This window comes from Micromonospora wenchangensis, from assembly GCF_002210435.1.
Taxonomy (GTDB): Bacteria; Actinomycetota; Actinomycetes; order Mycobacteriales; family Micromonosporaceae; genus Micromonospora; species Micromonospora wenchangensis.
Window position 1 is genome coordinate 112156 of sequence record NZ_MZMV01000007.1, and the last position, 57671, is coordinate 169826.

At 74.1% G+C, this 57671-nt stretch carries 49 protein-coding genes, 1 tRNA gene and 2 pseudogenes (2 of these 52 only partly in view); 18 read left to right on the top strand and 34 right to left on the bottom strand.

What is annotated here, in order from left to right; translation table 11 throughout:
* The 4 genes from B5D80_RS06120 to prmC all read right to left on the bottom strand — a co-directional run.
* A protein-coding gene (locus tag B5D80_RS06120) for a transglycosylase domain-containing protein (RefSeq protein WP_088642789.1) crosses the window boundary here: on the bottom strand, positions 1-1650 show its 5' portion. The gene continues 468 nt to the left of window position 1, outside the view; the window shows 1650 of its 2118 coding nt (coding positions 1-1650); its start codon is at positions 1648-1650; the stop codon falls past the left edge of the window.
* Between the two features lie 166 nt (positions 1651-1816).
* Positions 1817-2428: an arsenate reductase/protein-tyrosine-phosphatase family protein gene (locus tag B5D80_RS06125; RefSeq protein WP_088642790.1), complete on the bottom strand. Its 612-nt coding sequence runs from the start codon at positions 2426-2428 to the stop codon at positions 1817-1819.
* Positions 2429-3076, bottom strand: a complete 648-nt coding sequence (locus tag B5D80_RS06130; RefSeq protein ID WP_088642791.1) for an L-threonylcarbamoyladenylate synthase — start codon at positions 3074-3076, stop codon at positions 2429-2431.
* Complete coding sequence (gene prmC, locus B5D80_RS06135) at positions 3076-4023, bottom strand: peptide chain release factor N(5)-glutamine methyltransferase (RefSeq protein WP_211291412.1); 948 nt, start codon at positions 4021-4023, stop codon at positions 3076-3078. The genes B5D80_RS06130 and prmC overlap by 1 nt, the downstream gene beginning before the upstream one ends.
* A gap of 75 nt (positions 4024-4098) precedes the next feature.
* Here prmC and B5D80_RS06140 point away from each other — a divergent pair, with 75 nt between their 5' ends.
* Positions 4099-5643 carry a GGDEF domain-containing protein gene (locus B5D80_RS06140; RefSeq protein WP_088642793.1) on the top strand — a complete coding sequence of 515 codons (1545 nt, stop codon included), beginning with the start codon at positions 4099-4101 and terminating at the stop codon, positions 5641-5643.
* Between the two features lie 105 nt (positions 5644-5748).
* Here B5D80_RS06140 and prfA read toward each other — a convergent pair whose 3' ends face one another.
* The 4 genes from prfA to thrB all read right to left on the bottom strand — a co-directional run bounded on the left by prfA (position 5749) and on the right by thrB (position 11023).
* Positions 5749-6837 (bottom strand): peptide chain release factor 1, encoded by a 1089-nt coding sequence (prfA, locus tag B5D80_RS06145; protein ID WP_088642794.1) that lies wholly within the window; start codon positions 6835-6837, stop codon positions 5749-5751.
* Positions 6838-6957: 120 nt separating this feature from the next.
* On the bottom strand, positions 6958-7182 hold the full coding sequence (gene rpmE / locus B5D80_RS06150) for a 50S ribosomal protein L31 (RefSeq protein ID WP_088642795.1): 225 nt from the start codon (positions 7180-7182) through the stop codon (positions 6958-6960).
* 502 nt (positions 7183-7684) lie between these two features.
* Positions 7685-9784, bottom strand: coding sequence for a transcription termination factor Rho (gene rho, locus B5D80_RS06155; RefSeq protein ID WP_088642796.1), 2100 nt, complete (start codon positions 9782-9784; stop codon positions 7685-7687).
* A gap of 294 nt (positions 9785-10078) precedes the next feature.
* Positions 10079-11023, bottom strand: coding sequence for a homoserine kinase (gene thrB / locus B5D80_RS06160; RefSeq protein ID WP_088642797.1), 945 nt, complete (start codon positions 11021-11023; stop codon positions 10079-10081).
* 107 nt (positions 11024-11130) lie between these two features.
* Here thrB and B5D80_RS06165 point away from each other — a divergent pair, with 107 nt between their 5' ends.
* The gene (locus tag B5D80_RS06165; RefSeq protein WP_144081597.1) at positions 11131-11649 is read left to right on the top strand and encodes a hypothetical protein; all 519 of its coding nucleotides are present in this window, start codon (positions 11131-11133) and stop codon (positions 11647-11649) included.
* Between the two features lie 84 nt (positions 11650-11733).
* On the opposite strand, the gene B5D80_RS06170 is transcribed toward B5D80_RS06165, so the two are convergent.
* From B5D80_RS06170 to argS, 7 genes are all read right to left on the bottom strand, one after another.
* The gene (locus B5D80_RS06170; RefSeq protein WP_088642799.1) at positions 11734-12978 is read right to left on the bottom strand and encodes an MFS transporter; all 1245 of its coding nucleotides are present in this window, start codon (positions 12976-12978) and stop codon (positions 11734-11736) included.
* Between the two features lie 11 nt (positions 12979-12989).
* On the bottom strand, positions 12990-13835 hold the full coding sequence (locus B5D80_RS06175) for a polysaccharide deacetylase family protein (RefSeq protein ID WP_088642800.1): 846 nt from the start codon (positions 13833-13835) through the stop codon (positions 12990-12992).
* Positions 13836-14034: 199 nt separating this feature from the next.
* Complete coding sequence (locus B5D80_RS06180; RefSeq protein WP_088642801.1) at positions 14035-17307, bottom strand: efflux RND transporter permease subunit; 3273 nt, start codon at positions 17305-17307, stop codon at positions 14035-14037.
* Between the two features lie 147 nt (positions 17308-17454).
* Positions 17455-18504 carry a threonine synthase gene (gene thrC / locus B5D80_RS06185; RefSeq protein ID WP_088642802.1) on the bottom strand — a complete coding sequence of 350 codons (1050 nt, stop codon included), beginning with the start codon at positions 18502-18504 and terminating at the stop codon, positions 17455-17457.
* Positions 18505-18618: 114 nt separating this feature from the next.
* Positions 18619-19932, bottom strand: a complete 1314-nt coding sequence (locus tag B5D80_RS06190; RefSeq protein ID WP_211291417.1) for a homoserine dehydrogenase — start codon at positions 19930-19932, stop codon at positions 18619-18621.
* A gap of 8 nt (positions 19933-19940) precedes the next feature.
* On the bottom strand, positions 19941-21326 hold the full coding sequence (gene lysA / locus B5D80_RS06195; protein WP_088642804.1) for a diaminopimelate decarboxylase: 1386 nt from the start codon (positions 21324-21326) through the stop codon (positions 19941-19943).
* Positions 21327-21331: 5 nt separating this feature from the next.
* Positions 21332-22996 (bottom strand): arginine--tRNA ligase, encoded by a 1665-nt coding sequence (argS, locus tag B5D80_RS06200; RefSeq protein ID WP_088642805.1) that lies wholly within the window; start codon positions 22994-22996, stop codon positions 21332-21334.
* 98 nt (positions 22997-23094) lie between these two features.
* Here argS and B5D80_RS06205 point away from each other — a divergent pair, with 98 nt between their 5' ends.
* From B5D80_RS06205 to B5D80_RS06220, 4 genes are all read left to right on the top strand, one after another.
* A complete protein-coding gene (locus B5D80_RS06205) occupies positions 23095-23913 on the top strand; it encodes a thioredoxin-like domain-containing protein (protein WP_088642806.1) in 819 nt (272 codons plus the stop codon).
* A 10-nt stretch (positions 23914-23923) separates the two neighbouring features.
* A complete protein-coding gene (locus B5D80_RS06210) occupies positions 23924-24589 on the top strand; it encodes a DUF305 domain-containing protein (RefSeq protein ID WP_088642807.1) in 666 nt (221 codons plus the stop codon).
* Positions 24590-24773: 184 nt separating this feature from the next.
* Positions 24774-25484: a winged helix-turn-helix domain-containing protein gene (locus B5D80_RS06215; protein ID WP_088642808.1), complete on the top strand. Its 711-nt coding sequence runs from the start codon at positions 24774-24776 to the stop codon at positions 25482-25484.
* A gap of 244 nt (positions 25485-25728) precedes the next feature.
* Positions 25729-25800: transfer RNA gene (locus B5D80_RS06220), tRNA-Arg, on the top strand.
* Positions 25801-26022: 222 nt separating this feature from the next.
* Here the strand turns inward: B5D80_RS06220 and ligD are convergent.
* A complete protein-coding gene (ligD, locus tag B5D80_RS06225) occupies positions 26023-26982 on the bottom strand; it encodes a non-homologous end-joining DNA ligase (protein WP_088642809.1) in 960 nt (319 codons plus the stop codon).
* 344 nt (positions 26983-27326) lie between these two features.
* Here ligD and B5D80_RS06230 point away from each other — a divergent pair, with 344 nt between their 5' ends.
* The 3 genes from B5D80_RS06230 (at position 27327) to B5D80_RS06240 (ending at position 30532) form a co-directional block, all read left to right on the top strand.
* Positions 27327-27659: a winged helix-turn-helix transcriptional regulator gene (locus B5D80_RS06230; protein WP_245854284.1), complete on the top strand. Its 333-nt coding sequence runs from the start codon at positions 27327-27329 to the stop codon at positions 27657-27659.
* A gap of 85 nt (positions 27660-27744) precedes the next feature.
* The gene (locus B5D80_RS06235; RefSeq protein WP_088642851.1) at positions 27745-28332 is read left to right on the top strand and encodes a TetR/AcrR family transcriptional regulator; all 588 of its coding nucleotides are present in this window, start codon (positions 27745-27747) and stop codon (positions 28330-28332) included.
* 13 nt (positions 28333-28345) lie between these two features.
* A complete protein-coding gene (locus B5D80_RS06240) occupies positions 28346-30532 on the top strand; it encodes an MMPL family transporter (protein WP_088642810.1) in 2187 nt (728 codons plus the stop codon).
* Between the two features lie 92 nt (positions 30533-30624).
* On the opposite strand, the gene B5D80_RS06245 is transcribed toward B5D80_RS06240, so the two are convergent.
* Positions 30625-31881, bottom strand: coding sequence for an erythromycin esterase family protein (locus B5D80_RS06245; protein WP_088642811.1), 1257 nt, complete (start codon positions 31879-31881; stop codon positions 30625-30627).
* A gap of 90 nt (positions 31882-31971) precedes the next feature.
* Between B5D80_RS06245 and B5D80_RS06250 the strand changes: the two genes are divergently transcribed.
* The gene (locus tag B5D80_RS06250; protein WP_088642812.1) at positions 31972-32163 is read left to right on the top strand and encodes a DUF2795 domain-containing protein; all 192 of its coding nucleotides are present in this window, start codon (positions 31972-31974) and stop codon (positions 32161-32163) included.
* Positions 32164-32171: 8 nt separating this feature from the next.
* On the opposite strand, the gene B5D80_RS06255 is transcribed toward B5D80_RS06250, so the two are convergent.
* From B5D80_RS06255 to B5D80_RS06280, 6 genes and pseudogenes are all read right to left on the bottom strand, one after another.
* Complete coding sequence (locus B5D80_RS06255; RefSeq protein ID WP_088642813.1) at positions 32172-33671, bottom strand: molybdopterin-dependent oxidoreductase; 1500 nt, start codon at positions 33669-33671, stop codon at positions 32172-32174.
* Between the two features lie 36 nt (positions 33672-33707).
* Entirely contained in the window at positions 33708-34346 is a 639-nt protein-coding gene (locus B5D80_RS06260) for a fasciclin domain-containing protein (RefSeq protein WP_088642814.1), read from the bottom strand.
* A gap of 94 nt (positions 34347-34440) precedes the next feature.
* Entirely contained in the window at positions 34441-35178 is a 738-nt protein-coding gene (locus tag B5D80_RS06265) for an anti-sigma factor (protein ID WP_088642815.1), read from the bottom strand.
* Entirely contained in the window at positions 35175-35816 is a 642-nt protein-coding gene (sigK, locus tag B5D80_RS06270; protein WP_088642816.1) for an ECF RNA polymerase sigma factor SigK, read from the bottom strand. The genes B5D80_RS06265 and sigK overlap by 4 nt, the downstream gene beginning before the upstream one ends.
* A 109-nt stretch (positions 35817-35925) precedes the next feature.
* Positions 35926-36717 (bottom strand): annotated as a pseudogene (gene erm / locus B5D80_RS06275) (ErmE/ErmH/ErmO/ErmR family 23S rRNA (adenine(2058)-N(6))-methyltransferase); the annotation flags it as partial.
* A gap of 542 nt (positions 36718-37259) precedes the next feature.
* Positions 37260-38165, bottom strand: coding sequence for a Gfo/Idh/MocA family protein (locus B5D80_RS06280; protein WP_088642818.1), 906 nt, complete (start codon positions 38163-38165; stop codon positions 37260-37262).
* A 205-nt stretch (positions 38166-38370) separates the two neighbouring features.
* On the opposite strand from B5D80_RS06280, the gene B5D80_RS06285 reads away from it, so the two are divergent.
* Together B5D80_RS06285 and B5D80_RS06290 are read left to right on the top strand one after the other, a co-directional pair.
* Positions 38371-38775 (top strand): hypothetical protein, encoded by a 405-nt coding sequence (locus B5D80_RS06285; RefSeq protein ID WP_088642819.1) that lies wholly within the window; start codon positions 38371-38373, stop codon positions 38773-38775.
* Positions 38768-39263, top strand: a pseudogene (locus tag B5D80_RS06290) (hypothetical protein). The gene B5D80_RS06285 and the pseudogene B5D80_RS06290 overlap by 8 nt, the downstream one beginning before the upstream one ends.
* Here B5D80_RS06290 and fabG read toward each other — a convergent pair.
* Together fabG and B5D80_RS06300 are read right to left on the bottom strand one after the other, a co-directional pair.
* A complete protein-coding gene (fabG, locus tag B5D80_RS06295) occupies positions 39236-39994 on the bottom strand; it encodes a 3-oxoacyl-ACP reductase FabG (protein ID WP_088642821.1) in 759 nt (252 codons plus the stop codon). The pseudogene B5D80_RS06290 and the gene fabG overlap by 28 nt on opposite strands.
* Positions 39995-40092: 98 nt before the next feature.
* Entirely contained in the window at positions 40093-41745 is a 1653-nt protein-coding gene (locus B5D80_RS06300) for an alpha-amylase family protein (RefSeq protein ID WP_088642822.1), read from the bottom strand.
* Positions 41746-41857: 112 nt separating this feature from the next.
* On the opposite strand from B5D80_RS06300, the gene B5D80_RS06305 reads away from it, so the two are divergent.
* Positions 41858-42472: a DUF1349 domain-containing protein gene (locus B5D80_RS06305; RefSeq protein ID WP_088642823.1), complete on the top strand. Its 615-nt coding sequence runs from the start codon at positions 41858-41860 to the stop codon at positions 42470-42472.
* A gap of 154 nt (positions 42473-42626) precedes the next feature.
* On the top strand, positions 42627-43298 hold the full coding sequence (locus B5D80_RS06310) for a DedA family protein (RefSeq protein ID WP_088642824.1): 672 nt from the start codon (positions 42627-42629) through the stop codon (positions 43296-43298).
* Positions 43299-43405: 107 nt separating this feature from the next.
* Here B5D80_RS06310 and B5D80_RS06315 read toward each other — a convergent pair whose 3' ends face one another.
* From B5D80_RS06315 to lysX, 7 genes are all read right to left on the bottom strand, one after another.
* Entirely contained in the window at positions 43406-44968 is a 1563-nt protein-coding gene (locus tag B5D80_RS06315; protein WP_088642825.1) for a cellulose binding domain-containing protein, read from the bottom strand.
* 225 nt (positions 44969-45193) lie between these two features.
* Complete coding sequence (locus B5D80_RS06320; protein ID WP_088642826.1) at positions 45194-46630, bottom strand: carbohydrate-binding protein; 1437 nt, start codon at positions 46628-46630, stop codon at positions 45194-45196.
* A 75-nt stretch (positions 46631-46705) separates the two neighbouring features.
* Complete coding sequence (locus B5D80_RS06325; protein WP_088642827.1) at positions 46706-47446, bottom strand: YidC/Oxa1 family membrane protein insertase; 741 nt, start codon at positions 47444-47446, stop codon at positions 46706-46708.
* 125 nt (positions 47447-47571) lie between these two features.
* Positions 47572-47883, bottom strand: a complete 312-nt coding sequence (locus B5D80_RS06330; RefSeq protein WP_245854276.1) for a DUF6412 domain-containing protein — start codon at positions 47881-47883, stop codon at positions 47572-47574.
* A gap of 10 nt (positions 47884-47893) precedes the next feature.
* The gene (locus B5D80_RS06335) at positions 47894-48724 is read right to left on the bottom strand and encodes an alpha/beta fold hydrolase (protein WP_088642828.1); all 831 of its coding nucleotides are present in this window, start codon (positions 48722-48724) and stop codon (positions 47894-47896) included.
* Positions 48721-49440, bottom strand: a complete 720-nt coding sequence (locus B5D80_RS06340; RefSeq protein WP_088642829.1) for a DUF998 domain-containing protein — start codon at positions 49438-49440, stop codon at positions 48721-48723. The genes B5D80_RS06335 and B5D80_RS06340 overlap by 4 nt, the downstream gene beginning before the upstream one ends.
* Positions 49437-52799, bottom strand: coding sequence for a bifunctional lysylphosphatidylglycerol synthetase/lysine--tRNA ligase LysX (lysX, locus tag B5D80_RS06345; protein WP_281253440.1), 3363 nt, complete (start codon positions 52797-52799; stop codon positions 49437-49439). Before lysX ends, B5D80_RS06340 begins: the two co-directional genes overlap by 4 nt.
* A 203-nt stretch (positions 52800-53002) precedes the next feature.
* Between lysX and B5D80_RS06350 the strand changes: the two genes are divergently transcribed.
* Positions 53003-54142, top strand: a complete 1140-nt coding sequence (locus B5D80_RS06350) for a carboxylate-amine ligase (RefSeq protein WP_211291414.1) — start codon at positions 53003-53005, stop codon at positions 54140-54142.
* 39 nt (positions 54143-54181) lie between these two features.
* Positions 54182-55552 (top strand): FAD-dependent oxidoreductase, encoded by a 1371-nt coding sequence (locus B5D80_RS06355; protein ID WP_088642832.1) that lies wholly within the window; start codon positions 54182-54184, stop codon positions 55550-55552.
* A 448-nt stretch (positions 55553-56000) separates the two neighbouring features.
* Here B5D80_RS06355 and B5D80_RS34185 read toward each other — a convergent pair whose 3' ends face one another.
* Positions 56001-56141: a hypothetical protein gene (locus B5D80_RS34185; RefSeq protein ID WP_245854277.1), complete on the bottom strand. Its 141-nt coding sequence runs from the start codon at positions 56139-56141 to the stop codon at positions 56001-56003.
* Between the two features lie 84 nt (positions 56142-56225).
* On the opposite strand from B5D80_RS34185, the gene B5D80_RS34190 reads away from it, so the two are divergent.
* Complete coding sequence (locus B5D80_RS34190; RefSeq protein ID WP_245854279.1) at positions 56226-56495, top strand: DUF559 domain-containing protein; 270 nt, start codon at positions 56226-56228, stop codon at positions 56493-56495.
* Between the two features lie 77 nt (positions 56496-56572).
* Positions 56573-57439: an aminoglycoside phosphotransferase family protein gene (locus tag B5D80_RS06365; RefSeq protein WP_088642833.1), complete on the top strand. Its 867-nt coding sequence runs from the start codon at positions 56573-56575 to the stop codon at positions 57437-57439.
* A gap of 15 nt (positions 57440-57454) precedes the next feature.
* Here B5D80_RS06365 and B5D80_RS06370 read toward each other — a convergent pair whose 3' ends face one another.
* On the bottom strand, positions 57455-57671 hold the end of the coding sequence (locus B5D80_RS06370) for an Fpg/Nei family DNA glycosylase (RefSeq protein ID WP_088642853.1). Its footprint extends 590 nt past the window's final position; only the last 217 of its 807 coding nucleotides appear in the window; the start codon falls outside the window, past its right edge — the gene reads right to left on this strand; the stop codon is at positions 57455-57457.

A 57671-nucleotide genomic window follows, 5' to 3' on the forward strand; every position in this document is an offset into this window, starting at 1 on the left:
GGTCCCCTCGGCGGCCACCGTCGCGTACGCGTTGGCCAGGTCGAGCGGGGTGGTGGAGGAGACGCCGAGGGTGAACGCCCCCCAGTCGCGCGCCCCGGACCGGGCCAGTTCGGCGTCGTCGGGGGCGCGGAACCGGATGCCCAGCCGCTCGGCCATCTCGACCACCCGCTCCGCGCCCACCTTCTCGGTGAGCCAGGCGAAGTAGGTGTTCACCGACCGGCCGAAGGCGGTCCACATGGTGCGGTAGCCGTCCATCCACTCGGGGGTGGCGTTCACCGGGCACCACCGGCCGCCGCAGCTCGACCGGGGGTCGTCGGTCGGGAACCGGGTCACGATCCGGCTCGGCGCGACGAAGGAGGTCTCCAGCGGCAGCCCGGACTCCAGGGCGGCCAGCAGGGTGAACAGCTTGAACGTCGAGCCCGCCTGGTAGCCCTCGATGCCGTTGCCACCGGCGACGAGCTGGTTGACCGTGTTCGGGTAGTTCCGCTGCCCGGCCGGATTGGGGGCGACGCTGTAGTGGCGGTTCACCGCCAGGGCCAGCACCCGCCCGGTGCCGGGCTGGACCACCGCCGCCGGTGCCGCCCGGGGGTCGTCCACGTCGTAGATGCCTGTCACCTGGCGTACGGCGGCCCGCTGCACCGCCGGGTCGAGCGAGGAGACGATCCGGAAGCCGCCCCGGCGCAGGGTGTCCTGCCGTTCGGCGGCGGTCGCGCCGAAGGCGGGCTGGTCGCTCCACCACTGGGTGAACCAGTCGCAGAAGAAGCCCCAGTCGTTGCGTTGCTCGGGCACGGCGGTGCAGTCGTTCGGCGTCCGGCTGGGCCGTAGATCGAGCGGTTCCTCGCGGGCCTGCGCCGCGTCGACCGGCCCCACCTGGGCCAGCGCCACCATCCGGTCCAGCACGTACGAGCGCCGGGTCAGCGCCGCGTCGGCGTCGCCGTTGATCGGGTCGTCGGTGTCGGGGGAACGGACCAGCCCGGCCAGCAGCGACGCCTGGGCCAGGGTCAGCCGGGCCGGGGTGGTGGAGAAGTAGCGCTTGGTGGCGGCGGCGATCCCGTACGCCCCGGCGCCGAAGTAGGCGATGTTCAGGTAGCGGGTGAGGATCTCGTCCTTGGTCAGCTCGCGCTCCAGCGCCAGGGCGTACCGCATCTCCTGGAGCTTGCGGGCGGTGCTGATCTCGGTGGCCTTCTTGCGCTGTTCCTTGGTCAGCCGGGGGTCGTTGCTGAGCACGTTGCGGACGTACTGCATGGTCAGCGTGGACGCGCCCTGCCGGGCCTGGCCGTCGCGCTGGTTGACGGTGAACGCCCGGACCACGCCCCGCAGGTCGACGCCCCGGTGCTGGTAGAACCGGGCGTCCTCGGCGGCCACGATGGCCTGGCGCATCACCGGGGCCACCTTGGCCAGCGGCACGTCCACCCGGTCCTCGGTGTAGAAGGACGTGACCAGGGTGACGCCGTCGGCGGCGTAGAGGGTGGACCGCTGGGCGGTGGGTGGGGTGCGCAGGGTGTTGGGCAGTTCGGCGTAGGACGAGGCGATGCCGCCGAAACCGAGGCCGAACACCAGGGCGAGCGGCAGGGCCGCCGCGGCCAGCACCAGGCCGGCGAGGACGCCGGCGAGCAGCACGGTGAACGCCTTGTGGAGGGCCCGGATCATCAGTACTCCCCGCAGGAGTCGTCAGGACCCGTTCAGCATGACCCGCAAAACCACCCGAACTCTCATCTTTCCCCGAAACCGGAGGAACTTCGCGGGACGGACACGGCGTGCGGGACGGGACACGCCGCGCCGGTCACCCGGACGGGCGTCCCTCAGCCGGCGACGGTCACGGCAGCAGGGCCGAGGTGAGCGGGTGCACCGTCTCCTCGATCTCGTCGGCCACCCGGCTGAAGCACTGGTCGCCCCGGCCCCACGGGTCGTCCAGGTCGTCGGAGTGCAACGCGCCCGCCCCCTGCCGGGCCGCGTCGACCGCCGCCACCAGGGCCACCCCCCGGGCGTACACGGCGTCCGGGGTGGCGGCGGCCGGCGGCAGGGCGGTGGTGTCAAGCGCGCCGAGCAGCCGGCCGAACTCGCCCAGCACGAACGTGCGCGACGCCGCGTCCGGGCGCAGCGCCACCACGTACTCCTGCTGGTCGGCGGTGGCGGTGAGGATCAGGTCGGCGGCGTCGATCAGGTCGGAACGCAGCTTGCGGGCGGCGAACCCCTCGACGTCACCACCGCGACCCAGCACCTGCCGGGCGGCCGGCGGGTTCATCTCCTCCCCCGCGTGCCACCCGCCGGTGCCGGCGCTGTGGCTGTGCAGCAGCGCGTCCGCCCCGGTGGGGTCGACGCCGAGCCGCTCCAGCCGCTCGCGGACGGCGAGCACCAGCAGCCGTTCGGCCATCGGGGACCGGCAGATGTTGCCCATGCAGACGTGCAGGACGGTGAACGGCGGCACTCAGGCTCCCCGCTCGTCGAGGATGTCCGGCGCGACGTCGCGGAGCTGGTCGAGGGTGATCGCGCCGGCCCGCAGCAGCCGGGGCGTCTCCCCGGTCAGGTCGACGATGGTGCTCGGCACCGGGTCGGGGCAGGCCCCGGCCTCCAGGTAGACCCGCACCGAGTAGCTGAGCTGGTCGCGGGCCTCCTCCGCGGTCAACGCCGGCGACTGGCCCACCTTGTTGGCCGAGGCCACCGCCATCGGGCCGGTCTCCCGCAGCACCTCCAGCGCCACCGGGTGCAGCGGCATCCGGACCGCCACCGTCCCGTCGGCGTCGCCGCCCAGGTCCCAGGCGAGGCTCGGCGAGTGCTCCACCACGATGGTCAACGCACCGGGCCAGAACGCCTCGACCAGGTCACGGGCCGCGCGGGGCAGCGAGAACACCAGGCCGTCGAGGGTGTGCCGGGAGCCGATCAGCACCGGCGGCGCAGCCTGGCTGCCGCCCCGGGCGTCGGAGAGGGCCTTGACCGCGTACGGGGTGAACGCGTCCGCGCCGATCCCGTAGACCGTGTCGGTGGGGAGAACGACCAGCTCGCCGTTCTTGACCGCCTCGATCGCCGCGGCGATGCCGCGGTCCCGGTCGGCGGGTGACCGACAGTCGTAGAGCATCACGAGGAGCCAGTCTGCCACGCCGACGCTCCGACGGCGTGCGGGCCGTCCGACCGGCGGGACGCGGTGGCGAACCGGGGCCGGCCGGCCAGGTCCCGGTGCGCCCGTACCGCCGTGTACCGGCCGTCCGCGGTCAGCAGTGCCGGCACCGCCGCGCCGTGCGTGTCGTCGTGCTCGACGCCCAGCTCGCCGTCGGGTCGCAGCAGCTCGGCCGCCCGGCGCAGCACCGGCCGCAGCACCGCCAGCCCGTCCGCCCCGCCGAACACCGCCTCGTCGGGGTCGTGCCCGGCCACCTCCGGCGGGACCGGCACCGCCCGTGGCACGTACGGCGGGTTGCACAGCAGCACGTCGACCGCGCCGACCAGGCCGGCCAGCAGCCCCGGGTCGGTGACGTCGGCGGTCACCACCTCGACCGGCCGGTCACCGGCGGCGGCCCGCTCGGCGGCGTTGCGGCGCAGCCAGGTCAGCGCGGCCGGGGACCGTTCCACCGCCACCACCCGGGCCGCCGGCACCTCCTGGGCGACCGCCAGCGCGATCGCCCCGGAACCGCTGCACAGGTCGACCACCACCGGGTCCGGCCGGGTCAGCGCCCGGTCGATGCCCCAGCCGGCCAGCAGCTCCGTCTCCGGGCGGGGCACGAAGACCCCCGGCCCGACCGCCAGCTCCAGGTGCCGGAAGCCGGCCCGGCCGGTCAGGTGCTGCAACGGCTCGCGGTCGGCCCGCCTCGCCACCAGCGCGTCGTACCGGGCCCGCTCGGCGGGGGTGAAGCCGTCGGTCAGGGCGAGCCGGCCCCGGGGCACGTCCAGCACGTACGCGGCGAGCTGCTCCGCCTCGGACCGGGCCGACGCCACCCCGGCGGCGGCGAGGGTACGGACGGCGCGGGCCAGCACGGGCGAGGTCCGCTCGCGTTCTGTCCCTTCGGACGGGTGGCGTGGGAGTGAGGTCACGACATAATCATGGGGCGTCGTCGGTCCCGCCACGAGTGGGTGCGGCCGGGCGCACACCGACGGGAGGTTCGCCAGGTGGGGTGGCTCGACCGGGTCGATGACCAGGTTGACGCCCTGACGCATGCCCGCAGCCTCCAGGAGGCGAGCCGCTCGGCCGAGGCGGTCGGCGTCCTCGACCGGGTGCTGCGCACCACCGCCGACCCGTACACCCGGGCGGACGCGCTGGTGCAGCGGCTCTGCGCGTTGATCAACCTGGGTCGGACGGCCGAGTTCACCCGGGCCATCGAGGAGGCCTCCGGGGCGGTGCGCGACCTCCCCGAGCCCTACCTGCACGGGCACCTCAACGCGCTGGCCGCGCTCGCCGCGCACCACCAGGGGGCGCTGGACCGCTGCGTCACCCACCTGGTCCGGGCGGCGCGGGCGCTGGGCGCGGCGGAGGACCGGGACCGGGACACCGCCTGGGGCTGGCACGACCTGGCGATGGCCTACTCCTACCTGAGCTTCCACGGCTACGCGTTGGGCGCGATCGAGCGGGCCCGCCAGCACGGGGCCGCCGCCGGCATCCCCGAGGAGACCTTCGCCGCCCCCGGCATCCGGCTGCGCAACGCCGTCGCGTTGGACCACAACGGCGACAGCGACGGCTGCCTGCGGGTGCTCCGCGACATCGCGGCCGACCTGGCCCGGTTCGTCGACGACGGGCGGGCCGACCGGCTGCGGCCGAGCAGCCTCGCCGCGTACGGCTACGCGGCGGTCCGCCGGGCGGCGCTCGGTGACGCGACCCCGGTCGGCCCGGAGCCGGCCCGGCTGCTCGACCACGGCGGGGACAGCGCCCGCGCCCGGGACATGCGCCAGCTCGGCCACGTCTGCCTGGCGGTCGCCGACGGCCGCCCGATCGAGGCGATCACCCGGCTGGACTCGGCCCGGGTGTCGGCCGAGACGCTCGGCGCGGCGGAACTGTCCCGGCTGCGCAGCATCGCCTTCTCCCGGGCCGGCGACCACGCCGCCGCGCACCGCGCGGACCGGATGGCGTTCCGGCTGGCCGCCCAGCGCAACGACCGGCTGCGCGACGTCTACATCGACGGCATCGCGGCCCGCATCGACCACGAGGAGATGCGCCGGGAGGCCGCCCGCTACGAGGGTGAGGCGCTCACCGACCCGTTGACCGGGCTGCCCAACCGGCGGCGGCTGGAGCGCTACATCGGCTCGGTGGTGTCCCGGGGCGAGCGGGTGGTGATCGGCGTCTGCGACCTCGACGGGTTCAAGGCGGTCAACACCCACCACGGCCACCACTCCGGCGACCTGGTGCTGCAACGCATCGCCGGGGTGATCAACCGGGTGATGCGGCGGGGCGACTTCGTGGCCCGCTACGGCGGCGACGAGTTCGTGGTGGTGCTCTCCGGCGCCGGCATGGCCGAGGCGGCCGAGGTGGCCCGCCGGATCGACGCGGCGGTGCGCACCGAGGACTGGGAGTCGCTGGTGCCCGGCACCCCGGTGGGGGTGAGCATCGGTTTCGCCGAGGTCGCCGGCACCGGCACCGCGCTGCGGGACGCCCTCGGGCTCGCGTTCGAGATCGCCGACCGGGAGATGCTGCGCGCCAAGGCCCGCTCACGCGCCTCCTGACCCGTACCCCCGGGGTGTTTGCCCACCGGCCCGCCGCGACGCCGTCAGGCGCGCTCTGGCGGGCCGCGACGGGCCGGTGTGCGCCGGCCCCGGCCCCCGGTCGGGTCAGCGGCGGGTCAGCTCGGTGTCGCCGGCGAGCCGGGCGGCCCGGTCCGCCTCGGCGAGGGCGTCCAGGACGCCGTCCAGCTCCCCGGCGAGCGCCAGGTCGAGGTTGTACGCGGTGTAGCCGATCCGGTGGTCGGTGATCCGGTTCTGCGGGAAGTTGTAGGTGCGGATGCGTTCCGAACGGTCCACGGTGCGCACCTGCGCCTTGCGGGCGTCCGAGGCGGCCGCGTCGGCCTGCTCCTGGGCCACCGCCAGCAACCGGGCCCGCAGGATGCGCATCGCCTGCTCCCGGTTCTGCAACTGGGACTTCTCGTTCTGGCAGGAGACCACCACACCGGTGGGCAGGTGGGTGATGCGCACCGCCGAGTCGGTGGTGTTCACCGACTGGCCGCCCGGCCCCGACGAGCGGAACACGTCGATCCGCAGCTCGTTCGGGTCGATGGTGACGTCGACGTCCTCGGCCTCGGGCAGCACCAGGACACCGGCCGCGCTGGTGTGGATGCGGCCCTGCGACTCGGTGACCGGGACCCGCTGCACCCGGTGCACCCCGCCCTCCCACTTCAACCGGGACCAGACGCCGTTGCCGCCGTCCGGGACCCCCTTGGTCTTGATGGCCAGCGAGACGTCCTTGACCCCGCCGAGGTCGGAGTCCTGCGCGTCGATCACCTCGGTCAGCCAGCCGTGCCGCTCGGCGTACCTGGTGTACATCCGCAGCAGGTCCCCGGCGAACAGCGCGGACTCCTCGCCGCCCTCGCCGGCCTTGATCTCGATGATCACGTCCTTGGCGTCGTGCGGGTCGCGGGGGATCAGCAGCTCGGCCAGCCGCTCCTCCAGCGCCGGCAGGGTCGCCGCGATCGAGTCCGCCTCCTCGCCGAACGCCGGGTCCTCGGCGGCCAGCTCGCGGGCCGCGACCAGGTCGGCGCGGGCCTGTTCCAGTTCGCCGGCGGCCTTGTGCAGCGGGACCAGCTCGGCGTAACGGCGACCGACCCGGCGGGCGGTGTTCTGGTCGGCGTGGATGGCCGGGTCGGCCAGCCGCTTCTCCAGCTCGGCGTACTCGTCGAGGAGGGCGGCCAGGCGCTCGCTGCTCATGCGGGGAATGCTCCTTCGACGGGGCCGGCGGTGGTGGAACGGGACACGGAGGTCACAGGGGGGCGCAACGGACGACGCCCGCGTCCGGCACGGGGCCGGACACGGGCGTCGTCGGTGGAGCTACTTGGCCTTCTTCGCCTGGACCTTGGCGTACTTCTGCTGGAACTTGGCGACCCGGCCCGCGGTGTCGAGGACGCGCTGCTTGCCGGTGTAGAACGGGTGGCAGGCGCTGCAGGTCTCGACGCTGATCGAGCCGCCCTTGGCGGTGCTGCGGGTCGTGAAGGAGTTGCCGCAGGAGCACTTGACCTCGGTCGTCGTGTACTCCGGGTGGATGTTGGGCTTCATGTCGCCTCGGTCCTTTCGTCGGTGGTCGCCGGGTCGCCGCTGATCCCCCGCCGCCTGGTGCGCGACGGACTCGGGCGTGAACCGGAACCGGTGGCCGATTGACCAGTGTGCCATGGGCGTGAGCCGACCCGACGGGCGGGCCGCACGATCGGTCCGGCAGTGGTAACGCACCTCCCGCCACCCGCATTCCCGCCGCTGCGGCCCCGCATTCCTCGCCCGGCGGGCGGACCGGACCGGGTGGGCTCCTCCCCCAGGTTCAGAAGCCCACCCGACCGGGCCGCCGGGCGGCGGACGCCTCCCCAGGTTTCCTCCGCCGCCCGCCGGTGGCCGGGCCCCGACCGCTCGGCCGGGACCCGCTCACCCCCAGTCAACCCGGACCCGCACAGAATTTTCAAGAGCTGCCAGGGCCGTCGAAAGAAAAGTCCACAGACACGATTCCCGGGTACGACGAAGGGCACGGCCGCTGCGGCCGTGCCCTTCGTGCGGTCTCACCCGGAGCGGGTCACTCCCCCGGTGTCGACTTGGCGATCTGCATCAGGAACTCGATGTTGGTGCGGGACTGCTTGAGCCGGTCGAGCAGCAGGTCCAGCGCCGCCTGCGAGTCCAGCGAGTGCAGCACCTTGCGGAGCTTGTGGATGATTGCCAGCTCCTCCGGCGCGAGCAGGATCTCCTCCTTGCGCGTGCCCGAGGCGCTGACGTCCACGGCCGGGAAGGTGCGCTTGTCGGCGATCTTCCGGTCGAGCTTCAGCTCCGCGTTGCCGGTGCCCTTGAACTCCTCGAAGATGACCGTGTCCGCCATCGACCCGGTCTCCACCAGCGCGGTGGCGAGGATGGTCAGCGAGCCACCGTTCTCGATGTTGCGGGCCGCACCCAGGAACCGCTTCGGCGGGTAGAGCGCCGTCGAGTCGATACCACCGGACATGATCCGGCCGGAGGCCGGTGCCGCCAGGTTGTACGACCGGCCGAGCCGGGTCACCGAGTCGAGCAGCACGACCACGTCGTGCCCCAGCTCGACCAGGCGCTTGGCCCGCTCGATCGCCAGCTCGGCGACCGTGGTGTGGTCCTGCGGCGGACGGTCGAACGTGGCCGCGATGACCTCGCCCTTGACCGACCGCTGCATGTCGGTGACCTCTTCGGGCCGCTCGTCGACCAGCACCACCATCAGGTGGCACTCCGGGTTGTTGTGCGTGATCGCGTTCGCGATCGCCTGGAGCACCATGGTCTTGCCGGCCTTGGGCGGCGACACGATCAGCGCCCGCTGCCCCTTGCCCAACGGCATCACCAGGTCGATCACCCGGGTGGTCAGGATGTGCGGCTCGGTCTCCAGCCGCAACCGCTCCTGCGGGTACAGCGGGGTGAGCTTGTAGAACTCGGGACGACGACGGGCCTCGTCCGGCTCCATGCCGTTGATGGTGTCCAGCCGCACCAGCGGGTTGTACTTGTCCCGCCGCTGGTCGCCACCGCCACTGTCCCGGGCGGTCCGGACCGCGCCGGTGATCGCGTCGCCCCGGCGCAGGCCGTACTTCTTGATCTGCGACATGGAGACGTAGACGTCGTTCGGGCCGGCCAGGTAGCCGGTGGTCCGCACGAAGGCGTAGTTGTCGAGCACGTCGATGATGCCGGCCACCGGGACCAGCACCTCGTCCTCGCCGACCTGCGGCTCCCGGCCGCCGCCGGTGTCGTTGCCGCCCTCGGCCCGGTCACCCCGGCCCCGACGACGGTCCCGGAACCGGCTACGCCGGCCCCGCCGGCCGCCGCCCTCGTCGTCGTCGGAGTCGTCCCGGTTGTCGCGCTGACCACGGTCGCCACCCCGGTCGTTGCGGTCGGCCCGCTCGCCCCGGTCGTTGCGGTCGCTCCGGTCGTTGCGGTCGCCCCGGTCGCTGCGGTCACCCCGGTCGCTGCGCTCGGTCCGCTCCGCCCGGTCGTTACCGGCCCGGTCGGCCCGCTCGCCCCGGTCGTTGCCCGCACGCTCGGCCCGGTCGTTACGGCCGGCCCGGTCGTTGTCCGTCCGCTCGGCCCGGTCGTTACCGGCCCGCTCGGCCCGGTCACCGCCGGTCCGCTCGTTACCGGCCCGCTCGGTCCCGGTGCGCTCGCCACGGTCCCGGCCGGTACGACCCTCGGCCCGCTCGGGACGCTCACCGGCCTCGACCGGCGGCTCCTCGGTACGGGGCTCGACGGCCCGTGCCTCGGCGGCCGGCCGCGACTCGGCGGTGCTGGCCCGGCTGCGCCGGGTCCGGGTCCGACCCTCGGGCTCGGTGGTGGCGGCAGGGGTGGCCGACGCCGGCTCGGCGGCACGCTCCGGGGTCACCTCGGCGTGCACCTCCTCCCGGACGGGGGCAGCCGCAGCCGCGACCTCGGCCCGCGGTCGAGGGGTGCCGGTCGCGGCGCCGCCCTGCTGCCGCTCGGTGATCGCGCTGATCAGCTCGCCCTTGCGCATGCGGGCGGTCCCGGAGATGCCGAGCGACGCGGCCAGGCTCTGCAGCTCCGGCAGCAGCATCGCCGACAGACCGGTACCGCTGCGCCGACGGCGGGCGGGGGCGGCGGTGGTGGCATCGCCAGCGACGTTGGAAACATCCGACGTCACGTCGGTGGTGTCGCTCAATGGATTCCTTCCCTCGATAGGCCGGGACTGCCCGGGATCGACAAGCAAGGTGGCCGGGCGGCCTCGGTGCACCCGCCTCGCATGACGCGTCGCGGGAGTCTGTGGCACAGCAGCCGGGCGGTTTCCCAACTCACCAACGTCGGTGAGCAGGTCTCGCCGTCTGCGGCGACCTGCGGAAACTGCGGTGCGGCGTGGGCCTTGGCAGGGGTGACGGGCTGACCGCCGAGAGCTTCGGGGTGCGCCGACCCGCAGAGAGATCGCGTGCTTCGCGGCTGTGCTGAGTCTAGAGCGTAATCAACTCTTCCGACCTGCGGCAACAGGGTCCCGCTCGGCGTGTCCCAGTCTACCCCGTGCGAGCGTCGCTCCGCGCACCTCTACCGGCAACCGCCAGACTTCCCATTCTGTTCCCGGGTCGAACCCGTCGGGCGGCGCGGTGAACGCCAGCACCGTCGGGCCCGCCCCACTGACCACGGCCGCCACACCGGCCGCACGCAACTCGCTGACCAGGGCAGCCGTCTGCGGCATCCCCGCCGCGCGGTAGTCCTGGTGCAGCCGGTCGACGGTCGCCGGCAGCAGCAGTTCCGGCGCGGCGGTCAACGCGTGCACCAGCAACGCCGACCGGCCCGCGTTCGACGCCGCGTCCCCGTGCGGCACCGTCGCCGGCAACGCCGCCCGCGCGGTGGCCGTCAGTCCCCGCTCGGCCGGCACGAAGACGGTGGGCCGGACCCCGGCCGCGACCGGCAGCGAGACCGCCCGACCGCCGGTCGGCTCCGTCCAGGCGACGGTGAACCCGCCGAGCAGGCACGGCGCGACGTTGTCCGGATGGCCCTCGATCTCGGCGGCCAGCCGCAGCACCGCCTCGTCGTCGAGCCGCTGCGCGCCGTCGGCGACCAGCCCCCGGGCCAGCAGCACGCCGGCCACGATCGCCGCCGAGGAGGAACCCAGGCCCCGGGCCTGCGGAATCCGGTTCACGCACTCCAGGGCCAGCCCCGACGGCTGCGCACCGAGCAGGTCGAAGGCGGCCCGCATGGCCACGACCACCAGGTGCCGCTCGTCAGGTGGCAGGTCGCCGGCACCCTCGCCGGTCACCGTCACCCGGACACCGGCCGGGGTCACCTCGGCGGCCACGTCGTCGTGCAGGGCGAGGGCGAGCCCGAGGGCGTCGAACCCGGGGCCCAGGTTGGCGCTGGTGGCGGGCACCCGCACCCGGACCGGCCCGGAGGTGAAAGTGGTAGGCACAGGATCATGCTAGGGCCCGGGACCGACGGCGCACCGCCTCGCCCGGACGGTGGAACTGGATCAGCTCGGTTAGCCTGACGCCGATCCATCGACCGGTCGGAGGCGACGTGGCAATGCTCGGTTACCGGCTCACCCAGGTGCTGGGGCACCTGCCCATCCTGCTGACCCTGCTCACCGTCCTGGTGCTCGGCGCCACCGCCGGCCGCCGGCTGCCCGGCCGGTCCCGGTCGTTCCTGCTCGCCGGGGCCGTCGTCCTGCTGCTGCTGGAACTGCTCACCACCGCCTGGGTCGCGGCCCTGCCGGACCTGATCCGCTCCGGCGGGATACGCCAGTACCAGATGTGGAGCTTCGCCGTCAGCGCGGTCGGCTGGATCGGCTACCCGATCGGCCTGGGCCTCATCGTCGCCGCCGTCTTCGTCGGCCGCCGCGCCGCGGCCCCGTCCCCCGTGCCCGGTCAGCCGTGGGGCACCTGGACGCCGCCGGCCGGTGGCCCCCCGACCGGGCATCCCGGTGGCCCACCGCCCGGCTACCCCGCCGGTCAGGCCACGGCAGACCCGGGGCGGGACGCGTGGGGCGGGAGCAACCACCCGCCGGCCGCCCCGCCGCAGGTCGACCCCACCGACTGAGCCGTCCCACCGGGGTCGACCCCGCCGCCTGCCGCCGTGCCGCAGCTCGGCCCCGCCACAGGTCGGCCCGGGCCGCAGGTCGCGTCAGCGGGCGGCCAGCGGGTCGCCCCCGGTGGCCGGGTCGGTGAGCGAGAGCCGGCGGGTGGCGATCCGCCAGCCCACCGCGTACACGACGGTGACCAGGCCGCAGCCGGCCAGCACCACCCGCTCGTCGACCAGGTCGACCACGCCTGCCACCACCAACTGGCTGACCGAGATCGCCAGGGTCGCCAGCATCATGTCGGTGGCGAACACCCGGCCACGCAGCCGGTCGGGCACCTCGCCCTGGAGGGCGAAGTTCGACAGCACCCAGTTGCTGCCGCCGCCGAAGTGCGCCACGAAGACCAGCAGCAGCACCAGCGGGAACCAGCTCGCCACCGCCGCGCCCAGGTAGGCCAGCCCGTACAGCGACATCGACAGGGCCAGGCCGGGCAGTAGCCAGGCCCGGTTGGTCAGCACCCGGCTCATCAGGATCGGCCCCACCAGCGCCCCCGCCCCGCGCGCCGCGAACAGCAGGCCGGTGCCGACCGGCCCCGCCCCGTACACGGCGGCCAGCAGGGGGAAGACGGTCAGCACGCCGTTGCCCAGCCCCACCGCCGACTTCACCGTCACCAGCGCCAGCACCCGGGGCCGGTGCCGGATGTGGCCAAGCGCCTCGCGGATCGCCGTCCAGGTGCGCGGCGTCGACCGGTCGGCCTCCCGGGCCGCCTGCAACGGCCGGCGGATCAGCGCCGCCAGGCCCGCCGCCGCCACCAGGCCGACCACCCCCACCCAGAAGCAGGCGTACGGTCCGACGGCCGCGGTCAGCACGCCACCGAGGGACGCCCCGACCACGGTCATCGTCCCCCAGGCGGAACCGGCCACGGCGTTGCCGACGGCCAGGTCGGCCGGATCGAGCACGTTGGGCAGGGCGGCCTGCGCGGCCGGCGAGTAGAACGCCTTGCCGACCGCCACCGCCGTGATCGCCACCATGGCCAGCCAGGCGGTGCCGGCGTCGCGGACACCGAGCAGCAACAGCACCCCGAGCAGCGTCACGCCGTTCGCGGCCATCATCACCTTCCGGCGGTCGAACCGGTCGGCGATGGTCCCGGTGTACGGCAGCAGCAGCGCCAGCACCCCGGTGTCCAACGCCAGCACCAGGGCGCCCCACACCCCGCTGCCGGTCAGCTCCGGCAGCAGCACCAGCAGCGGCACCATGACGAACCAGTCGGCGCCGAAGACCACCAGCTCGGCGAGGAAGAGATTGCGGAAGTCCCGGTTACGGGCGAGAACGGAGAGCGGAGAGGACACGTGCCCGGACCCTACCCCCCGGTTCGGGAGCCGGTCGGGTGGGCCAGCAGCTCGGAGACCGTGACGAAGGTGTATCCCCGGGCCCGCAGGCCGGTGATCATCGCGGCCAGCCCGCGCAGCGCCACCTGACGGTTCTCCGGGCCCGCGTCGTGGGCGAGCAGGATGGTGCCCGGCACGACGTCGGACACGATCCGCCGGGCGTGCCCCGCCGGGTCGTCCGGGTACTCCCCCTCCACCATCTGCAACGACCACAGCACGACCCGGTAGTCGAGGCGTACGGCGGCGTGCAGCACCCCGCCGCCCAGGTGCCCGTACGGGGGGCGGAGCAGCCGGGGCGGCGTCCCGGTGACCTCGGCGATGGCCTCGTGCGACCGGCGCAGGTCGTCGTGCACGTCGGCGGCGGCCAGCCGGGCCAGGTCCCGGTGCCGCCAACTGTGGTTGCCCACCTCGTGCCGGGCCAGCCGCCCCCGGATCAGCCCGGCGTGCCGGCGCACCCGCTCCCCGACCAGGAAGAAGGTCGCCGGCACCGCGTGGGTGTCCAGGGTGTCCAGTACGGTCGGCGTCCACCGCGGCAGCGGACCGTCGTCGAAGGTCAACGCCACCAGCCGTCGCGTGGTCGGGGCGTGCCACACCACCTGGAGCCCGCCCGAGCCGACGTCCTGCCGCCGGTTGCCGACGGTGGCGCTGGCCGGGCCGCCGGACAACGGCAGGTGCCGGTCGGCCAGCCAGGCGCCCTGGGACATGCCGGCGGCCCCCAGCGCGACGCCCCCGGCCAGCAGCGCCCCGCCGCCCAGCACGCGCCGCCGGCCCCATCCCCTGCCGCCCGGCCCGGCCGGCTCCGCCCGGTCGACGCCCATCACCCAGGGTGGATCGACGATGACCGACGGTAGAGGACCACGGGGTGACCGTACCCGGTGTTCGACCCGCTGTCCCGGGTGCGACGCGACGCGCCCCCGGCCCGGTGACCCCGGACCGGGGGCGCGTCGTGGCGCGACGGCGGTCTCCCCCCGACCCGGTCGCGGCGGGTCGGGGGCCGCTGCGACGCGGCCGGGAGGGCTACTCGGTCGGTGGCAGCGGCGACCGGCGGCTCTTGGGCAGCCGCAGCACCTCGAACTGGTCGGTGCCGTCCACCAGCGCGGCCGACGGGGTCGGCCGGGCCGGCGGTTCGTCCGACGCCTCGGCCGCCGGGGCACCCACCGGCGCCGGCACCCCGGCGTCCGGCTCGGCGGGCGTCGCGGTGGAGCCGTTCCCGTCGGAGGTCCGCCCCCGCCGGCCGGCCCGCCGCTCGCGCAGCGACTCCTTGGTGCGTTCCACCATGGTGTAGAGGGTCGGCACCAGGACCAGGGTGAGCAGGGTCGAGCTGAGCAGGCCACCGATCACCACCACCGCGAGCGGCTGGGAGATGAAGCCGCCCTCGCCGGTCAGCCCGAAGGCCATCGGCAGCAACGCGAAGATCGTCGCCACCGCCGTCATCAGGATCGGCCGCAGCCGACGCCGGCCACCCTCGACCACCGCCTCGGTGATGCCCATCCCCTGCGCCCGGTACTGGTTGATCAGATCCAGCAGCACGATCGCGTTGGTCACCACGATGCCGACCAGCATCAGCACGCCGATCAGCGCCGGCACGCCCAGCGGGGTCCCGGTGACCAGCAGCAGGCCGATCGCGCCGGTCGCCGCGAACGGGATGGAGATCAGCAGGATCAGCGCCTGGGTGATGCTCCGGAACGTCGCCACCATGATCAGGAAGACGATCGCGATCGCGGCCAGCACGGCCAGGCCGAGGTCACCGAAGGCGTCCTCCTGCTGGGCGCTCGCGCCACCCACGGCGATCGTCGCCCCCGGCACGTCCACGTCGTCCAGCCGCTTCTTCAGCTCGGTCGTGGTCGCACCGAGGTTCGAGCCGGTGGCCGTGCCGGTCACCGAGACGCTGCGCTCACCGTCGATCCGGGTGATCTGCTGCGGTCCCTCGCCCCGGGTGACGTCGGCGATGTCGTCCAGCTTCACCGGGCCCACCGGCAGCGCCCGCAACTGCTCCTCGGTCAGCGGTGGGGCCGCCGTCGTCCGCAGCACCACGTCCTGCTGCCCGCCGTCGAGGGTGACCCGGCCCAGCGGGCTGCCCCGGTACGCCTGCGACACCAACTGCCCGACCGCCGCCTCGCTGAGCCCCACCCGGGCCGCCGCCAGCCGGTCGACCGTCACGTCGACCCGGGGCACCCGGTCGGCCAGGCTGGTGGCCACGTCCTCGACGCCGGGGGTGCCCGCCATCGCCGCCCGGACCTGGTCGGCGGCCCGGTTCAGGGTGTCGGTGTCGGCGGCCTGGACGACCACCTCCAACTGGCTGCCCGAGGTGCCGCCCTGCCCGTTGTCGAAGCTCAACTCGCCGGCCCCGGCACCGAGCCGGTCGAACTCCCGGCGCAGGACCTCCTTCATCTCCTTGGCGTCGGTGTCCCCACCGAGCGCCACCGACCAGCGGGCGGTGTTGTTGCCGCCGCCGGCCAGCCACGGCTGGTCGCTGCCGCCCGCGCTCACCTGGTAGGTCTCGACCCCGTCGGTACGCGCCAGCACCCCCTCGACCAGGCGGGCGGCCTCGTCCGTGGCGGCCAGCCCGGACCCGGCCGGCAGTTTCTGGCTGATGCTCAGGGTGTCCTGGCCGGAGTCGTCGAGGAAGTTGGTCTCCAGCTTCTGGGCCAGCCCGAAGGTGCCGAACAGCAGCAGGATGCCCACCGCCACGGTGATCCACCGGGTCCTGCGGGTGCGGGTGGCGAACCCGATCGCCGGCAGGTACGCCCGCTGCAACGGGCTGCGCAGCTCCTTGGCCTCGGCGGCCCGGCGCACCGCCTCGTCCGCCCCGTCACGTGGCGGCTTGAGGAACCAGTACGCCAGCACCGGGATCACCGTCAGCGACACCAGCAGCGAGGCGAGCAGGGCCACCGTGACGGTGATCGCGAACGGGGCGAAGAGCTGCCCGACGAACCCGCCCACCAGCGCGATCGGCGCGAACACCGCGACCGTGGTGAGCGTCGACGCGGTCACCGCCCCGGCCACCTCGCGGACGGCGGTGACGATCGCGTCCCGCTTGGGTTCGCCGTACTCCAGGTGGCGTTTGATGTTCTCCAACACCACGATCGAGTCGTCGACCACCCGCCCGACCGCGATGGTGAGCGCACCCAGGGTGAGCAGGTTGAGCGAGTAGTCGCCGGCCCAGAGGGCGAGCAGCGCCACCACCACCGACAGCGGGATGGAGACCGCGGTGACCAGGGTGGACCGGACCGACAGCAGGAACACCAGGATCACCACGACCGCCATCAGCAGGCCGAGCAGCCCCTCGGTGGTCAGGCTCTCGATCGACTTCTCCACGAACGGGGCCTGGTCGAACACGATGGTCAGCTCGGCGCCCGAGGCGGACCGCAGGTCGTCCAGCCGGTCCCGGATGTCGTGCGAGATCCGTACGGCGTTGCCGTCCTGCGCCGCCGTGACCTGGACCCCGATGCTCTCCTTGCCGTTGGTGCGGGTGATCGCGGTGGCCGGGGCGAGCTGCTGCTCGACGGTCGCCACGTCACCGAGCCGGACCGGGGCGGCCTTCGGCGCGGTCGGGGTGAGCGCGATGCCCCGCAACTGGTCGAGGGTGGTGACCGGGGCACCCACCTGCACCGGCAGCGCGGTGGTGCCGTCGACGACCGCGCCGGCCGGGACGGCGATGCCGTTGGACTTCAGCGCGGTGGCGATCGCGGTCGGGGTCAGCTTGGCGGCGGCGAACTTCGCCGGGTCCGGCGTGATCGTCACGACCTGCTCGCGGGTGCCGGTGACGGCGACCGTGCGGACCCCGTCGATCCCCTCCAGCTCGGGGACCACCGTGTCGCGCAGCCTGGCGGCGAGGGCCTGCTCGTCACCGCCGCCGGTGGCGGCCAGCACCACGGCCGGCAGGTCGTCGGTGCTGCCGGTGATGACCTGCGGGTCCACCTCGTCGGGAAGTTGCGCGTCGACCCGGCTCAGCGCGGTCTGCATCTTGTTGGCGACGTCGTCGATGTCGGTGCCGAAGACGAACTCCACCGCGATCGTCGCCGACCCCTCCCGCGAGGTGGAGGTGACCTTCTCCAGCCCGGGGATGCTCTGGAGGCTGTTCTCGATCGGCTCGGCGACCTGCGCCTCGACGATCTCCGGCGAGGCGCCCGGGTAGACCGCGACGACGAACGCGCCGGGGAACTCCAGCGAGGGCAGCAACTGCTGCTTGAGCGAGGGGACGGTGAACGCCCCGAACGCCGCGGTCACCACCGCGATCAGGGCGACGAGCCCCCGGTTGGCGAGGCTGGATCTGGCGAGCAGCGACATCGGCGTGGCTCACTCCTGGGAGAGGGGATGGGCGTGGGGAAAGTTTGCCCGACCCGGTCTCCCCCACCCGTCACGGGGTGGCCGCCCGCCGGCCGGGTCGACGGGGACGGCACCCGGCCGTCACCGTCGCCCGGCGCGGGGTGGGAATCAGGCCAGGTCGAGCGAGCGGGCGGCGGTCAGGGCGTCGTTGGCGATGGTGATCGGGGCGGGCGCGGTGGAGATCGCCCACTCCGGGTCCTTCAGGCCGTGGCCGGTGACCGTGCAGACCACCGTCGCCCCGGCCGGCACCCGGCCCTCGGCCCCCTGCTGGAGCAGACCCGCCACGCTGGCCGCGCTGCCCAACTCGACGAAGACCCCCACCTCGCGGGCGAGCAGCCGGTACGCCGCCAGGATCTCCCGGTCGGTCACCGCGGCGATCAGCCCCTGCGAGGCGTCCCGGGCGTCGAGCGCCTTGGTCCAGCTCGCCGGGTTGCCGATCCGGATGGCGGTGGCGATCGTCGACGGCTCCGGCACCACCTGGCCGCTGACGATCGGGGCCGCCCCGGCGGCCTGGAAGCCGTACATCCTCGGGGCGCGGGTGGAGTTGCCGTCCCGCAGGTCCTCCGAGTAGCCCATCCAGTAGGCGGAGATGTTGCCGGCGTTGCCGACCGGCAGGCAGTGGATGTCGGGGGCGTCACCGAGCGCCTCGACGATCTCGAAGGCGGCCGTCTTCTGGCCGTGCAGCCGGTCCGGGTTGACCGAGTTGACCAGGGCCACCGGGAAGTCCTGGGCGAGCTTGGAGGCCAGCGCCAGGCAGTCGTCGAAGTTGCCCTGCACCTGGAGCAGCTTGGCCCCGTGCACCAGCGCCTGGGCCAGCTTGCCCAGCGCGATCTTGCCCTGCGGCACCAGCACCGCACAGGTGATCCCGGCGCGGGCCGCGTACGCGGCGGCGGAGGCGCTGGTGTTGCCGGTGGAGGCGCAGATGATCGCCTTGTCGCCGGCCTCGACGGCCTTGGAGACGGCGACGGTCATGCCGCGGTCCTTGAACGAGCCGGTCGGGTTGGCCCCCTCGACCTTCAGGTAGACGTCCGCGCCGAGCCGGGCCGAGAGTGCCGGCGCGGGCAGCAGCGGGGTGTTCCCCTCGTGCAGGGTGACCACGGGCGTGGCGTCGGTGACCGGCAGCCGGTCCCGGTACGTCTCGATCAGGCCCCGCCACATGTCGCTCTCCTCGCCTCTGCCGCCCCGGCCGTGCCGGGGCCCCTGCCAGCCTGGACCAGCCTCGTCGACCGGGCCCCGGCACACCCGCCGATAACCATCAGGCGAGACGCCCGGTCATGCCCCGCCCTCGACCCGCAGCACGCTCGCCACCGACCGGACGATGTCCAGCCCGCGCAGCTCCCGTACCGTCGCGGCGAGCGCGGCGTCCGGGGCGACGTGGGTGACGATGACCAGGTCGGCGTCCTCGCCACGGCCGGCCGGACCGCCGCCGGCCGGCCCCTGCCGGACGGTGGCGATGGACACGTCGTGCCTGGCGAACACCCCGGCCACCGCCTGGAGCACGCCCGGACGGTCGACCACGTCGAGGCTGATGTGGTAGCGGGTCAGCGCCTCGCCCATCGGCCGGACCGCCAGGTCGGCGTAGGCGGACTCGCTGGCCGCGTGGGCGCCGGCGAGCCGGTTGCGGGACACCGCGACCACGTCGCCGAGGACCGCGCTGGCCGTCGGCGCGCCACCGGCCCCCCGGCCGTAGAACATCAGCTGCCCGGCCGCCTCGGCCTCGACGAAGACCGCGTTGAACGCGTCGCCGACGCTGGCCAGCGGGTGGGTCAGCGGGATCATCGCGGGGTGCACCCGGACGCTGACCGTCTCCCGGCCGGCGGCGTCGGTGCCCCGGGCGGCGATGCAGAGCAGCTTGATGGTGCAGCCCATCGCTTTGGCGCTGGCCATGTCGGCGACGGTGACCTCGGTGATGCCCTCGCGGTGCACGTCGGCGGCGGTGACCCGGGTGTGGAAGGCGAGCGAGGCCAGGATGGCGGCCTTCGCGGCGGCGTCGAAGCCCTCCACGTCGGCGGTCGGGTCGGCCTCGGCGTACCCCAGCTCGGTCGCCTCGTCGAGCGCCTCGGCGAAGCCGGCGCCGGTGGCGTCCATCGCGGAGAGGATGAAGTTGGTGGTGCCGTTGACGATGCCGGTGACCCGGTTGATCCGGTCGCCGTGCAGCGACTCGCGCAGCGGACGCAGCAGCGGGATCGCCCCGGCGACGGACGCCTCGTAGTAGAGGTCGGCACCGCCCTCGGCCGCCGCGTCGTGCAGGGAGGCACCGTCCTCGGCGAGCAGCGCCTTGTTGGCGGTGACCACGCTCTTGCCGGCGCGCAGCGCCTCCACCAGCCAGCTCCGCGCCGGCTCGATGCCGCCGACCACCTCGACGACGACGTCCACGTCGTCGCGTTTGATCAGGCCGAGCGGGTCGGTGGTGAACAGCGCCGGGTCGACGGGCAGGTCACCCCGGTCCCGGCCGAGGCGGCGCACGGCGATACCGGCGATCTCCAGCGGAGCACCGATCCGGGCGGCCAGGTCGGCGGCCTGCTCGTGCAGCAGCCGGACCACCTCGCTACCGACCGTTCCGCAGCCGAGCAGGGCCAAGCGCACAGGTGACGTCATCCCACATCCAAAGCGAGCAGGTCTTCTTCGGTCTCCCGCCGTACGATCAGCCGGGCTCGGCCGTCACGCACCGCTACCACCGGGGGGCGGGGCACATGGTTGTAGTTGCTGGCCATGCTCCGGCAGTACGCCCCCGTGCCGGGGACCGCGACAAGATCTCCGGGCTGCACGTCGGCGGGCAGGAATTCATCCTTCACCACGATGTCCCCGGACTCACAGTGCTTTCCCACCACGCGGGCCAGCAGCGGCTCGGCGGTCGACGCCCGGCCGGCCAGCGTCGCCGAGTACGACGCGTCGTAGAGGGCGGTCCGGATGTTGTCGCTCATCCCGCCGTCCACGCTGACGTAGGTGCGCAGCCCGTCGACGTCCTTGACGGTGCCGACCTCGTAGAGGGTGAACACGGCGGGGCCGACGATGGCCCGGCCCGGCTCGATCGACAGGTGCGGGACGGCCAGGTTCTCCGCGGCGCACTCCGAGTCGACGATCTTGCGGAGCCGCTTGGCCAGTTCCGCCGGGGGCGACGGGTCGTCCTGGGTGGTGTACGCGATGCCGAAGCCGCCGCCCAGGTCCAGCTCGGGCAGCTCCACCCCCCGGGCGTCGCGGATCTGCGCCTGCAGGGCGAGCACCCGGCGGGCGGAGACCTCGAAGCCGCTGGTGTCGAAGATCTGCGAACCGATGTGCGAGTGCAGCCCGCGCAGGTCCAGCACGCCCTCGTCGATGACCCGGAAGGCCGCCGCGGCGGCGGCCCCGCCGGCCAGCGAGAAACCGAACTTCTGGTCCTCGTGGGCGGTGGCGATGAACTCGTGGGTGTGCGCCTCCACCCCGACCGTGACCCGGATCAGCACCCCGGGGCGGACCCCGCGCTCCCGGGCCAGCGCGGTGAGCCGGTCGATCTCGGTGAACGAGTCGAGGATGATCCGGCCCACCCCGGCGTCCAGCGCCCGGGTCAGCTCGGCGACTGACTTGTTGTTGCCGTGGAAGCCGATCCGCTCCGCCGGCATCCCGGCCGACAGCGCGGTGGCCAGCTCACCGCCGGAGCAGACGTCCAGGTGCAGGCCCTCCTCGGCGATCATCCGGACCACCGCCCGGCAGAGGAACGCCTTGCCGGCGTAGTAGACGTCCACGTCGGGGAAGGCGTCCCGGAAGTCCCGGGCGCGCGAGCGCAGGTCGTCCTCGTCGAGGACGTACGCGGGGGTGCCGTACCCGGCGGCCAGCTCGCGGACGTCGAGACCGGCGACGGTCAGCGCGCCGTGGGCGCCGCGTTCGACCTGGCGCGGCCAGAGCTGCGGCACCAGGGCGTTGACGTCGGCCGGGGGACGCAGCCAGGCCGGCCCCCGGTGGCCGATGTCGCCGTGCAGGGCACCGGCTTCGTGGGCACGCATCAGGGCTACATCCTCTCCGGGGCGGAGACGCCGAGCAGGCGCAGCCCGTTGGCGATCACCGTGCGGGTGGCGTCGTTGAGCCAGAGCCGGGCCCGGTGCAGGTCGGTGACCTCCTCGTCGCCGCGCGGCAGGATCCGGCAGTTGTCGTAGAACCGGTGGTACGCCCCGGCCAGATCCTCCAGGTAGCGGGCGACCCGGTGCGGTTCGCGCAGCTCGGCGGCGGCGGCGACCACGGCGGGGAACTCGGCGAGCGCCTTGAGCAGCTCGTTCTCCTTGTCGTGGTCGAGCAGCTCGGGGTGGAACCCGGCCCCGTCGCCCCGGCTCAGGCCGACCTCGGCGGCGTTACGGCCGACGCTCGCCGTCCGGGCGGCGACGTACTGCACGTAGTAGACCGGGTTGTCGCGGGTGGCCCGGGTCCACAGCTCGACGTCGATGTCGATCGGCGAGTCGCTGGAGTAGCGGGCCAGCGCGTAGCGGGAGGCGTCCACGCCGATCGCGTCGACCAGGTCCTCCAGGGTGACCACGGTGCCGGCCCGCTTGCTCATCCGCAGCGGCACCCCGTCGCGGACCAGGTTGACCAGCTGGCCGATGAGGATCTCCAGGTTGACCGCGGGATCGTCGCCGAAGCAGGCGGACATCGCCTTCATCCGCCCGATGTAGCCGTGGTGGTCCGCCCCCAGCATGATCACGACCCGCTCGAAGCCGCGCTCCCGCTTGTCCAGGTAGTAGGCGCAGTCGGCGGCGAAGTACGTCCACTCGCCGTTGGACTTGCGCAGCACCCGGTCCTTGTCGTCGCCGAAGTCGGTGGTGCGCAGCCAGGTCGCCCCGTCGGCCTCGTACAGGTGGCCCTGCGCGCGCAGCCGGTCCAGGGCGAGGTCCAGCTCACCCCGGTCGTGCAGGTCCTTCTCGTTGAAGTAGGTGTCGAACTCCACCCCGAAGCCGCGCAGCGAGGACCTGATCTCGGCGAACATCAGCGTGACGCCCTCGACCCGGAACACCTCCTGGGCCTCGCCGTCGGGCAGGTCGAGCACGTCCGGCCGGACCGCCCGCACCTGCTCGGCGATCTCGGCGATGTACGCCCCGCCGTAGCCGTCCTCGGGGGCCGGCTCGCCCTTCGCGGCGCAGAGCAGCGACCTGGCGAACCGGTCGATCTGCGACCCGGCGTCGTTGAAGTAGTACTCGGTGCCGACATCTGCGCCGGTGGCCCGCAGCAGCCGGCTGAGCGCGTCGCCGACCGCCGCCCAGCGGACCCCGCCGATGTGCACCGGGCCGGTCGGATTCGCCGAGACGAACTCCAGGTTGATCCGCTGGCCGGCGAGCCGGTCGCTGCGGCCGTACTCCCCGCCGGCCTCGACGATCACCCGGGCGAGCTGGCCGGCGGCGGCCGCGTCGAGCCGGATGTTGAGGAACCCGGGGCCGGCGATCTCCACCGACTTGATCCCGGCCGTCCGACCGAGCTGGTCGGCCAGCGCGGCGGCCAGCTCCCGGGGCGGGACGCCCACCTTCTTGCTGAGCTGGAGGGCCAGCGTCGAGGCGTAGTCGCCGTGGTCGGGGTTACGCGGTCGCTCCACCGCCGTGTGCGCCGGAAGCGCGGCGGGGTCGAGCCCGCGCTCACGGAAGACGGCGTGGGCTGCGGAGAGGACGACCTCGGCGAGTTCTGCGGGAGTCACCGAACCATGTTATCGGGGGTAGACTCGGGCACTCGGCGGCGACCCTGAGCGTCACCCGGCCCGCCAGATCCCCTGACCGACCGACCTGACGAGGGACGATGAGCATCAGCACCCCGGGCGGCCCGCAGCGCCGTCCGACCGTGGTCAGCACCGGCAAGAAGCCGGCGGCGGGCCGGCCCGCCGCCGGCGCCAGCAAGCCCGGGGCCGCCAAGTCCACGGGCACCCCCCGGCAGACCTCGGGCGGCAAGGGCCCGCGTAAGCCGATCACCCCGGTGAAGGTGAGCCAGGGCCGGTCCTGGGGCCCGATCGCCCTGTTCGTCGCCGTGGGCGTGCTCGCCGTCTCGATCATCGGTTACGGCGCGTACGCGGCCTTCCAGGGTTCCAAGTCGTGGGAGCAGCGGGCCGCCGACATCGACGGCATCGTCGACTTCCGGGAGAAGGACCCCAAGCTCGTCCAGGGCGGCCAGCACCAGCAGGGCGCGATCAAGTACGACGTGCTCCCGCCGGTGGCCGGCCCGCACAACCCGGCCTGGCAGAACTGCATGGGCGACGTCTACGACGCCCCGATCGCCAACGAGCACGCGGTGCACAGCCTGGAGCACGGCACGGTGTGGATCACCTACCGTCCCGACCTGCCGGCCGACCAGGTCAGCAAGCTCCGCAGCAAGGTGCAGGGCGTCGAGAAGGCCATGCTCAGCCCGTTCGAGGGGCTGGACAAGCCGATCTCGCTCCAGGCGTGGGGCTACCAGCTCAAGGTCGACAACGCCGACGACAGCCGGATCGACGAGTTCATCAAGACCCTGCGGGTGAACGCCTCGGTCGAGGGTCCGAACGCCAACTGCGGTCAGGGCATCACGGCCACCGGCACCGCCCCGCGCGACAACCTCCCGCAGCAACAGCAGCAGCCCACCCAGTGAGGACGTGGCGATGACCGCTCCCGCGACGACCGACACGCCGCCCGTCGAGCCCCCGGTCACCCCCGCAGGTGACCGGCGGCCCGCCGGCCGTTACGGCGTGCTCGCGCTGGCCGCCGCCGTCGTGGTCGGCCTCCTCCTCGGGTACGCCGGCGGCCTGCTCACCCCGACGTTGACCCGGCCGGGCGACAGCTCGCCGGAGGCCGGCTTCGCCCGGGACATGAGCACCCACCACGCCCAGGCGGTCGAGATGGGGCTGATCGCCTTCGACCGGGGCACCGACCCCGAGGTGCGGCAGATCGGCGGCGACATCGCCACCGGCCAGCAGGGCGAGATCGGCACCATGCAGACCTGGCTGCGGTCGTGGGGGCTCGACCCGACCGGCAGCGAGCCCCGGATGGCCTGGATGCCCGACGGGGCCAGGGTCGAGAACGGCCTGATGCCGGGCATGGCGACGCCGGAGGAGATGGCCAAGCTGCGCGTCGCCCAGGGGCGCGAGCTGGACGTCCTCTTCCTCCAGATGATGATCAAGCATCACCTCGGCGGCATCCACATGATCCAGGGCATCCTCGACGCCGGCAGCGACGACGACGTCCGCAAGGTCGCGCAGATCATGAAGAACACCCAGCAGACCGACCTGACCAACCTGCAGAACGCGTTGAAGCGCCTGGGCGGCTGACCCGCCCGACCTCCTGGGAGGCCCGCGTACCGCTCCGGCGGACGCGGGCCTCCGCGCATCCACCGACCCGATGACAGGATATGGGTGATTTGCATCTTTAGCGCGCTGCGCACCTTTGAGCCTCTACGAGAGGTTTCTACCCACATATCGTGACCAGTTGCGATTAGTGCTCGTTGCGTAGGACGTGGGGGTTGCACTCAGAGACGCGCGGCGCTCGGTCACCAGCTGGTGCCGACGCCACACCATCGGCGGTGACGGAGCGGTGGCAGCCGCCCGTCGCGGACACCGGCAGGGCGAGTCGGGAGCGCTCAGCCGGCAACAGGAACTCGAACTGATCGACGTACTGCGCGGCGTCCACCCCGACGAGTTCGGGCTGGACGAGGAACTCTGGACGCGCCAGAGCCTCGCCGCGCTGATCCAGCGCCGCTTCGACCTCACCATGGACGCCGGCACGGTCGGGGCGTACCTGCGGGCCTGGGGGCTGGGCCCCCGGGAACCGCGCGAGCGGGCCTGCGGGCTCTGCGTCGGCGCGGTCGAACGCTGGGTACGCGGCGAGTACCCGGCCATCACCCGGGCCGCCCAGGAACACGACGCGGAGGTCTACTGGATCGGCCGGGTACGCCTGCGGGGCACCATGCCCGCCGCAGAGGTGATCTCGGCGGTGTCCTCCCGGGGGCGGGTCCGGTTCATGGTCACCACGCCGAGCGTGGACCCGCCGCTGCCCCGCGACTTCGTGCTCCGGCTCAGCGGCGCCGACCAGCACCCGGTGCACCTGATCGTGGACGGCTCCTGGCCCCGCAACGAGTGGCCCCGCCGGCTGCCCCGGCGCATCGTCCTGCACCCGCTGCCGAGTTGCGGGCGCACCCTGGCACCGCCTGACCGCCTGACCGCCTGACCGGCCAGCCGGCCATCGACCACCGGCCTCGATCCGCCCGGCCGGTGGCGGTGGCCGATCCGCCTCGCCGGCCCGGTGGCCGATCCGCCAGGCCCGGCCGCCGGCGACGTTCCACCGCCGACGGCCGTCGCGGTCGGCCCCGGGCCCGCCCCCATGATCATGCAGGTCAGCGGGGTGCGCCGGTGGGGGCCGGGTGGCGATTCGGTGATCCCGGAGGGGTTTGCTACTCTTCTCAGGTCGCTGAGCCCCCGTAGCTCAGGGGATAGAGCACCGCCCTCCGGAGGCGGGGGCGCAGGTTCGAATCCTGCCGGGGGCACACTTGCTAAGGAAGCCGCGACCAGCACGAGAAGGCTGCTGACCAGGGGAAACCCGATCAGCGGCCTTCGTCGTGTGTCCGGCTGTCAACGACCCGGGCGGGCGTCCGGGTCACCGCGACGATCCATGCAGTATCGCCCCCGTGGCGCTGTCCCGGCTCGATGATGCCGCTCCATCGGCCCACAGGAGTCGATCACCACTCGGCCGGGCGGGCGACGGCCGGTCAGGGGGCTTCGCGGCGGGCCCTGGCGCGGCGTTTCCCCTCGTGCATGGCCTGCACCCGGGGCACCGGGATGGTCCGCCCCTCGGCGACCAGGTCGGCGGGGAGGCGCTGCGGCGCGGGCATCGCCCCGGCCCACGGGTCCCGGTCACCGAGCAGCGCGGGCACCGTCCGTACGGTGAAGTCGGCCGGGCTGACCCGGTCGAGGTCGTCCCAGGCCACCGGGAAAGAAACCGGCAGCCCGGGGCGCATCCGGGGGCTGTACGCGGCGACCACCGTCGCCCCGCCGGCCCGGGTGGGGTCGACGAAGACCCGGCCGCCCCGGTCCTCCCGGATGAAGGCGGTGGTCGCCGTCTGCGGGTCGAGCCGCTCGGTGTGCACGGCGAGCGCCCGGGTCGCGGCGGCCACCTCCTCGGCGGTGGTGTCCGGGTGCACCGGTACGAAGACGTGCAGCCCCTTGGCCCCGCTGGTCTTCACCGCGCCGGCCAGCCCGACGTCGGCCAGCGCCCGGCGGACCGCCCCGGCGACCCGGGCCACCGTCGGGAAGGCGTCCCCCTCGGGCGGGTCGAGATCGAGCACGAGGTGGGTGGGCTGTTCGGGGCGGGTCGCGGTGACCAGCGCCGGGTGGTATTCGACGGCCCGCTGGTTGGCGAACCAGAGCAGGGTGCGCCGGTCGTCGCAGAGCGCGTACGACACCTGGCGGTGCGAGGTCTCGGCCCAGATCGAGGTGCGGCGCACCCAGTCGGGGGTGTACTTCGGCAGGTTCTTCTGCATGAACGGCTCCTGCCCGCGCAGCAGCCGGACCACCGACAGCGGCCGGTCGCGCAGGCCGGGCAGGATGTGCTCGTGTACGGCGTCGAGGTAGTCGACCAGGTCCCGCTTGGTCAGGTCACTGCCGGCGAGCAGCGGCTGGCCCAGGTTGGTCAGGCCCACCCCGTCCCGCGTCTCCTCCGCGCCACCCATCCACCCACCCTCCCGGCCGTGCCGGCCGGGCGCAACTGCGACACGGATCGGCCGCCGGTCCCGTCGTCGGGGTACCCGTCTGTGACCATGGCACCGGCGGAAGGAGACCCCTCGTGTCCCGGGAACACAGCGACGGCCGTACGGGCGGGCGGCAGGACGACGCCGGCAGCGCCGCCACCGAACCGGACGGCCCCGCCGCCGGGGAGTACGACGGCGGCTACCAGCACGCCGCGCGACGACACGACGGTGGGCAGGACGCCGGGGACCAGCACGCCGTGCGACAGGACGGCCGGGAGCAGGACGGCGACGATTGTGCCGGCGGCGGGCGGGACGGCGACTGCACCCTGCGGGAGGCGTTGGACCGGGTGGGCGGCAAGTGGGCGATCGGCATCCTGCTGGCCGCCTCCCCCGGCCCGGTGCGCTTCTCGGAGCTGACCCGGCAGGTCGAGGGGATCAGCCGCCGGATGCTCACGCTGACCCTGCGCAACCTGGAACGGGACGGCCTGTTGCACCGCCTGGTGCATCCGGGCGTGCCGCCGAGGGTCGAGTACCGGGCCACCCCGATGGCGTTGGAGCTGTACGAGCCGTTGCGGGCGCTGACCGCCTGGGCGGACCGGCACCGGACGGCGATCAGCGAGGCGCGGGCGGCGTACGACAGGCAGAACGGCCGGGGGTGAGGAACGCCGCGCTGTGGCGAACGCCACCGACTTGCTCTGACCGATCGGTCAGTGTCTGACCGATCGGTCAGGCATGCTGGAACGCATGATCCGACGCACCCCCCGTACGCACGGCGAGATCCTCGCCGCAGCGGCCCGGCGGTTCGCGGTGACCGGCTACAAGGGCACCTCGTTGCAGGACATCGCCCGCGAGGTGGGCTGCTCCAAGGCGGCGGTGCTCTACCACTTCGCCGGCAAGGAAGCCCTGCTCGCCGAGCTGATGGCAGGACCGATCGCGGTCCTGCGCGAACTGGACGAGCGGATCTCGGCGCTGACCGGCACGGCGGCGCAACGCGTGGCGGCGGAGGGCTTCGTCGACCTCGCGGTGCGGTTCCGGGGCGAGATCGCGCTGCTGCGCGGGGAGTTCCCGGAACTGCTCGCCCAACCGGCCTTCGCCCACATCCAGCGCATCTCCGAGCGGCTGATCGAGGCGATGACCGGCCCCGACGGCGGGCAGGACGCGCGGGTCGCCGCGCTGGTGCTGCTCGCCGGCATCGCCGAGGGGTGCGGCGCGTTCGCCGACATCCCCGACGAGGAACTGCGTCCCGCCCTGCTGGCCATCGCCCAGCGGGTGCTCGTCACCCCCGCACCGCCGCCACCACGGCCACCTCTCGACCACCAACACCAGGATTGAGGACAAGGATCTGATGGCGACCCTGCTGTACCGGCTAGGCCGGGCATCGTTGCGCCGCCGGCGACTCGTCGTCGCCGTCTGGCTCGTCGTACTCGTCGGCCTCGGCATCGCCGCCGCCACCCTGAAGGGCCCGACGGCCAGCAACTTCACCATGCCCGGGACCGAGTCGCAGCAGGCGTTGGACCTGCTCGCCGAGCGGTTCCCGGCAGCCAGCGGCGCCACCGGCACCATCGCGGTGAAGGCGCCCGCCGACGGCCAGTTGACCACCCCCGACGGGCAGGCCGTGGTGAAGGGGGTCGTCCAGGAGGCCGCCACCCTGCCCGGCGTCATCGGCGCGGTCGACCCGTACCAGTCCCAGGCGATCACCCCCAACGGCCGCTACGCGCTGATCCAGGTGCAGTTCGCCACCGGCGCGGACGACGTCACCGACGACCAGCGGGCGGCGTACGAGAAGGTCGGCGCGCAGGCCGAGGCCCAGGGGTGGCAGATCGCCCCCGGCGGTGAGGTGCTCAACGCGGAGCCGGAGGTCGGCTCGACCGAGGCGCTGGGTGTGCTCGTCGCCGCGATCGTCCTGATCATCACGTTCGGCTCGCTGGTCGCGGCCGGGATGACCATGCTGAACGCGCTGATCGGCGTCGGGGTCGGCATGGCCGGCCTGTTCGCGCTCAGCAGCGTGGTCGAACTGACCAGCACCGCACCCATCCTGGCCCTGATGCTCGGCCTGGCGGTCGGCATCGACTACTCGCTGTTCATCACCTCGCGGCACCGGCAGCACCTGCTCGAAGGGCTCACCCCGGAGGAGGCGGTCGGCCGGGCCGTCGGCACCGCCGGTTCCGCCGTGCTCTTCGCCGGCGCCACCGTGGTCATCGCGCTCGCCGGCCTCGCCGTGGTCGGCATCCCGTTCCTCACCGTGATGGGTCTGGCCGCCGCCGGCACGGTCAGCGTGGCGGTGCTGGTGGCGATCACCCTCGCCCCCGCGCTGCTCGGGTTCGCCGGCCGCCGGGTGCTGCCCCGCAAGCTGCGCAACGTCACCCCGGCGGCCGAGGTCACCGACGCCGCGCCGGCCGCCGAGGACCGCTCCGGTTTCGGGTTCCGCTGGGCGCAGTGGGTGACCCGGCTGCGCATCCCGGTGATCCTGGTCGGCCTGCTCGGTCTCGGGCTGCTCGCCCTGCCGGCCCAGGACATGCGGATCGCCCTGCCGGACGCCAGCACCGCCCCGGTGGGCAGCCCGGCCCGCACCAGCGCCGACCTGATCCGGGAGGGCTTCGGTCCGGGCTTCACCGGCCGGCTCGCCGTGGTGGTCACCTCGGACTCCCCGCAGGACACCGCCGCCGCCGTGCCGCAGGTCGCCGCGCTGGTCCAGCGTACGGACGGGGTGTTGGCGGTGGCCCCGCCGCAGCTCGACCCGTCCGGGCGGACGGCGCTGATCGGGGTGATCCCGAAGAGCGGGCCGACCGACGCGGCCACCGAGACGCTGGTGCACGACATCCGGGACCGGGTGGGCTCGATCGGTAACGCCGAGGTGCTGCTGACCGGCGTCACCGCGATCGGCATCGACGTGTCCGAGAAGCTGTCCGACGCCATGCCGGTCTACCTGCTGCTCGTGGTGGGGCTGTCGATCCTGCTGCTGATGCTGGTCTTCCGGTCGATCCTGGTGCCGGTGAAGGCCGCGCTGGGCTTCCTGCTCACGGTGGCCGCCACCTTCGGCATCACCGTCGCGGTGTTCCAGCAGGGCCACCTCGCCAGCCTGGTCGGCCTGGACAGCCCGGCCCCGCTGATCAGCTTCCTGCCGATCCTGCTGATCGGCATCCTGTTCGGCCTGGCCATGGACTACGAGGTCTTCCTGGTCTCCCGGATGCGGGAGGACTTCGTGCACGGCGACACGGCCCGGCAGGCCACCATCAACGGGATGGGGCACGGGGCCCGGGTGGTCACCGCCGCCGCGCTGATCATGATGTCGGTCTTCGGCGGCTTCGTCTTCCTCGACGACCCGGTGATCAAGTCGATGGGCTTCGCGCTCGCCGTCGGTGTCGCCATCGACGCCTTCGTGGTCCGGATGACCATCGTCCCCGCCGTGATGTCCCTGCTGAACGCCAGGGCGTGGTGGCTCCCCCGCTGGCTCGACCGGGCCCTGCCCAACGTCGACATCGAGGGCGAGGGCCTCCGCGCCCACCTCGACAAGCACCCGGTCAACGTCTGACCCTGCCGATCATGGAGTTGTGGTGCCGGACGGAACGGGGTGAACACCCCGGACCGGGCACCACAACTCCATGATCCACGGAGGTGACCGGGTCACACCCCGGCGGGGTAGGTTTCCAGTTCGCCTGTGGTGGTGCGGGCGGGGAGCGGGTGCAGGGCGGTGGACTGGTCGCACCAGACGAAGGCGTCGTAGCGGTCGGCCAGCCGGCTCGGCACGTAGTTGCCCCAGCGTTCGAAGGTGGGGTCGTAGACCACCCCGATCGCCCGGTGCTCGACGGTGCCGGTGACCCAGTCGGGCTGGTCGGGACCGCCGAAGACGAGCACCGCCCGCTCCGGCAGCAGTTCGTGCAGCCGCCACTCCACCGAGCCCTCCCGGGCCGGCGGCACCGTCATCACCTCGGCCGGTGAACCCCAGTGCGGGGCGGCGACCACGGTGCCCCGGTAGCCGCCGAAACCGATCAGCGTCACCGCGTCCCGGCCGAGGCGTTCCCGGGCGAGCTGGCCGATGTTGACCATCCCGTCGCCGGCCATGTCGGTGGCGCGGGCGTCCCCGATGTGGGTGTTGTGCGCCCAGACGATCCCGCGTGACCCCGGCCCGTACCGGGTGAGCAGCCGGTCCAGGGTGTCGGCCATGTGGATGTCGCGCACGTTCCAGGAGTCCGGCCCGCCGTGCACCATCGCCCGGTAGTACCGCTCCGCGCCGGCCACCACCTCCGCGTTCTGCCAGGCCGCGAACGCGTCCGGGCCGTCCGAGGCGACGTGGGCCCGGGTACGCGCCAGCAGCCGGATCACCTCCTCCTCGCAGCGGGCCGAGACGAACCGGCTGGCCGCGCCGTACTCCTCGACCCGCCGCCCGTACGGCTCGAAGCACCGGTACGCGTCCTGCGCCGCCTCCATCGACTTCGGGTCCTCCTCGCCCAGGTAGTCGAAGATGGCCTGCATGGACTCCCACAGGCTGTAGACGTCGAGCCCGTGGAAACCGGCCCGCTCCCGCTCGGGGCGCTCCAGGTTCCACGCCCGCAGCCAGCGGCAGAACCGGTCCACCTCGGCGTTGGCCCACATCCAGGTGGGCCAGCGGGTGAACAATCCCAGCGCGGTACGCGGGTCCTGCGCGCCGCCGGGCGCGCCCACCACCGAGCGGTGCACCCGGTCGCAGTCCGGCCAGTCCCCCTCCACCGCCACGAAGTCGAACCCCTGCTCGGCGATGAGCCGCCGGGTGAGCTGCTCACGCAACCGGTAGTAGTCGTGACTGCCGTGCGTCGCCTCGCCGATCATCACCACCCGGGCGTCCCGGGCGCGCTCCAGCAGCGGGTCGAAGTCGCTCGGCGTACCGAGCCGCTGTACCAGCATGGGCGGGGCTACCCGGCAGGGTCGGCGGACAAACCGCCGGTCGGCCCGCGGTGGGTGGTGTGTCGGCGGGCGGAACGGGTAGCCGGCGGCATGACCGTCACCGGGATGCAGTTGCAGGAGTACCTGGCCGGGCTCGACTACCCGGTCTCCCGCGAGGACCTGGTCCGCTGGGGTCAGGAGAACGGCGCCGGCACCGAACTGCTCCAGATGCTGCGGGCGTTGCCCGCCGGGCAGTTCGACGACCCGGCCGAGCTGCACGAGGCCCTCGGCACCCTCGCCTGACTGTGGCGTCAGGTGACGGAGACGCTGACGGTGTGCCAGCCGGTGGCACCGTCCGGGAAGGGTGGGCGACGTTCCTGCGGCTGGATCGCGCCGGTGCCGTCGGTGGCGCGTACCCGCAGGCTGTGCCCGCCCGGCGGGGCCGACCAGGCGTACCGCCACTGGACCCAGGTGTCGGTGGAGGCGGTGGGCAGCAGTTCGGCGGTACGCCAGGGTCCGCCGTCGACCGAGACCTCCACGGCGGCGATGCCCCGGTGCTGCGCCCAGGCCACCCCGGCGACGGTGAACCGGCCGGCGTCCAGCCGGGCGAACGGGGCCGGCCGGTCGATCCGCGACGCGGTCTTCACCGGCGCCTCACGGGCCCACCCGCGCCGCACCCAGTACGCGTCGAACGCGGCGAACGTGGACACTTCAAGCTCCACCACCCACTTGCAGGACCCGGCGTAGCCGTACACCCCGGGGGTGAGCATCCGGACCGGGAAGCCGTGGGTGAACGGTAGGGGTTCGCCGTTCATGCCGACGGCCAGCATCGCGTCCCGGCCGTCGAGGACGGTGGCCAGTGGGGTGCCGATGGTCATCCCCTCGTCGGAGCGGGCCACCAGCTGGTCCGCGCCGGCACGTACCCCGGTCTGGCGCAGCAGCGGCGCGAGGGGCACGCCGAGCCAGCGGGCGGTGCCGACGTACGGACCGCCGACCTCGCCGGAGACGCAGCTGAGGGTGATGTCCCGCTCGATCAGACCTCGGTCGAGCAGGGCGGCGAAGTCCAGTTCCACCGGCCGGTCCACCAGGCCGTGCAACCGCAGCTGCCACGAGTCGGCGGCCAGCCGGGGCACGGTCAGCGCGGTGTCCACCCGGTAGAAGTCGGTATTGCGGATGTGGAAGCCGGCGGCCGTGCCCGGCGGCAGCGGCGGTGCCGGGCTCACCGGCGCGGGTAACCTGACCGCCGCCCGGGACCGGTCCGCGTCCTGCGCACCCGCCCGGCGCAGCAGCGCCGCTCCCGTCCCGGCCAGTGCCGTCCCCGCCAGCACCGTGACGGCGTTGCGGATCAGCGTCCGCCGGGTCGGCCCGGTGCCCCGCTGCGGTTCGGGTCGACCGGGCAGCGGGACGAACCGCCACAGCAGGGCCGCCACGACCGCCCCGGCCAGCGCCGGCAGGGCGTCGGGGGGCCGGGCGTCGGGACGGGTCAACGCCGCCGCCGCACCGACGACGCCGAGCACGAGGGGACCGAGCAGGCCGAACACCGGACGCCGCCGGGCCAGGATCCCGGTGCCGGCGGCGAGCAACGCCAACACCAGGCCGATGACGCCGATCAGCAGCGGCTTGTCGTACGTGCCGAAGGTGCGGACCGCGAACTCCTTGACCGGGGTGGGTGTGCCGTCGATGACGGCAGCACCGACTGCGACGATCGGCGCGGCCTGCGGCCGGACGGCCGTGGCGAGCAGTTCCGCCAGCGTCACGGCGGCAGCGGCGAACAGCAGCCCCGAGCCGGCCGGTACGAGAATCCGACGCACGGTGGACCTCCTCTCCACGGCTCGTCCGGTTGCCGGTCAGGACTTCGGCATCAGCACGGAGTCGACGATGTAGACGGTGGCGTTGGCGGTCTGCACGTTGCCGCAGACGACCATCGAGGTGCCGTTGACGGTGAACTCGGTGCCGCTGCCGCTGACCGTCACATCGCCACCCTGGAGGGTCTTGTGGGTGCCGGCGAGCTGCCCGGGGGCGAGCTTGCCCTGCACCACGTGGTAGGTCAGCACGTCGGTGAGCATCTTCTTGTCGGCGAGCACCTTGTCCAGGTCGGCCTTGGGGAGTTTGCCGAAGGCGTCGTTGGTGGGCGCGAAGACGGTGACGCCCTGGGCGCTGTTGAGCGAGTCCACCAGGTCGGCCTTCTTGACCGCGGTCACCAGCGTGCTGAGCAGCGGGTTGCCGGAGGCGGCGGTGGCCACCGGCACCTGCGCCATGGCCGCGAAGCTGCCCGGGTCGGCGGCGTCGGTCGGCACGGCGGCGCAGCCGGGGCCGAACTGGCCGTCGGCCATCGCCGGGGTGGTGCTGGCCGGCGCGCTGGTCGCCATCGGGGCGCTGGTCGCCGGGGCGGCGGTGCCGGTCTCCTCGGCCTCCCCACCGCAGGCGGCGAGGCCGAGGGCCACGGTCGCGGCGATGACGGTGGCGGTGAGCTTCATGGGGCGCATCAGTCGAATCCCTCCAAGTAGTGAAACTGTGCATCTGAGAGGTATTCGCGGCCCGGGGTCCGCCGGATGGGTCGAGATCGGCGAAGATTCCGGATCACGTGACCGGCAGGGCCACCAGCGGGGTCGTGGTCGGTGCCGACGAGCCACCTGCCGGTTCCTCGGTCACCCCGAACGTGACCTTGCCGCGTACCCCGTCGAGCAGCACCGTCGCGGCGCCCCGACCAGCCGGCAACAGCCCCGCCGAGGTGGCGGTGCCGCCCTCGATCAACCAGAGCTGGTAGACCCGCCCGGCCACCGGAACGGCCAACCCGGACAGCAGGGCCACCCCCTCGTCCCGGCCGGCGGAGGCGACCACGGTGACCCGGCCACCGGCGGGCACCGCCCCGGTGCGGACCACCGCGTCCGGAGCGGCGAGCACCGCCCCGATCCGGGCCACCTCGTCCCGGGCGGCCGTGACGTCGGTACGCGCGTCGCGTACCCGCTGTTCCTGGATCGCCCAGGTGACCGTGCCGGCCGCTGCGGCCAGGACCACCGCGGCGGCTGCGGCAGCCACCCGTCGACGCCACCGGTCGCCTGCCGCCGACCCGTCCCGGCCACCCCGGCCGGGTCGCTCCTGCGGGGTACGGCTGATCTCCGCCAGCACCGCGTCGCGTAGTGCCGGTGGTGGCACGGACCAGGTCGGGTCGGCGAGCCGGGCGATCGCCTCGCGCAGCTCGGCCACCTCCACCCCGCAGGTCTCGCAGTCGCGCAGGTGCCGGCCGAAGGCGGCCCGCTCGACATCGTCCACCGCGTCGAGCACGTACGCACCGGCCAGTCCGTGAATGTCGGTCATCTGCCCAGCTCCACTCCGAGGCAGTCCCGCAGGCGGATCAACCCGTCCCGCATCCGGGTCTTGACGGTCGGCAGGGCGGTGTCCAGCAGACCGGCAACCTCCCGGTAGCTGTGGCCGCCGTAGTAGGCCAACGTGATCGCCTCCCGCTGCACCTCGGTCAGCGCCGCGAGGCAGCGGCGCACCTGCTGACGTTCCAGCCGCGCCGCAGCCTCCTCGACCACCTCGTCGTACGGGGTCGTACCGGAACTGGCGGCCACCCGGCGGGCCCGCTCGGCACCGGCCTGCTCGGAGCGGACCCGGTCCACCGCCCGCCGGTGCGCGATGGTGAACACCCAGGCGGTGGCCGAACCCCGGGTCGGGTCGAAACGGGCGGCGGTGCGCCACACCTCGACCAGCACCTCCTGGGCCACCTCCTCGGCCTGCGCCGGGTCCCGCAGCACCCGTCGGGCCAGCCCGTACACCCGGGGCGCGACGATCGCGTACAACTGTTCGAAGGCCGCCTCGTCGCCGCGTGCCACGGCCCGCAGCAGCCCGTCCGCCTCCGCCCGGGAATCCGACACCGGGTCGGGGACCGCCCGCAGCCCGGGTCCGTCCCCGGCCGGTGCCGTGGGATCACCGGCGTTGTCGCCGTGGGTCATCCGGTCTCGCCCTCCGTCCACGCCGCCCGCCCGTACGGTAGGCATTCGGTGCCGGGACCGGGCCGGATTGGTCGCCGTCCGTCCGATCCCGCCAGGGCTGCGGGGCGCGGGCATGCAGCAGCCGGAACAGCACCAGCCACTGCTCCGGCCAGACCAGCCCGACCGGGGTGGCCGGGTCGAGCCGCGCCGCCCGCAGCGCGCCGTCGACCCGCCGGCCGGGGTGGGCCGTGCGCAGCGAGGCCGCGAGCGACCCGCCCGCCCCGCCGAACCCCAGCTCCACCATCCTGCGGTACGCGGGCAGCCCGGCCGGGTCCAGCAGCGCCGTCGGCCGGCGTTCGATCCGCAGGATGCCCCCGTCGACGGCGGGCACCGGGCGGAACGCGGTACGGGCCACCCGGCCGGCCAGCCGCCAGTGGTACTCCGGCCAGGTCAGCACGGTCAGCCGGCTCCACCGGCCGAGGTCACCGGTCCGCTTGCGGGCGTACTCCCACTGGGTGAGCAGGGTGGCCGCGCGCAGCCGTGGCGCGGCGAGGCACCAGCGGACCACCGCCGCGGTCAGCGACCAGGGAACGTTGCCGACGACGGCGAACGGCTCGTCGGGTGGTGCGGCGGTCAGGAAGTCGGCCTGCCGGTGCCGCACGTGCGGCAGCGTCGCGCACACCGCCGCCAGGGCGGGGATGACGGCCGGGTCGACCTCGTAGGCGATCAGCCGGCCGCACCGCTGCGCCAGTGGCCGGGTGAGCTGGCCACGACCGGCACCCACCTCCAGCAGCAGGTCGTCCGGGCCGGTACGGGCCGCCCGGACCATCCGGGTCACGGCGGCCGGGTCGGTGAGGAAGTTCTGGGACAGTACGCGACGGGACCTGTCGCGTGCGGTGGTGCGGTCGGGGCGGGGCGCCACGGGGCTCGTCCTGTCTGTCGCCGCTCGGCGACGGTACGGACAGGCGCAGCACGACACCGGGCCTGTCCGAGTGGATCGGGACTCGGACGACCCTGGAGATCGGCGGGGACGCGACGCGCGGAGAACGCAGGCGGTGACCGGGCCTGACGGTCACCGGGCACGGTAGGGGCCGGCGTCGCCGGTCGACCGGGTCGGTCGGACGGGCGACACGGACCGCGACCGGCCACGATGGCGGTCAGACCACGGCTGCCGGTCGGACCACGATGGCGGTCAGGCCGGGTGGTGCTCGGGTCAGGCGCGGTGGGCGTCCCGGCCGGCCAGGGCCGGACGCCGGACTCGCGGGCGGGCCACCAGGAGGGGGCCCCGCGCGGCCGACGTGACGGCCACGGTGATCAGGGCGTGCGTGAACATGGAGGCCACGCTAGTGCACCCCGCGCGTCGCGCAACGGCTTTTCCGCTGCTGCCCGCCACGACCGCAGCCGCCGGCAGGCGCATCCGGGGCCGGCCCGGTACACGCCGGGCGGTCGACCCGGTCGGGACGGTCAGGGGCGGAGGTCGACGGTGCGGGCCTCGACGCGGGCGGTCTGGGCCGCCGCCAGGACGGCCACCACCTCCCGACCGAAGCGGACGTCGCACCGGTGGTCCCGGCCACCCGAGTCGATCTCCGCCAGCAGTTGGTCGACGGCGGTGCCGAAGGCGGCCAGCGCGTCGCCGTCGCCGGGCGGGACGGTCGCGGTGCCGTTCTCGCCGAAGAAGACGACGTCCCGGGTGACCGCCGTCGGCGGGGCGTCCAGGGTCAGCGACAGCGCGCTGGTGGCACCCCCGTCGTGGGTGAGCAGCAGGTGCACCAGCCCGCCGGGGCCGTCCATCGCGGCGACCCGGGTGACCCGGCCGAGCACCGGCAGCACGATCGACAGCGCGTGCGGGCCGATGTCCCACAGCGCGCCCTGCTCCCGCCGCCATTGGGAGCCGCCGTACGGGCTGCCGGCGGCGTAGATCGAGGCGAACTGGGTGACCCGGGCGTGCTGCCAGCCGCCGGCCGCGGCGGTGGCGGTGAGGAAGCCGTCGACGTTGGGGTGGAAGCGTTGGGTGAAGAAGACCACCGAGGCCACCCCGGCGGACCGCGCGGCGGCGACCACCCGGTCGGCCTCGTCGAGGCTCAGCGCGAGGGGCTTGTCCAGCAGCAGGTGCCGGCCGGCGGTGGCGGCCCGGACGGCGATCCCGGCCTGCACGTCCGGGGGCAGCGCCACGGCCACCGCGTCGCAGGCGTCGAGCAGTGCGTCGACGTCGTCGAACGCCGGTACGCCGTGCCGGGCGGCCAGCGCGGCGGCCCGGTCGGGGTTGCGCCCCCAGACCCCCACCAGTTCGGCGCGGGGGTGGGCGTCCAGCCCTGCGCCGTGCGTGCGCGCCGCCCAGTGGCCGGTGCCGAACAGGCCGAACCGCAGCACAGGGTACCCCCGGTCTCGTCGTCGGCCACGCCCGTCGCGGCCGTGACCCACGCTAGTCACCCACCCCTGTTTCCGCAGCCGAGGGCCACCTACCCGCACCGCCGGGCCGGCAACCGGGGGGACCCGGGCCGTCGACCCGGGACCGGGACGACGGTGATTACTACGCCGGTTAGTAGGCTGTGCCGGTGACCGAGACACCTATCGGATGGCGGCGATGACCGGCGCGGCGTCGGCCGGTTCGCCGGTGGACGGGGTGCTCGCCACCGTGACGATCGGGCTGTCGCTCGTACTCGCGCTGTGGGCCCTGGTGGCGGCGGTCCGGCACCGGCCGCCGGAGCTGGTGCAGTCGGTCGGGCTGGGCCTGCTGGAGGTGGCGCTGCTCGCGCTGACCGTGTCGGCCATGGTCGCCGTCGTCGGGGGTGAGCGGCCGGGCGAGCCCGGGGCGTTCTTCGGATATCTGGTGACGCTGATCTGCCTGCCCCCGCTGGCCTGGGTGCTGGCCCGGATGGAACCGACCCGGTGGGGGTCGGCGATCGTCTGCGCGGTCTGCCTGGTCCTGCCGGTGGTCGTGGTCCGGCTGCAACAGACCTGGGAGGTCGTCGGTGGCTGACACCGGGACGGCGCGGCGCGCCACCAACGCGGGGCCGGGGCGGCTGCTGATCGCCGTCTACATCCTGTTCGCCATCGCCGCCACGTCCCGGGCGGGGCTCCAGATCGCCACGAAGTTCGACGAGGCGCCGGTGGCGTACCTGCTCTCGGCGGTGGCCGCGCTGATCTACATCGTGGCGGCGGTCGGGCTGGCCCGTGCCGGGCACGCCGGCCGCCGGGTCGCGCTGGCCTGCTGCTCGGTGGAGCTGGTCGGGGTGGTCGGCGTCGGCGTGCTCAGCCTGGTCGACCCCGAGCTGTTCCCCGACGAGACGGTCTGGTCCGGCTTCGGCAGCGGGTACGGGTACATCCCGCTGGTGCTGCCCGTGCTGGGGCTGCTCTGGCTGTGGCGTACCCGCACCGCCGCCGACGCCTGACGTCGGCTCCCGGCGCGGGTGCCCCGGCCCCGACGCTCCGACCCCCGGTCAGTCCTTCGGGCCGCCCGCGACGTAGATGACCTGGCCGGAGACGAAGGACGCGCCCTCGCTGACCAGGAACGAGATGGTGTGCGCGACGTCCTCCGGGCGGCCGGGACGGCGGACCGGGATCTCGGCGGCGGCGTGCTTCTGGAGGTCGTCGAAGTCGACCTTCATCCGGGCGGCGGTGGCGGCGGTCATGTCGGTGACGATGAAGCCGGGGGCGACCGCGTTGACCGTCACCCCGAACGGCCCCAGCTCGATCGCGAGGGTCTTGGTGAAGCCCTGGAGGCCGGCCTTGGCCGCGGCGTAGTTGGCCTGGCCCCGGTTGCCCAGCGCGGAGGTGCTCGACAGGTTGACGATCCGGCCGTACTTCTGCTCGACCATGTGCCGCTGGGCGGCCTGGCTGAACAGGAACGCGCCGCGCAGGTGCACCCCCAGCACGGTGTCCCAGTCGGCGTCGGTCATCTTGAACAGCAGGTTGTCCCGCAGCACCCCGGCGTTGTTGACCAGCACGGTCGGCCCGCCCAACTCGGTGGCGATCCGGTCCACTGCGGCCTCGACCTGCTCCCGGTCGGCGACGTCCGCGCCGACGCCGAGGGCCCGGCCACCGGCGGCGGTGATCGCGTCCACGGTCTCCCGGGTCGCCGCCTGGTCGATGTCGACCACGGCGACGGCCATCCCGTCGGCGGCCAGCCGCCGGGCGGTGGCCGCGCCGATACCGCGCGCGGCTCCGGTGACGATGGCGACGCGGGGTTCCTCCGACATGACTACCTCCCGGTAACTTCTGGCCCGACCGGAGGAGCCTACCCGGCCCGACGTCCGCCGACGCCCCTGCCGGTCAGGGGCGTCGGCGGACGCGCCGGTCAGTAGGTGGTGGAACGGCAGAGCCGGATCCAGCGGTAGCCGTGCCCGCCCAGCTTCAGGCTGTCCAGCTTGCCCACGTCGCCGTAACCCCGGTCGGTCAGGACGTCTATCGGCAGGTCCGCCTCGGCGGCCAGGGTGCTCAGGTCCACCTCCACGTCCTCGGTGCCGAGGTTGTGCAGGAAGACCATGGTGCCGGTGGGGCCGTCGGCGCGGTGCGCGAGCACCCCGGCCGGCATGGGCACGTCGATGTGCGTGGTCGAGCCGGAGCCGATCTCCGGGGCCTCCCGCAGCGTCCGGATCATCCGCTCGAACCAGGCCAGCAGCGACGTGGAGTCGGCCCGTTGGGCGGTGACGTTGACCTTCTGGTAGCCGAAGTCACCCTTGTCGATCACCGGGCGGATCAGCTTCTCCGGGTCCGCCGTGGAGAAGCCGCCGTTCTCCTTGTACGACCACTGCATCGGGGTACGGATCGCGTCCCGCCCGTCCAGCGCGAGGTTCTCCCCCATCCCGATCTCCTCGCCGTAGCGCAGCACCGGCGTGCCGCGCAGCGAGAACTGGAGCGCGTACGCCAGCTCGATGTGCCGGCGGTCGTTGCCGAGCATCGGGGCGAGCCGCCGCCGGATGCCCCGGCCGTAGAGCTGCATGTTCTCGTCCGGGCCGAACTTCGCCAGCACGTCGTTGCGCTGGTCGGCGGTGAGCCGGGACAGGTCGATCTCGTCGTGGTTACGCAGGAAGGTCGCCCACTGGCCGCCGGTGGGCAGCTTCGGGGTGTCGCGCAGCGCGTCGATGATCGCCTCCGGGTCCTCCCGGGCGAGGGCGAGCATCAGCCGGCCGTTGAGCATGAAGTCGAAGAGCATGTGGATGCGGTTGCCCGAGCCGCTGCCGTCGCCGAAGTAGACCGGCAACTGGTCGGGTTCGACGTTCGCCTCGGCCAGCAGCACCGCGTCGCCGCGCCGCCACTGCACGTGCTGGCGCAGGTCGGTGAGGAAGTCGAAGTCCTTGGGCGCGTTCGGGTTGCCCGGCTCGGTCTGTTCGATGATGAACGGCACGGCGTCCATCCGGAACCCGGAGACGCCGAGCTGGAGCCAGAACGAGGTGATCTTCTTGATCTCCTCGCGGACCTTCGGGTTCTCGATGTTGAGATCCGGCTGGAACTTGTAGAAGCGGTGGTAGTACCACGCCTTGGCGGTCCGGTCGTAGCTCCACGTCTCGTGCTGCTCGCCCGGGAACACCATGCCCTGGTGCCGGTCCGCCGGCTCGTGGTCGGCCCAGACGTACCAGTCACGGTACGGCGAGTCGGGCGAGGACCGGGCGGACTGGAACCACGGGTGCTGGTCGGAGGTGTGGTTGACCACCAGGTCGATGATGACCCGGATGCCCCGGTTCTGCGCCTGGTGCAGCAGCTCGGCGAAGTCACCGAGGGTACCCAGGCGCGGGTCGACGTTGTAGAAGTCGGTCGCGTCGTATCCGTCGTCCTGGTTGGGCGAGGGATGGATCGGGTTGAGCCAGAGGCAGGTCACCCCCAACCGCGCCAGGTAGTCGAGCCGGCCGATCAGGCCCCGGAAGTCACCGACCCCGTCACCGTCGGAGTCCGCGTACGTGTCGACGTCGAGGCAGTAGACGACGGCCTCGGAATACCACCTGTCACCCATGCCGGCCTAATGTCTCCGGTGCGCCGACCCCGCAAACGCGAGCCCCGCTCCACCGTCCGTCGGCGACCGCCGCGCCGACCCGGGACGGGCCGGTGCGGGGTACGGTCCGGGCATGGCTGCACATCCGACGGACGGCTCCCGCACCCTCGACTGGGACGAGGGCCGGTGGCTGCACCCGCCGGTACGGGTGGACCGGGCCGGTGACGGCGCGCTGCTGGTGGAGCCGGCCGCCAACAGCGACCTGTGGCGGCACACCAGCTACGGTTTCGTCCACGACGACGGGCCGGCGCTGCTCGCCCCGCTGCCGGCCGACGGCGCGGTCGAGGTGGACTTCCTGCTCGACTACACCGCGCAGTTCGACCAGGCCGGGGTGCTGGTCCGGGTGGACGAACGGAACTGGATCAAGGCCGGGGTGGAGGTCAGCGACGGCCTGCCGCAGCTCGGCGCGGTGGTGACCCGGGAGTTCTCCGACTGGTCGGTGGCACCGGTGCCGCAGTGGAGCGGTCGGGAGGTGACCGTCCGGGCCAGCCGCAGCGGCGACGCGCTGACGGTCCGGGCGCGGGTCGCCGACGAGCCGTGGCGGCTGGTGCGGCTCGCCCCGCTCGACCCGGACGCGGTGGCACTGGCCGGGCCGTTCTGCTGCGCGCCCACCCGGGGCGGGCTGACCGTCCGGTTCACCGGCTGGCGGCAGGGGCCCGCGGACCGGGAACTGCACCCCTCGGACTGATCCCCGGCTCAGCCGGCCGCGGCCGGTCGGCACGACGGCACAGGTCGCAGCGCCCGGCCGGGGGCGGACGGGGTGGGCTCACTCACCACGGGGTGTAAGTGGTGGCCGGCCGGGTACCACTGTCCGATCCCGCCGGCCCGCTGGAAGGACGCCCATGGCTCTCGCCGAGAACGTCGACCCGAACCAGTTCACCGGGCTGACCGGATGGGTGGCGGGCGTCATCGACTCCCTCGGCGCGGTCGGCGTCGCCTTCCTGGTGGCGCTGGAGAGCATCATCCCGCCGATCCCGAGCGAGATCGTGCTGGCGATGGCCGGCTACCTCGCCGCCGAGGGCCGGTTCAGCCTGGTGGTGATCGTCCTCGCCGCGACGGTCGGTTCGCTGGTCGGCGCGCTGGTGCTCTACTGGCTCGGCGCGGCGCTCGGCGAGGAACGGCTCAAGCGCTGGCTGGACCACATCCCGCTGGTCGACCGGGACGACCTGGAGAAGGCCGACCGCTGGTTCGAGCGGCACGGCCGGTGGGCGGTGCTGATCGGCCGGCTGGTGCCGGTGGTGCGCAGCCTGGTCTCCGTCCCGGCCGGCGCGAACCGGATGCCGATGGGCGAGTTCGTGCTGCTCACCACGCTCGGCAGCGGGGTGTGGAACGCGCTGGTCGTCGGCCTCGGCTACACGCTGGGCTCGCGCTGGCAGGACGTGGAGAAGTACAGCGACTGGTTCAACTACGCCATCTTCGCGGTGTTCGCCGTCATGCTCGTGAGCTGGGCGGGCAAGAAGATCCGCTCCCGGCGCGACCGGAACGACAGGCAGTCGGTGACCGCCGACCACTGACCGGCCCACTGCGCCGCCCGACCCGCCCGGGTCCACCGCCCGGGTCGGAAGACCGCCCCCGCCGGTGGAGCCGGACCGCCGCAGCGGCCGGCCCCACCGGGCGGTGCTCAGAACTTCGCGGTGATCGAGGTGAACTCCCAGGTGCCCTGGCTGATGCCGGAGCAGTTGGCGACCACTCCCCCGTCCGGGCAGGCACGGTCGCGGTTGACCGACCAGAAGGTGAACCGGGACAGCCCCCGGGCCTTGGCCCAGTCCCGGATCTGCGTCCAGGTGGCCGGCGAGGTCAACTCCCGCTGGTCGGACAGGCCGTTCATGCCGCTGATGCCCATGTGCGCGTACGCGGTGGCGTCGGACCAGCCGAACGCCGACTTCAGCGTGGTCTTCAGCCCCTCGGCGGCGCCGACGGTGCTCTGGTACATGTCCGCCCCGCCGCCGAAGTCGAACGGCATGATGGTGAAGGTGTCGATGTTGGCCCCGAGCGCGGCGGCCTGCTTGACCAGCCGGGTGCCGTAGTACGACGGCCCGGTGGTCGAGGTGCCGAAGGTGACGATCGTCTTGATCCCCGGATTGTTCTGCTTGACGATCTTCAGCGCGCCGAGGATGCGGTCCTGCACCACCTCGTTCTCGAACTCGTCGCTGTTCTCGATGTCGATGTCGATCGCCTTCAACCCGTACGCGTTGATCACCTGCTGGTACGCCCCGGCGAGGGCGCTGGCGGACGCGCAGTTCGGGCCGAGCTTGTTGCCGCTCCAGCCGCCGAACGACGGGATGACGTCGCCGCCGGCCGCCCGGATCGCGGCGATGGTGTTGGCGTGCGCGCCCCCGGTGAGCGGCCCGGAGCCGTCCCAGGCCGGGGTGCAGCCACCGCCGGAGAGCACGAACGCGATGGTGAACCACTTCACCCCGGTCGCCCCCATCACCGTGGTCGGCGCGGGCGGGTCGCCCCAGCCCGGGTAGAGGTAGGGGGCGGCGGCCATCGTGCCGTTACCGCCGGTGCAGCCGGTGGTGGTGGCCGACACCGCTGCCGACTTCGCCGACTCCCCTGCGGAGTTGTACGCGGTGACGGTCCAGCTGTGGGTGGAGCAGGCGGCCAGCCCGGAGACGGTGGTCGAGGTGCCGGTGACGGTGGCCTTCACCGTGCCGGCCTCGTAGATCCGGTAGCCGGTGACCGTGCCGGAGACGGCGTTCCAGGCCAGCGTGGCCGACGACGAGGTGGTGCCGGTGACCCGCAGTCCACCCGGGGTGGCCGGGCCGGTCGGGTTGCCGGGGCCGCCGCCGGTGCAGGCCCCGCCGTTGACGGTGCAGTTGGTCGGGTCGCCGGTGCCGGCGACGACGAAGCCGAAGGTGGTGCTGGCACCCGGCGCGAGGCTGCCGTTCCAGCTCTGGTTGAGGGCGGTGACGCGCTGGCCGGAGCTGCTCAGCCGGGCGTCCCAGAACGAGCCGACGGTGCTGCCCGAGGGCAGGTCGAACACGACGGTCCACGAGCTGATCGCGGTCGAGGTGTCGTTGGTGACGGTGAACTTGGCCTCGTACCCGCTGCCCCAGCTGGAGGTGCGGACGAAGGCGGCGGTGGCGGCGGACGCGGCCGGCGGGGCCACGAGCGTGCCGGTGACCAGGGCGGCGGCGAGTGCGACGGCGAGGGTGGCCGCGCGGGGGATGCGGAGTCTCACGGGTGGCCTCCAGTGGACCGGGGCGGGGGGACGTCGGGGGTGCGACCGGTCCGGGGTGCGCGGGCCGGTGGACGCGGTCCGGGGGTGGGACCGCCGGGACGACCGGGAAGGCATCCACGGTCGTCCACGTCCGCGCCCATTATTAAGACTCTTAACTGTTAATGTCCAGGGCCGATCGACGAGGGGGTCCGTGCCATACCGGCGCGGACCCCCTTCGCGGCCCGGTCAGCGCCGGAAGGTGAACCAGTTGACGTTGACGAAGTCGGCCGGCTGACCGCTGCTGAAGGTGAGGTAGACGGTGTGCCGGCCGGTCACCGCCGACACGTTGCCCGGCACCGACCGCCAGCTCTGCCAGCCGCCGGTGTTGGCCACGGCGAAGCTGCCGATCGGGGTGGCGGTCGGGCTGTCCACCCGCACCTCGACCAGGCCGCTCACCCCGCCCGCCGCGCCGGAGGCCACCCGGGCCAGGAAGTCGCGCGGGCCGCTGCCGCCGAAGTCCACGTTGTCGTAGCGGGCCCAGTCACCGTTGCGTAGGGCGGCGATGTTCTGTCCGCCCTCGGCGCAGGTCTCGACGGCCACCCCGTTCTGCCCGGAGAACGCCTCGGCCTGGATCGTCGAGTAGGCGTCCACGGTGCCCGACGGCGGCGGCGTGGTCGGGGCCGGCGTGGTGGGGGTCGGCGTCGGGGTGGAGCCACCGCCCCGGCGGTAGACCGCCACGTAGTCGACGAGCATCGGCCGGCCGGAGACGGTCGAGCCGGTCGGCGTGACGGCACCGGCCACCCCGTCCGGGAAGGAGCCGCCCATCGCCACGTTGAGCAGCAGGAAGTAACCGCCGTGGCCGGTCATCTGGGCCCAGTAGGTGGCCCCGACCTGGGTCTGGGTGACGGTGTGGAACAACTGGCCGTCGACGTACCAGCGCAGTTGCTGCGGGCTGACCGAGGTGTCCCACTCGGTGCGGTAGGTGTGGAAGGCGGCCTGGCAGGCGCTGCCGGGGCAGACCCGGGTCGCGCCCAGCCCGCTGAACTCGTTGCACGGCCCGCCGGGGGCCACCCCGCAGTGCAGCGCGCCCCAGACCTGGTTGAGCCCGTTGACGTTCTCCATCACGTCGATCTCGCCGATGCCCGGCCAGTTCTGGTAGTTGCCCCGGTAGGGCGCGCCGAGCGCCCAGAACGCCGGCCAGTAGCCGGCCGCCTGGGCGCCTGTGACGTTGGGCATCTGGATCCGCCCCTCGATCGCCAGCACCCCGCCCGACGGGGGCTTGAAGTCGGTGCGCACGGTCTCGATCCGGGCCGAGGTCCACCGGCCGCCGGAGTCACGCAGCGGGGTGATCCGCAGGTTGCCGGACCCGTCGTGGGCCAGGTTGGCGGTGCTGCCGGTGTACGTCTGGATCTCGCCGGTGCCCCAGTTGGCCGGGCCGCCCGGGTAGCTGGTGCCGGTGTCCACGATCCAGTTGGCCGAGGACGGCAGGGTGCCGGCCGCACCGGTGAAGTCGTCGCTCCACACCAGGCTCCACCCCGACGGCGGCGTCGGGACGGCGGCCTGCGCGGCGACCGAGACGCCGGTCAGCGCGGTGGCGGCGGCGAGCGTGACCGCCAGGGCGAGCCGACGGCGGGGCCGGCGCGGGGCGGTGGGGGCGACCGGAGCCGCCGGGACAGCGTTCATCGGGATGCCTCTCTGGGGGACGGGAGCAAGAGAGCGCTCTCTGAGCGGTTTTCTACGCTCCCGCCCCACCACTTGTCAACGCTCGTCGATGGCTCCGGCCGGCACCGGTTGCGGCCGACGCAGCAGCACGTGCTCGGCCACCGTCCACGCGGTGGTGGTGACCAGGTAGAGCACCGCCGCCAGCGGCACCACCAGCGCCAGCAGCACCGTGCCGTACGGCAGCAGCGGCAGCACCCGGGCCAGCAGCGCCGCCCCCGGCTGGTCGGCAGGCGCGCCGGTCGGGGCCGCCGTCCGCCGGGCCCGCCGGGACAGCACCGTGGCCAGGCCGGCCAGTGCCGCCAGCAGCACCCCGAACACCAGCAGCACCGCCGGGGTCAGCCCGTCGCCCAGGTGCCAGCCCAACGGCACCCCGGCCAGCCGGGCGTCGAGCAGCCCGCCGGCACCGTCCCCGGTGCCGAACAGCCGGTACATGACCAGGAAGAACGGGGCCTGGAGCAGCGCCGGCAGGCACCCCGCCACCGGCGACGCCCCGGCGGCGCGGTAGAGCGCGAACAGCTCCGCCTGCAACGTCGCGGGGTCGCCCGCGTACCGCTGCTGGAGCTGGCGCAACTGCGGGGCGAGCGCCGCGCGACGCCGCTCCGCACGGACCTGGGCGACGGTGAGCGGTGAGATCAACAGCCTGACGGCGATGGTGAACAGCACGATCGCGGCGGCGGTGGCGACCCCGCCGGCCAGCGGCGTCAGCAGCCCGGCGAGCCAGCCGACGACGGAACCCGCGGCGATAGCCGCGTCGTGCACAGGTGAGAAGGCGAGCATGGGGGAACCCCTCGGTCCGATTCCGGAGGTCCGCACGCGACGGCGACCGGCGGCCCGTCAGGGCCGCCACAAGTCCGCGTGGGACGGATGACGACGGAACCGGTCGGGGTCGGCGGCGCGCGGGATCAGCCCGCGACCGGGGACCAGCCGACCGGGAGGGGATCCCCGGGTGCCCGGGGACGGGGGCGGCCCGCCGCGTCCGGATCGACCTGCCGGGGTACGCGTCGACGCCGGGCCCGGTCGCGCAACCCGACCGCCCGCCGCCGCCCGGTGCCGGGGCCGGACGCCGGCCGGGGACGGGCCGCCAGCAGGACGACGAGCAGCAACGCGGCCGCCACCGCCGCACCGGCCAGCAGGTCACCCGGCCGGTCCGCGAGCAGGGTCAGCCCGACGAGCGCGTACGCCCACAGACCCGTCACCACCCGCAGCCCCGACACGCCCGCCAGCCTAGGACCCGCTGTCACGTCGGACCGCCGCGACGGCGTCGGCCACCGTCTCCGGCCGGTCCACGTGCAGCAGGTGCCGGGCGTCCCGGAACACCTCCTGCCGACCGGCGGGGAAGCTCGCCGCCAGCGCCGCGTGTCCCGCCCGCCACGCCGCCCGACCGGCCGGGGTGGGCACGTCGCCGAGCGCGGTCAGCACCCGCACCGGCAGCGTCGGTGCCGCCGTCACCGCCCGCACCGCCACCAGTTCCGCCGCCACCGCCGGATGCGCCAGCCACTGCACCAGCGCCCCGACCAGCACCTCCGGGCGGCCGTACGCCGCCGCGGCGGCCGGGTCGGGCGGGCGGACGCTCATCCGGCGCACCGCCCGACGCCACGCCCCCGGGCCGCACCGACGGGCCAGACCGGACCGGTCCAGCGCCCCGGCCAGCACCGGCGCCCCGGCCGACACCGCGCCGGCCGTCCACGCCGACCACCACCGCCACCGGGCCGCCCCGGCCGGATCCACCAGGCTCGGGTCCACCAGCACCAGCCCGGCGAGCCGCCCCGGATGCCGCCGGGCGTACGCCTCGGCGGGCAACGCCGCCGCCGAGTGCGCCACCAGCACCGGCCGGTCCAGCCCGGTCACCGCCGCGTCGAGGCGGGCCAGTTCGACGGTGAGGGTGGGCACCCGGGCGTCGTCCGGCCGGTCCAGCCGGCGCACCCGGTACCCGGCGGCGGTCAGCGGCGGCACCAGCCGGTCCCAGGTCGCCGCCCCCTCCCCCATCCCCGGGCAGAGCAGCACCCCCGGCCCGCCGGCCCGCGACCCCGGGTCGTCGGTGCCCGGGCCGGTCACCGGGGACGCTCCGGGCCGGGGCCCCGGCGGGCGACGGCGGCGGTGAGCAGCAGCCAGCCGGACAGCCCGGCTAGCTGGACCCGCTGCCACAGGCCCAGCCCCCACTCGGGATGCAGGGTGGCGACAAGCGTCCCGACCGTGCCGACCGCCAGCACCACCGCCACCACCAGCCCCGCCCGGCGGCGGGCCGGACCACGCAGCACGGCGAGGACCGCCACCGCACTGAGCAGCGCACCGGCCACCGCCACCGAGGAGGTGACCGTGTGTGCCTGGTGCCGCCAGGACAGCTCGCCCAGCTCCTCCAGCCGGGCGCAGCGGGCATCGATCGAGGGGGCGCAGTCCATCGAGGTGTACCCGCCGTCGACGGCGGTGGCCACACCGAACACCAGCAGCCCCCACCAGGCCGGCCGGGGCACCTCCCGGGCCACCCGGGCCAGCAGCAGCCCGGCCACCGTCGCGCAGAGCCCGGTCGTCACGTCGCCGAGCTGGAAGACCAGGTGGTACGGCTGGTCCCGGGCGGCCAGCTCGCTCAGGTAGCTCCGCACCGGCCGCAGCCCCGGGTTGAGCACCGGGGCGAGCAGCCAGGAGGCGTAACAGGCCGCCGCCAGCAGCAGCGCCACCGCCGCACCGGTCCGGGTGGCCCGGTGCCCGTCGCCGCCACGACCGGCCGGCGGGGCCGCCGGGTCCGGGTCGCGGTGCGGGCGGGGGCGGTTCACGACGACTCGCGGACCATCGGGAACGGCAGGGTCTCCCGGATGGACCGGCCGGTCAGCAGCATCACCAACCGGTCCACGCCCAGCCCCAGGCCACCGGTCGGCGGCATCGCGTACTCCAGCGCGGTGAGGAAGTCCTCGTCCAGCTCCATCGCCTCCGGGTCGCCACCGGCCGCCTTCAGCGACTGGGCGGTCAGCCGCCGCCGCTGCTCGGTCGGGTCGACCAGCTCCGAGTACGCGGTGCCCAGCTCCATCCCGAACGCCACCAGGTCCCACCGCTCGGCCAGCCGGGGATCGGCCCGGTGCTGGCGGGTCAACGGGGAGACGTCGGTGGGGAAGTCCAGGTAGAACGTGGGCACGTCGGTACGCGCCTCGACCAGCCGCTCGTACAGCTCCAGCAGCAGCTCGGCGCGCTGCCACCCCGGGTCGTACGGCACCCGGGCCGCGTCGGCGAGGCGACGCAGGGCGGCGGCGTCGGTGTCGACGGTCACCTCCTCGCCCAGCGCGGCGGAGACCGCCTCGTGCACCGTGCGCACCGGCCACGGCCCGCCGATGTCCACCAGTTCCCCGGTGCCCGGTCGGCGGGCCAGCGGAGCACCGTGCACCGCCACCGCCGCCGCGACGATCAACTCCCGGGCCAGCTCCCGCATGTCGTGGTAATCGGCGTACGCCTGGTACGCCTCCAGCACGGTGAACTCCGGGTTGTGGCTGAAGTCGACGCCCTCGTTGCGGAACACCCGGCCCAGCTCGTACACCCGCTCGACGCCGCCCACGGCGAGCCGCTTGAGGTACAGCTCGGGGGCGATGCGCAGGGTCAACCGCAGGTCGTAGGCGTTGCTGTGGGTGACGAACGGGCGGGCGTTGGCACCCCCGTGCACCCGTTGCAGGATCGGCGTCTCCACCTCCAGGAAGTCCCGCTCCACCAGGGTCCGCCGCAGGCTGGTCAGGGTGGCGCTGCGGGCCCGCAGCAGTTCCCGGGCCTGCGGGCTGGTCGCCAGGTCCAGGTAGCGGCGGCGGACCCGCGCCTCCGGGTCGGCCAGGCCGTGGTGCTTGTCGGGCAGCGGGCGCAGGCACTTGGCGGTGAGCCGCCAGTCGGCCACCCGGACGGACACCTCGCCGCGCCGGGTGGCGTACACCTCGCCTGTCGCGCCGACGTGATCGCCGATGTCGACGGTGGCCCGCCACCGGTCCAGCTCCTTCTCCAGCACCAGTTGCAGGTCACCGCTGCCGTCGCGGACGGTGACGAAGCAGACCCGGCCGTGGTCGCGGACCAGCAGCACCCGCCCGGCCACCGAGACGGTCTCCCCGGTGCCGGTGTCCGGGGCCAGCCCGGCGTGCCGGGCCCGCACCGCCGCGCAGTCGTCGGTACGCGGCCACCCCACCGGGTACGGATCGACGCCCTGCGCCCGCAGCCGGTCCAGCTTCGCCCGCCGGACCCGCACCTGCTCGGGCAGCTGCTCGTGCGCCGGCTCCGGGCTGACCGCGTGCACCGTGGCCGCGTCCGGCGGCACGAACCCCACCCCGCCACCGGCCGGCGGCGCACCGTACAGCGGCGACGGCCGGCCGCCGGGCAACGCCACGAAGCCCTCCGCGACGGCGGCGGCCAACCCGACCCGGGCCAGTTCCCGCCGCTCGCCGAAGCACAGGTAGCGGGGCGTCCAGTGCGGCTGGTACTTGGCGTTGGACAGGTACAGCGACTCCAACTGCCACCAGCGGGAGAAGAACAGCAGCGTACGCCGCCACAGCCGGATCACCGGGCCGGCGCCGATCCGGGCGCCCTGCTCGAACACCGACCGGAACACGGCGAAGTTCAGCGACACCCGCTCGACGCCCAGCCGGGGGGCCGCACCCAGCAGCGCGGCCACCATGAACTCGGTGACCCCGTTCTCGGCGGTGCGGTCCCGACGCATCAGGTCCAGCGACAGCCCGTTGCCGCCCCACGGGCTCAACGACAGCAGCGCCCGCACCCGGCCGGTGCCGTCACGGGCCTCGACCAGCACGCAGTCGCCGTCGGCCGGGTCGCCGAGGCGGCCCAGCGCCATCGAGAAGCCACGTTCGTGCTCGGTGTCCCGCCAGCGGGTGGCCAGGGCGGCGAGGTCGGCCAGCTCGGCCGGCGGGATGTCGGCGTGCCGGCGTACCCCGGCGGTGTAGCCGGCCCGCTCGACCCGGTGCACCGCCTGCCGGACCGGGCGCATGTCCCGCCCGCCCAGGTCGAACTCCCGGGCCAGCAGGATCGCCTCGTCACCCAGTTGCAGCACCTTCAGCCCGTGCCGGTGGTAGGCGCGCGCGCCGGCCTCGCTGGCCCCCATCACCGCCGGGGTCCAGGCGTACTCCCGGGCCTGGTCCAGCCACGCCGTGATGGCCGGACCCCACGCCTCCGGGTCGCCGACCGGGTCGCCGCTGGCCAGGCTCACCCCGTTGACCACCCGGTAGGTCAGCGCGGCCTTCCCGCTGGCCGAGAAGATCGCCGCCTTGTCCCGCCGGGTGGCGAAGTAGCCGAGCGAGTCCCGGTCGCCGTAACGGGCCAGCAGTTCCCGGATGCGCTGCTCCTCGTCGGCGTGCAGCACGGCGGCGGCGCGCTGGGAGCGCAGCAGGGTGAACAGGCCGGCCAGGAAGGCGACCGCGCCCATCCCGCCGAGCAGCAGGTTGACCCAGCCGGGGGCCTGGCCCTGCCGGGTGACGTCCAGGGTGATCGCGCCGCCGAAGACCTTCTCGATGGCGTACCCGACCCGGTCCAGCCAGCTGTGCAGGCTGCCGGGCACAGCGGTGAGCAGCAGGTAACCCAGCCCGACGGCCGCCGCGGCGAGGCCGAGGAACACCCCGAGGGCGCGCCGGGTGCTGCCGCTGCGGACCCGGGCGTAGAACTCCCGTCGGGCGGCCCGCAGCAGCGCCAGCGCGACGGCGGCGAAGCCGATGCCCACCCAGACGCCGACGGTCTCGACCAGGGTGAACAGCCGTCGGCCGGCGTCGTCGGTGAGCTGGTCCGCGCCGACGGTCACCAGCAGCAGGCCGGTCAGCACGCCGACGACCAGGCTGAGGATGAAGTAGACGACAAGCACCCAGTACGCCAGCCGCTTGCGGCGCAGCACCGCCGCGGCGAGGGTGCCGAGGAACACCGCGTACGCCAGGTTGGCCGGGGCCGGCACCAGCAGCGTGTCGATCGTGGTCCGGATCGGCTGGAACTCGGCGTTGGCCGCGCCGCTGACCGCCGCCAGCGCGCAGATCGCGGCGATGAACCACAGCAGCGCCGCGAACGTCCGGGGCACCTGCCGCCGCCAGTCCCGCCCGGGTGGCCGGGCCGGATGGCCGGGCCGCCGCGCCGGGGTCGGGGGCGCCACCCGGGGCGCCGTCGTCGGGGTCACCTGGCCTCCCTCACGCTCCCGCCCCGACCCGCCCCAGGTCGGGGCGGGGGTGCGGCACGGCACCGGTCGGCGGGACCGGGTCATGGTAAGCATCCGGCGCGATGACGCGCCGTGTCGCGTTTTCTCCGCCGGACACCGCGGGTAATGGGCGGACAGCACCGCGGCGCTCCCGCCGCGGCGGGACGGGACGGACGGTGATGGCGATGACCAGTGGGGTGGCGGCCGGGGCGGTGGCCCCGGAGCGGACCGGGCCCGACCGGCTCACGGTGGGCGTGGAGGAGGAGTTCCTCCTGGTCGATCCGCACACCGGTGCCGCGGTGCCCGCCGTCGACCTGGTCATGGAGCAGGTGCCGGCCGAGCTGCGCGGGCAGGTGGAGCGGGAGTTCCAGACCAGCCAGATCGAGATCGGCAGCCCGCCCGGGTTGGACCTGGGCTCGATCCGGCACTCGCTGGGCGTGCTGCGCGGCGCGCTGGCCGACGCCGCCGAGCGGGCCGGCGTCCGGGTGCTGGCGATCGGCACCGGCCCGGTGGCGGGACCGGTGCCGCCGGTGGTGGACAAGCCCCGTTTCGACCGGATGATCGAACGGTTCCGGCTGCTGGTGCCCGGCCCCGGCAACAACGGCATGCACGTACACGTGGGTGTCCCGGACCCGGACACCGGCGTGCAGGTGCTCAACCACATCCGGCCGTGGCTGCCGGTGCTGCACGCGATGACCACCAACTCGCCGTTCTCCGAGGGGGTCGACACCGGCTACGCGAGCTGGCGTTCCGTCGAGTGGGAACGCTGGCCGTCGGTCGCGCCCACCCCCTACCTGGAGTCGTACGAGCACTACGAGCGGCTGATCAGGCAGTTGATCGCCAGCGGGGTGATGCTCGACGAGGGGATGCTCTACTGGTACGCCCGGCTGTCGGCGAAGTACCCGACGGTGGAGGTCCGCATCGGTGACGTCTGCCCGTCGGTGGACGACGCGGTGCTGGTGGCGGGGCTGGTGCGGGCGCTGGTCGCCACCGCCATGGACGACGTGGCGGCGGGCCGTCCGCCGGTGAACACCGACCACCACCTGCTGGTGGCCGCGCACTGGCGGGCCGCCCACGACGGGTTGGAGGGCGACGGCGTCGACCTGGCCAACGGTGAGCTGCGCCCGGCCTGGGAGCTGGTCGACCGGCTGGTCGAGCGGGTCCGCCCGGCGCTTGCGGCGCACGGTGACCTGGCCGAGGTGACCGGGCTGCTGGCCGGGCTGCGCCGGCACGGCACCGGGGCGGCCCGGCAGCGGGCCGTGTTCGCCCGCTCGGGCCGGCTGGAGGACGTGGTCGCCGAGGTCGCCCGGCAGACCCGTGGCTGACCGGCCCGGGGGCGGCCGGCGCGTGGAAGACTGGGCGTCGTGACGGAGCGGCTGGTCGTGGTCGGTGGGGACGCCGCCGGCATGGCGGCGGCGTCCCAGGCCCGTCGCCGCCGGGGCGTCGACGACCTGGAGATCGTGGCGTTCGAGCGGGGGCACTTCACGTCGTACTCGGCGTGCGGCATCCCGTACTGGATCAGCGGGCTGGTGCAGGAGCGGGACGCGTTGATCGCCCGCGACCCGGCCACCTTCCGGGACGACTTCGCCATCGACGTCCGGCTGCGCACCGAGGTCACCGGCATCGACCTCGACCGCCGCGAGGTCACCGCCCGCCGGCTCGACGACGGCGGCGAGGTCCGCGAACGCTTCGACACCCTGGTGTACGCCACCGGCTCGGTGCCCAACCAGCCCGACTGGGCCGACGGCGACGTCGACGGCATCTTCGGCATCCAGACCCTGGACGACGCGGCGGCGCTGCGGGCGTGGCTGGACGCCGACCCGACGCCCCGCCGGGCGGTGGTGGTCGGCGGCGGCTACATCGGGGTGGAGATGGCCGAGGCGCTGATCCAACGCGGGCTCGCCGTCACCCTGGTCGAGCGGGCCGAGCAGCCGATGGCCACCGTCGACGAGGACATGGCCGGCCTGGTCGCCGAGGCGATGCGCGGTCTGGGCGTCGAGATCCGTACCGGCGTCACGGTCAGCGGGGTCGAGCAGCGCGACGGGCGGGTGTCCGCGGTGGTCACCTCCGCCGGCCCGGTGCCGGCCGACGTCGTGGTCCTCGGCCTGGGCGTACGCCCCAACACCGCGCTCGCCGCCGCCGCCGGTCTCCCGCTCGGCCAGACCGGCGGGGTCCGCGTCGACCGCCGGATGCGGGTGTCCGGGGTGCCCGGCGTCTGGGCGGCCGGCGACTGCGTGGAGACCCTGCACCGGGTCACCGGCACGTCGGTGCACATCCCGCTCGGCACCCACGCCAACAAGCAGGGCCGGGTCGCCGGGATCAACATCGGCGGCGGGTACGCCACCTTCCCCGGCGTGATCGGCACCGCCGTGACGAAGGTGTGCGACCTGGAGGTGGGGCGTACCGGGCTGCGGGAGCGGGACGCCACGGCCGCCGGGTTCGAGTTCGTCTCGGTGATCGCCGAGTCGACGAACCGGGCCGGCTACTACCCGGGGGCCCAGTCGATGACGGTCAAGCTGATCGCCGAACGGCCCACCGGTCGGCTGCTCGGCGCGCAGATCGTCGGCCGTTCCGAGGCGGCGAAGCGGATCGACGCGCTGGCCGTGGCGCTGTGGAACGAGATGACGGTGGACGAGATGACCGCCCTCGACCTCGGCTACGCCCCGCCGTACGCGCCGGTGTGGGACCCGGTGCTGATCGCCGCCCGCAAGGCCGTCGACGCCCTCGACCGCTGAAGCCCCGTCCCGCCGCCCTCGACTGGTTGCTCTTCACGCAGGCCGGGGTGGTGAGCTGGGCGCAGGCCACCACCGAACTCACCCCCGCCCGGGTACGGCACCTGCTGGCCACCGGCCGGTGGGAGCGGGTGTGCCGGGGCATCCTGCGGGTCGGCGGCGGCCCGGTGACCGTCGACCAGGCACGCTGGGTCGCGGTGCTGGCCGCCGGTGCCGACGCCGTCCTGGCCGGTCTCGCGGCGGCCCAGGCGGGCGGGCTGCGCGGCCGGTGGCGGCACGAGGCGGTGGACGTGCTGATCCCGTACCAACGGCAGGCCCCTGACCTGCTGCGCCGGCTGCCCCTCGGGATGCCGGCGGTGCGGGTACGACGCACCCGGCACCTGGGCGACGAGGACCGGCAACGGGGGCGGCCGGACCGCACCACGATGGCCCGGTCGCTGATCGACGCGGCTCAGTGGATGCGCAGCGACGACGACGCGCAGGCGGTGCTGGCGGCCGGCTGCCAGCAGCGGAGGGTCACCCCCGGGGAACTCGACGCGGTGGCCCGTCGGTTGCCCCGGCTCCGCCGGTCGGTGCTGATCGGCACCACCATCGCCGACCTGACCGGCGGGGCGGAGGCGCTGTCCGAGATCGACCTGGTCCGGCTCTGTCGTCGCCATCGCCTGCCCGGCCGGAGTTGCAGGAACGCCGGCGCGACGCGGACGGGCGTACGCGTTACCTGGACGCCTACTGGCGGCGGTGGGGGCTGCACGTCGAGGTCGACGGCGCACACCACATGGACGTCCGGCACTGGGCGGCCGACCTGCGCCGGCAGAACGGCGTGTGGATCTCCGGGGACCGGATCCTGCGGTTCACCGCGTTCGACGTCCGCCACCGCCCCGACGAGGTGGCGGCCCAACTCCGCGCCGCCCTCACCGCCGCCGGCTGGCGCCCCGACCTCGCTTGATCGTGGTGAGTTGTCGTCGCCGGGACAGGACAGTCGCCGGGGCAGCGACAACTGTCCCCGATCCGCACAATGGGCCGATGGAGATTCCGGCCGGGTTGTCGTGGGTGCGGCAGGTGCCGGAGGGGCGGGAGTGGCTGGCCACGCTGGCCCGGTGGCGGGACGAGTGCGCGCAGCAGTGGTCGCTGCGGCTCGGGCCGCCCTTCCCGTACGCGTTCGCCTCGCTGGCGATGCCCGCCGACCTGCCCGACGGCACCCCGGCGGTGCTGAAGTTGCAGTACCCGGCCCCGGACAGCCGGCACGAGGCCGACGCGTTGGCGCACTGGGACGGCGAGGCGGCGGTCCGGTTGCTCGCCCACGACCCGCAGCGGCGGGCGCTGCTGGTGGAGCGGTGCCGGCCCGGCTCGCCGCTGCACGAGTTGCCCGCCGACGAGGCGGTGGACGTGGTGGCCGGCCTGCTGCCCCGGCTGTGGCGGCGGGCGGCCGGGCCGTTCACCCCGCTCGCCGAGGAGGCCATGGGCTGGCGGCACCGGCTGCCCGAGGCGTGGGAGGGTGCCGGCCGGCCGTACGGGCGGCGGCTGGTCGACGCGGCGCTGGACCAGCTCGACCGGCTGGTCGACACCCAGGGCGAGCAGGTGCTGGTCAACCAGGACCTGCACGCCGGCAACGTGCTGCGGGCCACCCGGGAACCGTGGCTGGTGATCGACCCGAAGCCGCTGCTGGGCGAGCGGGAGTTCGCGGTGGTGCCGATCGTGCGCGGGGTCGAGCTGGGGCACTCCCCGGCGGCGGTACGGCGTCGGCTGGACCGGGTCACCGGGGCGCTCGGCCTCGACCGGGACCGGGTGGTCGGCTGGACGATCGCGCACTGCCTGGCGTGGAGCCTCGACGGCGACACGGTCTTCACCAACCAGGTCGAGGTGGCCCGCTGGCTCGTCGACGGCACGTAGGTGCCCCCGCCCGGGTCAGCGTTGGCAGGTGGGGCACCAGTAGAGGTTGCGGCCGGCCAGCTCGCCCCGGCTGACCGGGCCGCCGCAGACGTGGCAGGGCGCGCCGGCGCGGCGGTAGACGTACACCTCGCCGCCGTGCCGGTCGACCCGGGCGGGGCGGCCCATCGCCTCGGGCAGGTGGGCGTCGCGGACGGTGTCGATCCGGCCGCGCGCCACCGCCAGGGTCATCAGC

Excerpts from the sequence above, each read along its gene's own strand:
- B5D80_RS34185 (WP_245854277.1), bottom strand. The coding sequence starts at position 56,141 with ATGGTGGTGCCGATCAGCACCGACCGGCGGAGCCGGGGCAACCGACGG.
- B5D80_RS06235 (WP_088642851.1), top strand. The coding sequence starts at position 27,745 with ATGATCCGACGCACCCCCCGTACGCACGGCGAGATCCTCGCCGCAGCG.
- B5D80_RS06180 (WP_088642801.1), bottom strand. The coding sequence starts at position 17,307 with ATGTCGCTGCTCGCCAGATCCAGCCTCGCCAACCGGGGGCTCGTCGCC.
- B5D80_RS06320 (WP_088642826.1), bottom strand. The coding sequence starts at position 46,630 with ATGAACGCTGTCCCGGCGGCTCCGGTCGCCCCCACCGCCCCGCGCCGG.
- B5D80_RS06300 (WP_088642822.1), bottom strand. The coding sequence starts at position 41,745 with ATGGGTGACAGGTGGTATTCCGAGGCCGTCGTCTACTGCCTCGACGTC.
- B5D80_RS06240 (WP_088642810.1), top strand. The coding sequence starts at position 28,346 with ATGGCGACCCTGCTGTACCGGCTAGGCCGGGCATCGTTGCGCCGCCGG.
- B5D80_RS06350 (WP_211291414.1), top strand. The coding sequence starts at position 53,003 with ATGACCAGTGGGGTGGCGGCCGGGGCGGTGGCCCCGGAGCGGACCGGG.
- prfA (WP_088642794.1), bottom strand. The coding sequence starts at position 6,837 with ATGAGCAGCGAGCGCCTGGCCGCCCTCCTCGACGAGTACGCCGAGCTG.
- B5D80_RS06245 (WP_088642811.1), bottom strand. The coding sequence starts at position 31,881 with ATGCTGGTACAGCGGCTCGGTACGCCGAGCGACTTCGACCCGCTGCTG.
- B5D80_RS06365 (WP_088642833.1), top strand. The coding sequence starts at position 56,573 with ATGGAGATTCCGGCCGGGTTGTCGTGGGTGCGGCAGGTGCCGGAGGGG.
- B5D80_RS06210 (WP_088642807.1), top strand. The coding sequence starts at position 23,924 with ATGACCGCTCCCGCGACGACCGACACGCCGCCCGTCGAGCCCCCGGTC.
- B5D80_RS06305 (WP_088642823.1), top strand. The coding sequence starts at position 41,858 with ATGGCTGCACATCCGACGGACGGCTCCCGCACCCTCGACTGGGACGAG.
- ligD (WP_088642809.1), bottom strand. The coding sequence starts at position 26,982 with ATGGGTGGCGCGGAGGAGACGCGGGACGGGGTGGGCCTGACCAACCTG.
- B5D80_RS06260 (WP_088642814.1), bottom strand. The coding sequence starts at position 34,346 with ATGCGCCCCATGAAGCTCACCGCCACCGTCATCGCCGCGACCGTGGCC.
- B5D80_RS06175 (WP_088642800.1), bottom strand. The coding sequence starts at position 13,835 with ATGGGCGTCGACCGGGCGGAGCCGGCCGGGCCGGGCGGCAGGGGATGG.
- rpmE (WP_088642795.1), bottom strand. The coding sequence starts at position 7,182 with ATGAAGCCCAACATCCACCCGGAGTACACGACGACCGAGGTCAAGTGC.
- B5D80_RS06250 (WP_088642812.1), top strand. The coding sequence starts at position 31,972 with ATGACCGTCACCGGGATGCAGTTGCAGGAGTACCTGGCCGGGCTCGAC.
- thrC (WP_088642802.1), bottom strand. The coding sequence starts at position 18,504 with ATGTGGCGGGGCCTGATCGAGACGTACCGGGACCGGCTGCCGGTCACC.
- B5D80_RS06285 (WP_088642819.1), top strand. The coding sequence starts at position 38,371 with ATGGCGGCGATGACCGGCGCGGCGTCGGCCGGTTCGCCGGTGGACGGG.
- B5D80_RS06310 (WP_088642824.1), top strand. The coding sequence starts at position 42,627 with ATGGCTCTCGCCGAGAACGTCGACCCGAACCAGTTCACCGGGCTGACC.
- lysA (WP_088642804.1), bottom strand. The coding sequence starts at position 21,326 with ATGCGTGCCCACGAAGCCGGTGCCCTGCACGGCGACATCGGCCACCGG.
- B5D80_RS06205 (WP_088642806.1), top strand. The coding sequence starts at position 23,095 with ATGAGCATCAGCACCCCGGGCGGCCCGCAGCGCCGTCCGACCGTGGTC.
- B5D80_RS06325 (WP_088642827.1), bottom strand. The coding sequence starts at position 47,446 with ATGCTCGCCTTCTCACCTGTGCACGACGCGGCTATCGCCGCGGGTTCC.
- B5D80_RS06130 (WP_088642791.1), bottom strand. The coding sequence starts at position 3,076 with ATGCTCTACGACTGTCGGTCACCCGCCGACCGGGACCGCGGCATCGCC.
- sigK (WP_088642816.1), bottom strand. The coding sequence starts at position 35,816 with ATGACCCACGGCGACAACGCCGGTGATCCCACGGCACCGGCCGGGGAC.
- fabG (WP_088642821.1), bottom strand. The coding sequence starts at position 39,994 with ATGTCGGAGGAACCCCGCGTCGCCATCGTCACCGGAGCCGCGCGCGGT.
- B5D80_RS06265 (WP_088642815.1), bottom strand. The coding sequence starts at position 35,178 with ATGACCGACATTCACGGACTGGCCGGTGCGTACGTGCTCGACGCGGTG.